Source organism: Sphingomonas sp. UYAg733 (assembly GCF_054057355.1).
Map to the genome: position 1 here is coordinate 55,199 of NZ_JBSRZE010000002.1, position 56,653 is coordinate 111,851.

Annotated in this window: 53 protein-coding genes, 1 tRNA gene and 1 pseudogene (2 of these 55 cut by a window edge); 30 read left to right on the plus strand and 25 right to left on the minus strand. The window is 63.9% G+C overall.

All coding sequences use genetic code 11. From position 1 onward, the window contains the following. The 3 genes in view from ACVWZA_RS05265 to ACVWZA_RS05275 are tightly spaced (at most 2 nt apart) and all read left to right on the plus strand, a layout consistent with a single transcriptional unit that may run on beyond the window. Positions 1–29 carry the 3' portion of an ABC transporter permease gene (locus ACVWZA_RS05265; protein WP_457310124.1) on the plus strand. It extends 1,096 nt beyond the left edge of the window, so only the last 29 of its 1,125 coding nucleotides appear in the window; its start codon lies beyond the left edge, outside the window; the stop codon is at positions 27–29. Next, a complete protein-coding gene (locus ACVWZA_RS05270) occupies positions 26–1,132 on the plus strand; it encodes an ABC transporter permease (RefSeq protein WP_457310125.1) in 1,107 nt (368 codons plus the stop codon). Before ACVWZA_RS05265 ends, ACVWZA_RS05270 begins: the two co-directional genes overlap by 4 nt. Positions 1,133–1,134: 2 nt before the next feature. After that, positions 1,135–2,529, plus strand: a complete 1,395-nt coding sequence (locus ACVWZA_RS05275; RefSeq protein ID WP_457310126.1) for an efflux transporter outer membrane subunit — start codon at positions 1,135–1,137, stop codon at positions 2,527–2,529. Positions 2,530–2,766: 237 nt separating this feature from the next. Here ACVWZA_RS05275 and ACVWZA_RS05280 read toward each other — a convergent pair. Then, positions 2,767–2,856 (minus strand) — tRNA-Ser (locus tag ACVWZA_RS05280). A gap of 153 nt (positions 2,857–3,009) precedes the next feature. Here ACVWZA_RS05280 and ACVWZA_RS05285 point away from each other — a divergent pair. From ACVWZA_RS05285 to ACVWZA_RS05305, 5 genes are all read left to right on the plus strand, one after another. Next, positions 3,010–4,035, plus strand: a complete 1,026-nt coding sequence (locus tag ACVWZA_RS05285; protein ID WP_457310127.1) for a lytic murein transglycosylase — start codon at positions 3,010–3,012, stop codon at positions 4,033–4,035. Continuing rightward, positions 4,019–5,071, plus strand: a complete 1,053-nt coding sequence (locus ACVWZA_RS05290; protein ID WP_457310128.1) for a septal ring lytic transglycosylase RlpA family protein — start codon at positions 4,019–4,021, stop codon at positions 5,069–5,071. The genes ACVWZA_RS05285 and ACVWZA_RS05290 overlap by 17 nt, the downstream gene beginning before the upstream one ends. A 107-nt stretch (positions 5,072–5,178) precedes the next feature. After that, positions 5,179–6,294 carry a D-alanyl-D-alanine carboxypeptidase family protein gene (locus ACVWZA_RS05295; protein WP_457310524.1) on the plus strand — a complete coding sequence of 372 codons (1,116 nt, stop codon included), beginning with the start codon at positions 5,179–5,181 and terminating at the stop codon, positions 6,292–6,294. Continuing rightward, the gene (gene tmk / locus ACVWZA_RS05300) at positions 6,291–6,917 is read left to right on the plus strand and encodes a dTMP kinase (RefSeq protein WP_457310129.1); all 627 of its coding nucleotides are present in this window, start codon (positions 6,291–6,293) and stop codon (positions 6,915–6,917) included. The genes ACVWZA_RS05295 and tmk overlap by 4 nt, the downstream gene beginning before the upstream one ends. Positions 6,918–6,927: 10 nt before the next feature. Beyond that, positions 6,928–7,914 carry a DNA polymerase III subunit delta' gene (locus ACVWZA_RS05305; protein ID WP_457310130.1) on the plus strand — a complete coding sequence of 329 codons (987 nt, stop codon included), beginning with the start codon at positions 6,928–6,930 and terminating at the stop codon, positions 7,912–7,914. Here the strand turns inward: ACVWZA_RS05305 and ACVWZA_RS05310 are convergent. After that, a complete protein-coding gene (locus ACVWZA_RS05310; RefSeq protein WP_457310131.1) occupies positions 7,911–8,228 on the minus strand; it encodes a hypothetical protein in 318 nt (105 codons plus the stop codon). The genes ACVWZA_RS05305 and ACVWZA_RS05310 overlap by 4 nt on opposite strands. A 247-nt stretch (positions 8,229–8,475) precedes the next feature. Here ACVWZA_RS05310 and metG point away from each other — a divergent pair, with 247 nt between their 5' ends. The 5 genes from metG to mazG are packed head-to-tail and all read left to right on the plus strand — an operon-like array spanning position 8,476 to position 13,010. After that, positions 8,476–10,014, plus strand: coding sequence for a methionine--tRNA ligase (metG, locus tag ACVWZA_RS05315; RefSeq protein ID WP_457310132.1), 1,539 nt, complete (start codon positions 8,476–8,478; stop codon positions 10,012–10,014). Further along, positions 10,014–10,790 carry a TatD family hydrolase gene (locus ACVWZA_RS05320; RefSeq protein WP_457310133.1) on the plus strand — a complete coding sequence of 259 codons (777 nt, stop codon included), beginning with the start codon at positions 10,014–10,016 and terminating at the stop codon, positions 10,788–10,790. Before metG ends, ACVWZA_RS05320 begins: the two co-directional genes overlap by 1 nt. 6 nt (positions 10,791–10,796) lie before the next feature. Next, positions 10,797–11,573 carry an MBL fold metallo-hydrolase gene (locus tag ACVWZA_RS05325; protein WP_457310134.1) on the plus strand — a complete coding sequence of 259 codons (777 nt, stop codon included), beginning with the start codon at positions 10,797–10,799 and terminating at the stop codon, positions 11,571–11,573. Then, on the plus strand, positions 11,570–12,208 hold the full coding sequence (locus tag ACVWZA_RS05330; RefSeq protein ID WP_457310135.1) for a retropepsin-like aspartic protease family protein: 639 nt from the start codon (positions 11,570–11,572) through the stop codon (positions 12,206–12,208). The genes ACVWZA_RS05325 and ACVWZA_RS05330 overlap by 4 nt, the downstream gene beginning before the upstream one ends. Before the next feature lie 22 nt (positions 12,209–12,230). Then, positions 12,231–13,010, plus strand: coding sequence for a nucleoside triphosphate pyrophosphohydrolase (mazG, locus tag ACVWZA_RS05335; protein WP_457310136.1), 780 nt, complete (start codon positions 12,231–12,233; stop codon positions 13,008–13,010). Here mazG and hflX read toward each other — a convergent pair. The 7 genes and pseudogenes from hflX to dusB form a co-directional block, all read right to left on the minus strand. Beyond that, the gene (hflX, locus tag ACVWZA_RS05340) at positions 12,991–14,283 is read right to left on the minus strand and encodes a GTPase HflX (protein WP_457310137.1); all 1,293 of its coding nucleotides are present in this window, start codon (positions 14,281–14,283) and stop codon (positions 12,991–12,993) included. The genes mazG and hflX overlap by 20 nt on opposite strands. Next, a pseudogene (hfq, locus tag ACVWZA_RS05345) lies at positions 14,280–14,798 on the minus strand (RNA chaperone Hfq); the annotation flags it as partial. The pseudogene hfq and the gene hflX, both read right to left, overlap by 4 nt. 107 nt (positions 14,799–14,905) lie before the next feature. Continuing rightward, positions 14,906–16,279, minus strand: a complete 1,374-nt coding sequence (gene ntrX, locus ACVWZA_RS05350; protein ID WP_457310138.1) for a nitrogen assimilation response regulator NtrX — start codon at positions 16,277–16,279, stop codon at positions 14,906–14,908. 3 nt (positions 16,280–16,282) lie between these two features. Continuing rightward, positions 16,283–18,502: a sensor histidine kinase gene (locus ACVWZA_RS05355; protein WP_457310139.1), complete on the minus strand. Its 2,220-nt coding sequence runs from the start codon at positions 18,500–18,502 to the stop codon at positions 16,283–16,285. Positions 18,503–18,554: 52 nt separating this feature from the next. Beyond that, positions 18,555–20,003 (minus strand): nitrogen regulation protein NR(I), encoded by a 1,449-nt coding sequence (gene ntrC, locus ACVWZA_RS05360; protein WP_457310140.1) that lies wholly within the window; start codon positions 20,001–20,003, stop codon positions 18,555–18,557. Continuing rightward, positions 20,000–21,073 carry a two-component system sensor histidine kinase NtrB gene (locus ACVWZA_RS05365; protein WP_457310141.1) on the minus strand — a complete coding sequence of 358 codons (1,074 nt, stop codon included), beginning with the start codon at positions 21,071–21,073 and terminating at the stop codon, positions 20,000–20,002. The genes ntrC and ACVWZA_RS05365 overlap by 4 nt, the downstream gene beginning before the upstream one ends. 4 nt (positions 21,074–21,077) lie before the next feature. After that, entirely contained in the window at positions 21,078–22,079 is a 1,002-nt protein-coding gene (dusB, locus tag ACVWZA_RS05370) for a tRNA dihydrouridine synthase DusB (protein WP_457310142.1), read from the minus strand. A gap of 699 nt (positions 22,080–22,778) precedes the next feature. On the opposite strand from dusB, the gene ACVWZA_RS05375 reads away from it, so the two are divergent. The 5 genes from ACVWZA_RS05375 (at position 22,779) to ACVWZA_RS05395 (ending at position 28,185) form a co-directional block, all read left to right on the plus strand. Continuing rightward, positions 22,779–23,963: a phosphoribosyltransferase-like protein gene (locus tag ACVWZA_RS05375; protein ID WP_457310143.1), complete on the plus strand. Its 1,185-nt coding sequence runs from the start codon at positions 22,779–22,781 to the stop codon at positions 23,961–23,963. A gap of 181 nt (positions 23,964–24,144) precedes the next feature. Further along, positions 24,145–25,296, plus strand: coding sequence for a reverse transcriptase family protein (locus tag ACVWZA_RS05380; protein ID WP_457310144.1), 1,152 nt, complete (start codon positions 24,145–24,147; stop codon positions 25,294–25,296). Positions 25,297–25,955: 659 nt separating this feature from the next. Next, positions 25,956–27,137 carry a bifunctional 2-C-methyl-D-erythritol 4-phosphate cytidylyltransferase/2-C-methyl-D-erythritol 2,4-cyclodiphosphate synthase gene (locus tag ACVWZA_RS05385; protein ID WP_457310145.1) on the plus strand — a complete coding sequence of 394 codons (1,182 nt, stop codon included), beginning with the start codon at positions 25,956–25,958 and terminating at the stop codon, positions 27,135–27,137. Then, the gene (locus tag ACVWZA_RS05390) at positions 27,134–27,661 is read left to right on the plus strand and encodes a hypothetical protein (RefSeq protein ID WP_457310146.1); all 528 of its coding nucleotides are present in this window, start codon (positions 27,134–27,136) and stop codon (positions 27,659–27,661) included. The genes ACVWZA_RS05385 and ACVWZA_RS05390 overlap by 4 nt, the downstream gene beginning before the upstream one ends. Positions 27,662–27,663: 2 nt before the next feature. After that, positions 27,664–28,185, plus strand: coding sequence for a CinA family protein (locus ACVWZA_RS05395; RefSeq protein ID WP_457310147.1), 522 nt, complete (start codon positions 27,664–27,666; stop codon positions 28,183–28,185). On the opposite strand, the gene ACVWZA_RS05400 is transcribed toward ACVWZA_RS05395, so the two are convergent. Together ACVWZA_RS05400 and lipA are read right to left on the minus strand one after the other, a co-directional pair. Beyond that, on the minus strand, positions 28,125–28,604 hold the full coding sequence (locus ACVWZA_RS05400; RefSeq protein ID WP_457310148.1) for a type II toxin-antitoxin system RatA family toxin: 480 nt from the start codon (positions 28,602–28,604) through the stop codon (positions 28,125–28,127). The genes ACVWZA_RS05395 and ACVWZA_RS05400 overlap by 61 nt on opposite strands. Then, positions 28,604–29,539: a lipoyl synthase gene (lipA, locus tag ACVWZA_RS05405; RefSeq protein WP_457310149.1), complete on the minus strand. Its 936-nt coding sequence runs from the start codon at positions 29,537–29,539 to the stop codon at positions 28,604–28,606. The genes ACVWZA_RS05400 and lipA overlap by 1 nt, the downstream gene beginning before the upstream one ends. Positions 29,540–29,604: 65 nt before the next feature. On the opposite strand from lipA, the gene ACVWZA_RS05410 reads away from it, so the two are divergent. Both ACVWZA_RS05410 and ACVWZA_RS05415 read left to right on the plus strand, forming a co-directional pair. Further along, entirely contained in the window at positions 29,605–30,234 is a 630-nt protein-coding gene (locus ACVWZA_RS05410; protein ID WP_457310151.1) for a carbonic anhydrase, read from the plus strand. Positions 30,235–30,288: 54 nt separating this feature from the next. Further along, positions 30,289–31,563 carry a mechanosensitive ion channel domain-containing protein gene (locus ACVWZA_RS05415; RefSeq protein ID WP_457310152.1) on the plus strand — a complete coding sequence of 425 codons (1,275 nt, stop codon included), beginning with the start codon at positions 30,289–30,291 and terminating at the stop codon, positions 31,561–31,563. Positions 31,564–31,566: 3 nt separating this feature from the next. Here the strand turns inward: ACVWZA_RS05415 and ACVWZA_RS05420 are convergent, their stop codons facing one another. From ACVWZA_RS05420 to aspS, 3 genes are all read right to left on the minus strand, one after another. Beyond that, entirely contained in the window at positions 31,567–32,337 is a 771-nt protein-coding gene (locus ACVWZA_RS05420) for a polyphosphate kinase 2 family protein (RefSeq protein ID WP_457310153.1), read from the minus strand. 14 nt (positions 32,338–32,351) lie between these two features. Further along, entirely contained in the window at positions 32,352–33,740 is a 1,389-nt protein-coding gene (locus ACVWZA_RS05425) for an APC family permease (protein WP_457310154.1), read from the minus strand. Between the two features lie 229 nt (positions 33,741–33,969). Beyond that, positions 33,970–35,769, minus strand: a complete 1,800-nt coding sequence (aspS, locus tag ACVWZA_RS05430) for an aspartate--tRNA ligase (RefSeq protein WP_457310155.1) — start codon at positions 35,767–35,769, stop codon at positions 33,970–33,972. Positions 35,770–35,940: 171 nt separating this feature from the next. Here aspS and rnd point away from each other — a divergent pair, with 171 nt between their 5' ends. Both rnd and ACVWZA_RS05440 read left to right on the plus strand, forming a co-directional pair. Next, entirely contained in the window at positions 35,941–37,116 is a 1,176-nt protein-coding gene (gene rnd, locus ACVWZA_RS05435; protein ID WP_457310156.1) for a ribonuclease D, read from the plus strand. Next, on the plus strand, positions 37,113–37,415 hold the full coding sequence (locus tag ACVWZA_RS05440; RefSeq protein ID WP_457310157.1) for an I78 family peptidase inhibitor: 303 nt from the start codon (positions 37,113–37,115) through the stop codon (positions 37,413–37,415). The genes rnd and ACVWZA_RS05440 overlap by 4 nt, the downstream gene beginning before the upstream one ends. Positions 37,416–37,418: 3 nt before the next feature. Here ACVWZA_RS05440 and ACVWZA_RS05445 read toward each other — a convergent pair whose 3' ends face one another. Genes ACVWZA_RS05445 through ACVWZA_RS05460 form a run of 4 tightly spaced genes read right to left on the minus strand, consistent with a single transcriptional unit; the run spans position 37,419 to position 43,074 of the window. Further along, entirely contained in the window at positions 37,419–38,921 is a 1,503-nt protein-coding gene (locus tag ACVWZA_RS05445) for a Ppx/GppA phosphatase family protein (protein ID WP_457310158.1), read from the minus strand. Between the two features lie 8 nt (positions 38,922–38,929). Continuing rightward, on the minus strand, positions 38,930–41,152 hold the full coding sequence (locus ACVWZA_RS05450) for an RNA degradosome polyphosphate kinase (RefSeq protein ID WP_457310159.1): 2,223 nt from the start codon (positions 41,150–41,152) through the stop codon (positions 38,930–38,932). A gap of 24 nt (positions 41,153–41,176) precedes the next feature. Beyond that, on the minus strand, positions 41,177–41,812 hold the full coding sequence (locus ACVWZA_RS05455) for an HdaA/DnaA family protein (RefSeq protein WP_457310160.1): 636 nt from the start codon (positions 41,810–41,812) through the stop codon (positions 41,177–41,179). Then, a complete protein-coding gene (locus tag ACVWZA_RS05460; protein WP_457310161.1) occupies positions 41,809–43,074 on the minus strand; it encodes a heavy-metal-associated domain-containing protein in 1,266 nt (421 codons plus the stop codon). Before ACVWZA_RS05460 ends, ACVWZA_RS05455 begins: the two co-directional genes overlap by 4 nt. A gap of 60 nt (positions 43,075–43,134) precedes the next feature. On the opposite strand from ACVWZA_RS05460, the gene purM reads away from it, so the two are divergent. From purM to ACVWZA_RS05480, 4 genes are all read left to right on the plus strand, one after another. After that, on the plus strand, positions 43,135–44,229 hold the full coding sequence (purM, locus tag ACVWZA_RS05465) for a phosphoribosylformylglycinamidine cyclo-ligase (protein WP_457310162.1): 1,095 nt from the start codon (positions 43,135–43,137) through the stop codon (positions 44,227–44,229). Between the two features lie 84 nt (positions 44,230–44,313). Next, positions 44,314–44,880, plus strand: a complete 567-nt coding sequence (purN, locus tag ACVWZA_RS05470) for a phosphoribosylglycinamide formyltransferase (protein ID WP_457310163.1) — start codon at positions 44,314–44,316, stop codon at positions 44,878–44,880. Beyond that, positions 44,877–45,254: an MmcQ/YjbR family DNA-binding protein gene (locus tag ACVWZA_RS05475; protein WP_457310164.1), complete on the plus strand. Its 378-nt coding sequence runs from the start codon at positions 44,877–44,879 to the stop codon at positions 45,252–45,254. The genes purN and ACVWZA_RS05475 overlap by 4 nt, the downstream gene beginning before the upstream one ends. Further along, entirely contained in the window at positions 45,251–45,946 is a 696-nt protein-coding gene (locus ACVWZA_RS05480; protein WP_457310165.1) for a hypothetical protein, read from the plus strand. Before ACVWZA_RS05475 ends, ACVWZA_RS05480 begins: the two co-directional genes overlap by 4 nt. A 1-nt stretch (position 45,947) precedes the next feature. Here the strand turns inward: ACVWZA_RS05480 and ACVWZA_RS05485 are convergent, their stop codons facing one another. The 4 genes from ACVWZA_RS05485 to ACVWZA_RS05500 all read right to left on the minus strand — a co-directional run bounded on the left by ACVWZA_RS05485 (position 45,948) and on the right by ACVWZA_RS05500 (position 48,945). Next, complete coding sequence (locus tag ACVWZA_RS05485; RefSeq protein WP_457310166.1) at positions 45,948–46,454, minus strand: GNAT family N-acetyltransferase; 507 nt, start codon at positions 46,452–46,454, stop codon at positions 45,948–45,950. 13 nt (positions 46,455–46,467) lie between these two features. Continuing rightward, positions 46,468–46,890 (minus strand): nucleoside-diphosphate kinase, encoded by a 423-nt coding sequence (gene ndk, locus ACVWZA_RS05490; RefSeq protein ID WP_457310167.1) that lies wholly within the window; start codon positions 46,888–46,890, stop codon positions 46,468–46,470. A 106-nt stretch (positions 46,891–46,996) separates the two neighbouring features. Next, on the minus strand, positions 46,997–47,437 hold the full coding sequence (locus tag ACVWZA_RS05495) for a DNA polymerase III subunit chi (protein ID WP_457310525.1): 441 nt from the start codon (positions 47,435–47,437) through the stop codon (positions 46,997–46,999). Between the two features lie 35 nt (positions 47,438–47,472). Next, complete coding sequence (locus ACVWZA_RS05500) at positions 47,473–48,945, minus strand: leucyl aminopeptidase (protein ID WP_457310168.1); 1,473 nt, start codon at positions 48,943–48,945, stop codon at positions 47,473–47,475. A gap of 173 nt (positions 48,946–49,118) precedes the next feature. Between ACVWZA_RS05500 and ACVWZA_RS05505 the strand changes: the two genes are divergently transcribed. From ACVWZA_RS05505 to rsmA, 4 genes are all read left to right on the plus strand, one after another. Further along, positions 49,119–51,365 (plus strand): LPS-assembly protein LptD, encoded by a 2,247-nt coding sequence (locus tag ACVWZA_RS05505; protein WP_457310169.1) that lies wholly within the window; start codon positions 49,119–49,121, stop codon positions 51,363–51,365. Positions 51,366–51,505: 140 nt separating this feature from the next. After that, positions 51,506–52,798, plus strand: coding sequence for a peptidylprolyl isomerase (locus ACVWZA_RS05510; protein WP_457310170.1), 1,293 nt, complete (start codon positions 51,506–51,508; stop codon positions 52,796–52,798). A 7-nt stretch (positions 52,799–52,805) separates the two neighbouring features. Beyond that, positions 52,806–53,801, plus strand: a complete 996-nt coding sequence (gene pdxA / locus ACVWZA_RS05515) for a 4-hydroxythreonine-4-phosphate dehydrogenase PdxA (protein ID WP_457310171.1) — start codon at positions 52,806–52,808, stop codon at positions 53,799–53,801. Further along, positions 53,798–54,631, plus strand: coding sequence for a 16S rRNA (adenine(1518)-N(6)/adenine(1519)-N(6))-dimethyltransferase RsmA (gene rsmA, locus ACVWZA_RS05520; protein WP_457310172.1), 834 nt, complete (start codon positions 53,798–53,800; stop codon positions 54,629–54,631). The genes pdxA and rsmA overlap by 4 nt, the downstream gene beginning before the upstream one ends. A 4-nt stretch (positions 54,632–54,635) precedes the next feature. Here rsmA and ACVWZA_RS05525 read toward each other — a convergent pair whose 3' ends face one another. The 3 genes from ACVWZA_RS05525 to guaB all read right to left on the minus strand — a co-directional run. After that, positions 54,636–55,151 (minus strand): tetratricopeptide repeat protein, encoded by a 516-nt coding sequence (locus tag ACVWZA_RS05525; RefSeq protein ID WP_457310173.1) that lies wholly within the window; start codon positions 55,149–55,151, stop codon positions 54,636–54,638. Positions 55,152–55,197: 46 nt separating this feature from the next. Continuing rightward, complete coding sequence (locus ACVWZA_RS05530) at positions 55,198–56,373, minus strand: RsmB/NOP family class I SAM-dependent RNA methyltransferase (RefSeq protein WP_457310174.1); 1,176 nt, start codon at positions 56,371–56,373, stop codon at positions 55,198–55,200. Positions 56,374–56,566: 193 nt separating this feature from the next. Continuing rightward, positions 56,567–56,653, minus strand: the 3' portion of a protein-coding gene (gene guaB, locus ACVWZA_RS05535; RefSeq protein ID WP_457310175.1) for an IMP dehydrogenase. 1,371 nt of this gene lie beyond the right edge of the window; 87 of the gene's 1,458 nt are visible here — the last part of the coding sequence; the start codon falls outside the window, past its right edge; its stop codon occupies positions 56,567–56,569.

A 56,653-nucleotide genomic window follows, 5' to 3' on the forward strand; every position in this document is an offset into this window, starting at 1 on the left:
TCGCCGCTACCCGGAGGCGTGTCGCGTGACTGCCGGGCGCCTCCTGGCCATGATCGTCAAGGAGCTATGGGCGACGCTGCGCGATCCGCGCGCGCGGATCACGCTGATCCTCCCGCCGATCCTCCAACTCGTGCTGTTCAGCGCGGCCGCGACGCTCGAGGTCAAGAATGTGACCGTCGGAGTGTGGGACCGCGACGGTGGCGCGGCGTCGGCCGAGTTCGTCGCCCAGCTTGCCGGGTCGCCCAACGTCAAGCGGATCGTTGTCCTTGACTCGTCCGCCGACCTGCGCGCCGCGATCGACGATCAGCGCGTGCTCGCTGCGGTCGTGATCGACGAGACGTTCAGCCGCGACCTGGCGGCCGGCCGGCCGGCCACTGTCCAGGCGATCCTCGATGGTCGCAAATCGAACGCCGCGCAAATCTTTGCGGGCTATTTGAATGCCATCGCCGCCAGCGTGGGCGCGACGCTGCGTCCGGCCACCGCCAGTGCCGGCGGCGAAACGGTCGTCGCCAACGCGTTCAACCCGAGTCTCAACTATCTCTGGTTCATCATGCCCGCGCTGCTCGTCCAGATCAGTTCGGTCTCGGCGTTGTCGGTGACCGCACAATCGGTCGCTCGCGAGCGCGAGCTCGGCACCTTCGACCAGCTGATGGTCTCGCCGCTGCGCCTGCACGAAATTCTGATCGGCAAGATGACGCCGCCGTTTCTGATCGGCATGTTCAACGGCACGCTCTACCTGATCGTAATCCCGCTCCTTTACGGTGTGCCGTTCGCCGGTTCGATCCTGCTGTTCTATTTGGCGCAGGCCGTGTTCCTGCTCGCGATCATTGGTATCGGCATGCTGGTTTCGGCGGTGTCGCAGACGCAGCAACAGGCCTTTCTCGGCATGTTCCTGGTCACCGTGCCTGCGATCCTGCTCTCGGGCTTCACCACCCCGTTCGAAAACATGCCCGGCTGGCTTCAGGTCGTCGGCCAGGCCGACCCGGTCAAGCACTTCATGGTCATCAGCGAGGGGCTGTTCCTCAAAGCCATGCCCGCCAGCGACGTGTTCGCCAATCTGTGGCCGCTCGCCCTCATCGCCGCCGTCACGCTGACCGGGGCCACGTTACTTTTCCGATCGCGAATGGAGTAACCATGCGTCGCCTGCCACTCGTCCTGCCACTGGTGCTCGCCGCCTGCACCGTCGGCCCCGATTACCAGCGCCCTGCCGTGTCCGGCGCGTTGGGCGGATGGATTGGACGGACCGATGCCGCTCCGATCGATCCCGCACCCTGGGCGCGACTCAATGACCGGGTTCTGTCTTCGCTGATCGACGACGCGCTTGCCGCCAATCTGGACGTCCAGGAAGCGGTTGCGCGGTTGGGCGAAGCGCGTGCGCTGCGTGATGCCGCCGCCGGACGTGCGCTGCCCCAGGTGGACGCGACCGGCTCGGCGCAGCAGCAGCAGGTGAGCAGGAACGGCCAGCTCCCGGCCGCCAACATCCCCGGCTTCGACCGCAACTACTCGCTGTTCGATCTCGGCTTCGACGCCTCGTGGGAAATCGATCTGTGGGGCGCGACCCGCCGTTCGATCGAAGCCTCGGGGGGACAAGTCGAGGCCGCCGACGCCAGGGCGCGCGACGTGCGTCTGCAAGTGGTCGCGGAAGTCGCCCGGACCTATGCCCAGTTGCGGGGCGCCCAGGCGTCGCTGGCAAGCGCTCGCGAGGATGCCGAGACACAGGCCGGGATCGCCCGGCTTGTCCGCCAGCGCTACCAGGCCGGAGAAGCCGCACGGTTCGACGATGCCCGCGCTGAATCGCAAGCACGCACCGTCGCCGCAGCGATCCCAGGGTTTGAAGCGGACATCCGCGCAGCGACTTACAGCCTCGCGACCTTGACCGGCCGGCCACCGGAAGCGCTGCTGACATTGCTCGACGCCGCACGGCCCATGCCGTCTCCACCAGAAAATGTTGCGCTTGGCCTGAGGAGCGACGTGCTCCGTCGTCGCCCCGACGTGCGTGCCGCCGAAGCCGACCTCGCGGCGGCCACCGCCAATGTGGGCGTCGCCACCGCCGACCTGTTTCCGCGCTTCTCGCTGACCGGCAGCTTCGGCCAGCAAGCGCGCGAACCCGGCAACCTTGGTTCGTCGGACAGCACCCGCTTCCAGATCGGTCCGTCATTCCGCTGGCCGATCTTCGATGCCGGTCGTGTGCGCGCCAATATCCGCGCCGCCGATGCGCGCGCCGACCAGGCGGCAGCACGCTATACCAAAGCTGTCCTCTCCGCCCTTGCCGATAGCGAAACCGCGATCAATCGTTATACCGCAGCACAGGCAATCGTGAAGGATCGCGAGGCGGCTGCGTCCGGGAGCGCAACGTCGCTCGACCTGGCCCGCCAGCGCTATCGTGCCGGTGAGGACGATCTCCTGACGCTGCTCGACACTCAATCGGCCTATACCGAAGCCGACCGTGCCGCGGTGCAGGCGCGCCAGCAGGCGCTGATCGACTATGTCGCGGTGGTAAAAGCGCTAGGCGGTGGACTGAATGAATAAGCAGCACCGTGCCAAACGGAAGCGCGCACCGGTGTTGATTGCACGATCGAGGTAGGCCGTTGATGGCGCACGCGAGCCGTCTCGTCGGTGGCGCATGGAACGAGCGGAAGGTTGCGCTTGGCAGTCTGCGAGGACGCCACCAATCTGGCTTTTGCGATGATCATCGCCGCGCATCCCGAATTCGGTCCCGGATGTGGCGTGCGTTCGGTGGGATCGGTTCGCACTTCTGTTCCGAAGTGGCGGAGAGGGTGGGATTCGAACCCACGGTGAGCGTGAACCCACGGCGGTTTTCAAGACCGCTGCCTTAAACCACTCGGCCACCTCTCCGCGTGTTGTGGCGCTTAATGCGCCGGGGCGGCGAAGCGCAAGCCCGGAATAGGGTGTGAACCAGCGCCACTTTGTGCTCCAGGCACGACCATCGGAGGTTTGTGTCGCGGCAACGCTGTGGCAAGATCAACCGATGCCGGGGATAATGATCAAATGAAACAATGGTTCGGGGCGGTGCTCGCTGCCTGGGTATGTGTAATGTTCGGCGGATCGGCTCATGCCCAGGATGAGGCCGGCTTCCAGGATTACCTCGTCACCCTCCGGGCTCAGGCACAGGCACAGGGCGTGAGCCGTGCGACGCTCGACGCGGTGATGCCCACTCTGACGCTCAATACCCGGGTAATCGAACTCGACCGCGCCCAGCCGGGTGCCAATCCCAATGCCGGGGTGCCCAATTTCGCGCCGTACAAGGCGCGCCACGTCGATGCATCGCGGATCAATCGCGGCCGTGCCGCCTATCAGGCGCAACGCTCGCGCCTGCAGCGGATCGAGCGCGAGCTCGGCGTACCCGAATCGGTCATGGTTGCGATCTGGGGACACGAAACGAATTACGGCGCCGTGATGGGCAATTTCGATCTGGCGCGTGCACTGGCAACGCTTGCCTATGAAGGCCGCCGCCGTGAGCTGTTCTCGGCGGAGTTTATTGCGACGTTGCAGATGATGGATCGCGGCCTGCCACGCAGCAAACTGCAGGGCAGTTGGGCGGGCGCGACCGGCGGGCCGCAGTTCCTGCCGTCGATCTACATCCGCCTCGCCCGGGATGGCGACGGCGACGGCAAGGCCGATATCTGGGCCAGCGATGCCGATACCCTGGCATCGATCGGCAATTATTTCGCCAATGCCGGCTGGCGGCCAGGCCAGCCCTGGGGCCTGGCGGTGACCGTGCCGACCGGGTTCGATCGGAGCATGATCGCTAACCGGACGCTCTCGCCGCGCTGCCCCCGGGTGTTCGAGCGGCATAGCGGGTGGAAGACGATGGCCGAATGGCGTGCGCTCGGCATCGCGCCGCAAACCGCAAGCTGGCCGGGCGACCGGGTGCTGGCGACCTTGCTCGAACCCGATGGCCCGGGAAAAACCGCGTATCTGCTAACCGGAAATTATCGGGTCATCCTCGATTATAACTGCTCGAACTTTTACGCACTTTCAGTCGGGCTACTCGCGGATGCAGTTGAACAGTAAATTGATCGCCGGATTTACGCTGCTCCTCGCCGGGTGCGGCGGGGGCGGGGGATATCAGGGCGCGCCACGGCTCGCCAATCCGACAATAGCGATGGTCGATCAAGCCCCGCTGACGGCGGTATTGCAGGATACAGCCTATGGCGCGGGCCGAGGGGCGGCGTATGCCCCGCCGCTGCCGGATAGCCCGGTGCCGGTCCAGCAGGCGTCCGTGCCGATTCCCGCCGACATGCCCACAGGCAATGGCCCGCGCGGCACGTCCGGCGAGCAACGCTATGACGCGGTCGGTTATGCCAGCTGGTATGGAGAGGAAATGGGCGGCGGACGCACCGCATCCGGCCAGCCTTTCGATCCCGCCGCGATCACCGCCGCGCACAACAGCCTGCCGCTCGGCTCGTTCGTCGAGATCACCGCGCTCGACACCGGGCGGACGATCGTCGCGATCGTCAACGATCGCGGTCCCGGGTCGAGCGATCGGCTGATCGATCTTTCGCGCGGCGCGGCGCAATTGCTCGGCATCACGGCGCTGGCACCGGTGCGCGTCCGGCTGATCAACCCGTCGCCCCCGGATCAGATGGCGCTTAGTCAGGGAAGGGCTGCGTCGCCGCGAATCGATGCACCGCAATCCTTGCTGGTGGCGCTACGCCACAAATTACCGACTCGGTCGGCACCCGTTACCATTGGCCGGTCGGCGGCACCACATCAGGCAATGCCCAGAGTGGCGTCGCCGCGCGCGACACCGCCACGCCAGGCGCCAGGGGTGGGCTATGCCGCGCCCGATACGGCCCCACGCCAGCCGCAGGCGGCGCCGAGGCCCGGCGTGCGGGGCGGTCCGGGCCTTTATGTCCAGGTTGCCGCGCTCTCGAACGCTGCGCGCGCGCAGTCGCTCGCCGCAAGCCTGGGTGGGCGAGTCGAGCAGGCCGGCTCGATCTTCCGCGTGCAGATTGGACCGTTTGCAAACAACGCTTTGGCGCAACGCGCACGTGACGATGTCGCCCGACGTGGTTATGGGGATGCTAGGATCGTGAAAACGAACTGAGTCACCCCTAGCGTCACGGACTGCTCATGAAGAAAATGCTGCCCCAGAAACTGGCGAAAAAGCTCACCGCCGCTTCCATTCTCGCCCTAGTCCTGGCCAACCCCGGCATGGCCGCCGCCCCGGATTTCCCGACCCCGGCACCGGTCGCCTATCTGACCGATCTGTCGTCGGGCGCGGTGTTGTACGCCAAGGACCCCGACCGGCGCATGCCGCCCGCGTCGATGGCGAAGATGATGACGGTGTATGTTGCGTTCGACATGCTGAAGAAGGGCGAGCTCAAGCTCGACCAGCAGTTCGAAGTGCGGCCCGAAACCTGGAAGCAGTGGCACGGCCCGGCAGCGGGCTCGACCATGTTCCTGTCGACCGGCGAAATGGTCAGCGTGGAGAATCTGCTCAAGGGCATCGTCACATTGTCGGGCAACGATGCCTGCGTCGTGCTGGCGGAGGGCATTTCCGGCACCGAAGCGGCTTTCACCGAGCGGATGAACCGCGCGGCCAAGGATCTCGGCCTGACCAATAGCCATTTCGGCACGTCCAATGGCTGGCCGGACAATGGCGTGACCTATGTCACCGCACGCGACCTTGCCAAGCTGGCCGCGGCGACGATCAAGGACCATCCGGGATTTTACAAGAAATTCTATTCGCTGCCGAATTTCACCTGGGGCAAGACACTGGGCGCGGGCGCGGACATTACCCAGGCCAATCGTGATCCGCTGCTCGGCCGCGTCGCCGGCGCCGATGGGCTGAAGACCGGACACACCGACGAGGCCGGTTATGGTTTCACCGGGTCGGCCGAACAGAATGGGCGCCGCCTGGTCATTGTGATGGCCGGACTGACCAGCTCAAACCAGCGGATCGAGGAATCGGTCAAGTTCATGAACTGGGGCTTCCGCGCCTGGCAGGCCAAGCCGATCGTCGCCAAGGGCCGCAAGGTCGAAAGCGCCGAGGTCCAGCTTGGCGATGCCAGCACGGTCGATCTGATCGCACCGGCGAACCTCACCGCGACCCTGCCTGCGGGCGCCGTGCCCGACATCCAGCTCCGCGTCGTCTATGACGGGCCGATCAAGGCGCCGATCAAAGCCGGTCAGCATATCGCCGACCTGGTCGTGATGACCCCCGATATGCCACCACAGCGCCTGCCGCTGGTCGCCGGCAAGGATGTCGGCGAAGCGGGCTTTTTCGGCCGTGCCTGGGCCGGCCTGATGGGCCTGTTCGGCGGGTGAGGGGCCGCTTCATCTCGCTCGAAGGCGGCGAGGGGGCGGGTAAATCGACTCAAGTCCGGCGCCTCGCCGAGGTGCTGGACGCGCGCGGGATCGAGACGCTGGTGACGCGCGAACCCGGCGGCAGCGAGGGCGCGGAGGCGATTCGCGGGTTGCTGATGCAAGGTCCGGTCGCGCGCTGGAGCCCGCATAGCGAGGCGCTGCTGTTTGCGGCGGCGCGTGCGGACCATGTCGAAAAGCAAATTCAGCCCGCGCTTGGCGCCGGGAGCTGGGTGATCTGCGATCGTTTCATCGATAGCAGCCGTGCCTATCAGGGCGTCGCTGGCGGAATTGACGACGCGGCAGTGCTGGCGCTGCACGGGTTCGGGTCGCGCGGCCTGCTGCCCGATCGCACCTTCGTCCTCGAAGTGCCGCTTGACCAGGGTCGGGCGCGAGCGGATGACCGCGACGGCGCCGCGGCGGACCGCTTCGCGGCGCGCGGCGACGATTTTCACGCTCAGGTCGCCAAGGCGTTCCGAGGCTATGCCGAGCACGAGCCCGACCGGATGCGCCTGATCGACGCATCGGGCTCGCCCGAGGCGGTGACCGAGGCATTGCTCGCCGGCCTGGCCGATTTGCTGCCATGAGCCGTTTACGATGATGGGGCCAATCGGCAATGACGCCGCTCATGCCGCCTTTGCCTCGGCGATGGCGGGCGGGACATTGCATCACGCGTGGCTGTTCGCCGGGCCCGAGGGCGTCGGCAAGGCAAGCTTTGCGCGGATCGCGGCTTTGCGCCTGCTGGCCGAAGGCGCGAACCCCGGCATGCTGCCACCCGGTTACGATGTGCCTGAGATCGATCGTACACGATCGTTGATCGCGGCCGGCTCGCATCCCGACTATCGCGAATTGTCACGCCAGCCCAAGGACCCCGACAAGCCCGGCCAAGATCTCGCGCGGAGCATCCCGATCGCTCAGGTCCGCGCGCTCGGCCCGATGTTCGCGACCACCCCGTCCATGTCCTCGCGTCGCGTGGTGCTGATCGATGCGATCGACGAGGTCGAGCGGCCGGGCGCATCGAATGCGTTGCTCAAGAGCCTGGAGGAACCGCCGGCCGGCACGATCTTTCTGCTGATCAGCCATGCGCCGGGGCGCCTGCTGCCGACGATCCGCTCGCGCTGCCGCCTGCTGCGCTTCGATCCGCTCGATGACGCTGCGATGGAGCGCGTACTGCGCGCACAATTGTCCGATGCCAGCGCTGCCGAGATTGCCGCGCTGGTGAAGGCGGGGCAGGGATCGCCCGGTCGCGCATTGGGTTTTGCCGGCCTCGACATGGCGGCGCTCGACACGGCGCTGACCGGAATTGCGAAAGACGGCGACCCGAGCAATGCCCAGCGCGCCAAGCTGGCCAAGCTCCTCGCGCCCAAGGCCGCGCAGTCGCGTTACGAGGCGTTTCTGGACCGCGCCCCCGCGTTTATTGCCGCCGCCGCCCCCGCGAAGCGCGGTACCGCGCTGCAGACGGCCTTGAACAGCTACGATGCCGCTCGCGCGCTATCGGCCAGCGCACGCGGCCTGTCGCTTGATGCTCAGGCGACGGTGTTCGAAATGGCCGGGCTGGTCGCCACGCTGGCCGAGCGAGGCTAAATCAGCGCGAAGCCGCGATTGTTGTTCGTCATGTCAAAGAGCCGAACGGCGGTCCGAGAGGTGCCGTTGGGGATGGTGCTAACGGTTGGACGGGCGCGGTTGAATCGACGGAATTGTCCGTTCGGAATCGCGTTTCCGGTGCTCCGCGTGGTGATGCGAATTTCCCGGAGCTGCGGGTATTTCTGCGGGAAGAGTTTTTTTTGGCGGTTCTTCGGGAAGCTGCGGGAAAAACTGCGGGAAATTTGATGAAACCGCACGGGAATTTGTTGGAGATCCTGCGGGAATATCGGGAGGGATGGGGCGGAAGTCATCATCGGCTCGATTCCGGGCCTGTCGATTCAAATGGTCGGTCGGATAGGCTTTATCCGTAATGCGCAAGGTGCGTCACGGGGCGCAGAGATGATCACATCAGGCGAGCGATGTGAATCGAGCCAGCATGCGGTGGTGGGCGATATTCGGGGCGACCAGACATTCAGTTCATCGCCATGTCGGCAAACGAAGCGAGAAGATCGATCGGCCTAAGGCTTCAATTGCGCTGCTCCCTGTTCTAGGGACTGCGGCATGGCCGACCCTTATTACATCACCACCGCGATCAGTTATCCCAATGGACGCCCGCATATCGGCCACGCCTATGAGGCGATCGCGACCGACGCGATCGCGCGTTACCAGCGCCAGCTCGGGCGCGATGTGCGTTTCCTGACCGGGACCGACGAGCATGGCCTGAAGATGGTGCAGGAGGCGCGCAAACGCGACCTCGCGCCACGCGCACTTGCAGATGAAATGAGTGGTCATTTCAAGGCGATGGCCGATGTTCTGAGCATCTCCTACGACCGCTTCATCCGCACCAGCGATGCCGATCATTACCATGCGAGCCAAGCGATCTGGCGTGCGATGGAGGTGGCCGGCGACCTGTATCTGAGCCGTTACGAAGGCTGGTATTCGGTGCGCGACGAGGCGTTTTACGACGAATCTGAACTGGTCGAGGGGGAGGGCGGCAAGCTCTCGCCACAGGGTACGCCGGTCGAATGGACCGAGGAGGAGAGCTGGTTCTTCCGCCTGTCAAAATATCAGCAGCCTTTGCTCGACCTTTATGCTGCCGATCCCGATTTCATTCGGCCCGAGGGACGGCGCAATGAAATCCTGCGCTTCGTCGAGGGCGGCCTGTCCGATCTATCGGTATCGCGCACCAGCTTCGACTGGGGCGTACCGGTACCGGGCAGCCCGGGGCATGTGATGTATGTCTGGGTCGACGCGCTGACCAATTATCTGACCGGCGCGGGTTACCCCGACGATCTCGAGCAGATGGAGCAGTTCTGGCCAGCCAATCTGCACGTTATCGGCAAGGATATCGTGCGTTTTCATGCCGTTTACTGGCCAGCCTTCCTGATGAGCGCCAACCTGCCGCTGCCGCGCGCGGTGTTCGGTCATGGCTTCCTGCTCAATCGTGGTGAGAAGATGTCGAAGTCGGTCGGCAACGTCACCGACCCGATAGAGCTGGTCGAGCGTTTCGGTGTCGATGCGCTGCGCTATTTCCTGCTGCGCGAAGTCAGTTTCGGCCAGGACGGCAGCTATTCGGAAGAAGCGATCGTCACGCGCTGCAACGCCGATCTCGCCAATAATCTCGGCAATCTCGCGCAGCGTTGCCTGTCGATCATTGCCAAGAACTGCGATGGCCTCGTGCCGGCCGCTGGCGAGCGCACGGCGGCGGAGGACGGCTTGCTCGCCAGCGTCTCCGCGGCGGAAGACGGTATGCACGTGGCGATGAAGGATCTGGCGCTGCACAACGCGCTCGACGCGATCTGGGCCGCGGCGCGTGACGCCAACCAGTATTTCGCCGATCAGGCGCCATGGAGCGTGCGCAAGACCGATCCGGCGCGCGCCGATACGATCCTGTATCACACGGTAGAGGCGATCCGCCGCATCGCAATCCTTGCGCGCTGGGCGATCCCGGGCGGAGCGGACAAGCTGCTCGACCTGCTCGCGCAAAAGCATGACGAGCGCAATTTCGAGGCGCTTGGCTGGCCGATCGGCGCTGGTGTCGCGCTACCGGCGCCGGTCGGCGTGTTCCCGCGGCTCGAATTACCGATGGAGGTCGATTGATGCTCGCCGACAGCCATTGTCACCTGAATTACAAGGGGCTGGCCGAGGATCAGGCTGCGGTGCTCGATCGCGCCCGCGCGCGCGGCGTGACCGCGATGCTCAATATCGCGACACGAGAGAGCGAATGGGATGATGTGCTGGCCACGGCCGAGCGCGAGCGTGACGTCTGGGCGACGGTCGGCATTCATCCGCACGAGGCGGATCAGCACGCGCATGTCGACACGGCCAAGCTGGTCGATCGCGCACGCCATCCGCGCGTCGTCGGGATTGGCGAGAGCGGGCTGGATTATTATTACGAGCATAGCGACCGCGAGCGGCAGCAGGTCAGTTTCCGCGCGCATATCGCCGCAGCGCGCGAAACCGGGCTTCCGATCATCGTCCATACGCGTGACGCCGAGGACGATACCGCGACGATCCTGCGCGATGAAATGGGGAAGGGGGCCTATCCTGGCGTCATCCACTGCTTCACCGCGAGTGGCGCGTTCGCCGATATCGCGCTCGACCTGGGCTTCATGATCTCGATCTCGGGGATCGTGACATTCAAGAACGCAAAGGATCTGCAGGAGACGGCGGCGCGCCTGCCGCTTGAGCAATTGCTGATCGAGACCGACGCACCGTTCCTCGCGCCCGTTCCGCATCGCGGCAAGACCGGCGAACCCGCGTTCGTCGCCGATACCGCGCGCTTCCTGGCCGATCTGCGCGGCGAGACGGTCGAGCAGCTCAGCGAAGCGACGGCGCGCAATTTTCATCGGCTGTTCGCCAAGACGCGAGCCTGACGAGGCGTGAAGGTTCGCATCCTCGGATCGGGCACTTCGTCCGGCGTACCGCGGATCGGCTCCAATCAGGGTGGGGATTGGGGCGCGTGCGACCCGAACAATCCGCGCAATCGCCGGACCCGCGCATCGATCATCGTCGAAACGGTGACGACTCGAATCCTGGTCGATACCAGTCCCGATATGCGCGAACAGTTGCTGGCGGCCGACGTGTCCGACATGGATGCGGTGATCTGGACGCATGATCACGCCGATCATTGCCACGGCATCGACGATCTGCGGCAAATCTATCATGCCAGGGGTCTCCCGGTACGCGGTCTGGCGAGAACGGCGACACTCGCGGCGCTCACCGACCGCTTCGCTTATGCCTTTAGTGGCCGGGACGGTTATCCGCCGACAGTCGCGGGCGAGATTCTGCCCGACGCGATTCAGATCGGCGATATATCGATCCGCGTCGTCGATCAGCCGCACGGCAACATCGAATCCGCCGGGTTACGCTTCGAACACCAAGGTAGGTCGATCGGATATGCAACCGATTTCAATATCTTAAGACCTGATATGCGATCATTGTATCAGGATCTTGATATCTGGGTGGTCGATGCGCTGCGGCGTTTTCCACATCCGACGCATCCGGAATTAGCGGCGGTCCTGGAATGGATTGAACAATTACGGCCGGGACGGTCTGCGCTGATCCATATGGACCAATCGATGGACTATGCCACATTGGTTGCCGAACTGCCCGACGGAGTCGAGCCGGGCTATGACGGATTGGAACTCACAGCGTGACCAGCGGCCAGTCTGCCAGCTTTATCTTCAGCCTGCTGTGCCTGGTGCTGGCGGTCAGCGCACTGGGTGGCCGGCGCATTCCGCTCGGCTTCGCCGTCAAATCGGCGCTGGCCTGGGCGGCTATTATCGGCATGGTCTATATCCTGGTCGCTCACCGTGTCGCGATCGTCAACGGGTTCGGCGCGGTCGAGCATTGGGCGAGCCTCGGCAAGCAACAGACCGACGGCAAGACCATCCGCATCGCGCAGAGCGATGACGGCCATTATTACGCACGGGTCACGATCAATGGCGTCACACGGTCGATGCTGATCGATAGCGGCGCGACGACCATCGCACTGTCCGAGGCGACCGCCAATGCCGCAGGTGTCGAGTTCGACAAAAGCAGCGATCCGGTTCAGCTCGAAACCGCCAACGGCATGGTCGATGCGTGGCGCGCCAAGATCAAGCAGTTGGATATCGATGGGCTGCACACGAAAGACATAAAGGCAGTGGTTTCGCCGAGCTTCGGCGAGATGGACGTGATCGGGATGAATTTTCTGTCGCGGTTGCGGTCGTGGCGCGTGGAGAATGGCACACTGATGCTCGAGCCGATGAAAACGGAGGGGCCCGCCGATACGGATGCTGATTTAACATAATGTATATTATCGGACTTAGATCATGAGCGACGAGCAGGGCTCCCCTACAGCGATCGATCGCCCGATGGATCGTCTCGTGACGATCATGGCGCGGCTGCGCGATCCGGTTGGTGGCTGCGAATGGGACAGCGTGCAAACCTTCGCGACGATCGCACCGTACACGATCGAGGAAGCCTATGAGGTCGCCGATGCGATCGGCCGTGGCGATATGGCCGATCTCAAGGACGAACTCGGCGATCTGCTGCTCCAGGTCGTGTTCCACAGCCGTATGGCGGAGGAAGCCGGCCTGTTCGCACTACCCGACGTGGCGACTTCGATCAGCGACAAGATGGAACGACGGCACCCGCATATCTTCGGCGACGCGGCTGAGGGCGGTCATTATCTGTGGGAGCAGATCAAGTCCCAGGAGCGGGCGGCAAAGGGGGAATCAAGCACGCTGGATGGTGTCGCAATCGGCCTCCCCGCCCTGCTCCGTGCCGAGAAGCTGCAGAAACGCGCGGCGCGTACCGGATTCGACTGGCCCGATGCGGCGGGACCGCGTGCGAAAGTGATTGAGGAGATCGCCGAGATCGATGCCGCCACCGTCGATCAGCGCGAGGAAGAAGTTGGCGACCTGCTTTTTTCAGTGGTCAACTGGGCGCGGCATCTCGGAGTCGACCCCGAAGCGGCGTTGCGCACGGCCAATGCCAAGTTCGAAACGCGCTTCAAGGCGATGGAGGCGGATGCCGGCGACAGCTTTGCCGGGCTCGATCTCGATTCGAAGGAAGCTTTATGGCAGGCGGTCAAACGCCGCGCTGACTAAACCGGTCATAATCGCGTGGCGACATGCGTACCTGATAGATCGCCTGTTCACCTTCAACCGCTTGCTCGATCACTTCGCCATGCGCATGCAGCCAGGCCGCGCCAGCGCCATCGGCTGAATCCAGCGTAATGTTGTAACGCCGATGATTCTGCGTCAGCATCGCCGCGACGGTCTGGATCAGAGTATCGACCCCTTCCCCGCTCAATGCCGAAATCGCGACCACATCGTCGCGGCGCTCCGCTTCGCCGAGCAATTCTGTGCGTTCGTCATGGTCGAGCAGGTCGAGCTTGTTCCACGCCTCAAGCCGCGGCGTTTCCGGCGCGACGCCGATTTCCTGCAGGACCGCTTCGACGTCGGTGCGTTGTGCGATGGTATCGGGATGAGCGATGTCGCGGACGTGGATCAGCACATCGGCCGAGATGACCTCTTCCAATGTCGCCTTGAACGCGGCGACGAGCTGGGTTGGTAGCTCCGAGACGAAACCCACGGTGTCCGACAGAATTGCCTTGTCGAGTCCGGGCAAGCTGATCTGCCTTAATGTGGGGTCGAGCGTTGCGAACAACAGGTCTTCCGCCATGACGTCAGCACCCGTCAAGCGATTGAAAAGCGTTGATTTCCCCGCGTTGGTATAGCCGACCAGCGCGATCACCGGCCAGGGCGCGCGCTGGCGGCGTTCGCGGTGCAGACCGCGCGTGCGGCTGACCTGTTCGAGCTCGCGCTTCAATCGCGCCATCCGGTCGCGGATCAGCCGGCGATCGGCCTCGATCTGCGTTTCACCCGGCCCGCCGAGAAAGCCGAAACCGCCGCGCTGGCGCTCGAGATGGGTCCAGCTGCGCACCAGCCGCCCCGCCTGATAATCGAGATGCGCCAGTTCGACCTGCAGCCGCCCTTCGGCGGTCGCGGCGCGTTCGCCGAAAATCTCGAGGATCAGCCCGGTCCGGTCGATGACCTTGGCACCGAGTTCCTTTTCGAGATTACGCTGCTGCACCGGGGTCAGCGAGGCGTCGAACACGACGAGCTCGGCTTCCTCCATCCGCACGGTCGCGGCGAGCATCTCGACCTGGCCGCTGCCGAGCAGGGTCGAGGGGCGCGGCGCACGGACGCGGTAGGAGATTTTCTCCGCGACGATCACGCCGATCGCTGCGGCCAGCCCGGCCGTTTCCTCCAGGCGCGCGGCTACGTCCCGCGAGGAGGCACCATGTTCGGGAAACACGATAACAGCACGGGCACCACGCGAGAATTCATCGCGATCACGTTCAAAACCTGTGGTCAATCTTCGTCACTATCCGTTGTTTCGTCAGCCAAATTCAGCGGGTGCGCCGGCTGGATGGTGGACACGGCATGCTTGTAGACGAGCTGCGACATGCCGTCGCGCTGGAGCAGCATGCAGAACAGGTCGAACGCCGCGATCTGGCCCTGAAGCATGACGCCATTGACCAGGAACATGGTCACATTGTCGTCCGACTTGCGCACCGCGTTGAGGAAAATCTCCTGCAGCAGCGGCGTGCGTTTCTGCGCCTCGCCGACCGCATTGACGATCGCGGCGACATCGACCGCGCCCGACGGCATGATCGTCGAGATGGCGTGTTTGTAGATCAGCTGCGACTGGCCGTCACGGCGCAGCAATACCGAGAAATTGTCGAACCAGGTGACGATCCCCTGCAGTTTCACGCCCTTGACGAGAAACATCGTCACCGGTGTCTTCGACCGGCGCAGCGCGTTGAGGAAAAGATCCTGGAGAGAAGTTTGCTTGTCGGCCATCGGTCGATCCTTTGTTCTTGGCGGAAGTTTACCGCATTGCGCCGGTTCCCGGCGTCAGATGGGCGCTATCTGGCACCTTTCGCTAATCTAGGGATGAGACATCCTCGCGTCCACTGGTCGCGAATGAATTCGATTTAATCCTCGCGCGTCTCGGTGATGCCGAGCAGCTTCAGTTTGCGGTGCAACGCCGAGCGCTCCATCCCGATAAAGTGCGCGGTGCGCGAGATATTGCCCGAAAAGCGCCTGATCTGAACACGAAGATATTCGCGCTCGAACGTTTCGCGCGCCTCGCGCAACGGCGACCCCATGATCGCGTTGGTTCCCCCACCCATCTCGCCCGGCTCGCCCAGCACTTCGGCCGGCAACAGGTCGAGATCGATCCGTCCGATCCGGTCACCCGGCGCGAGGATGATCGTGCGTTCCACCACGTTACGCAGCTGGCGGACATTGCCCGGCCATTCATAGGATTGCAGCGCGACCATAGCGTCGGGCGCGATTTCCGGCGTCGGCACACGCCGTTCGGAGGCGTAGTGCGCCATGAAATGATTGACCAATGCCGGGATATCCTCGCGCCGTTCGCATAGGCCAGGGATGAGTACCGGCACGACGTTCAGGCGATAGTAAAGATCCTCACGGAACCGTCCCTCGGCGATTTCCTGTATCAGGTCGCGCGAAGTCGCCGAGACGACACGGACATCGACCCTGACGATGCGCTGGCCACCGACGCGGCTGAAGCTCTGATCGGTCAGCACGCGCAGGATTCGTGCCTGGGTCGCGATCGGCATATCGGCGATCTCGTCAAGGAACAGCGTGCCGCCATGTGCCTGTTCGAGCAGGCCGGGGCGGACGATACCCCCGCTCTCCTCCACGCCGAACAATTCCTCCTCGACCCGCTCGGGCGTCATGCGCGCGGCACTGACGATGACAAACGGCGCATCGGCGCGCTGGCTCCAGCCGTGGAGCAGGCGCGCGGCGACTTCCTTGCCGACGCCGGCGGCGCCCATCACCAGCACGCGGCTGCCGGTCGAGGCGACCCGCTTCAGGGTCGCGCGCACGCCATTGATCGCGGTCGAGCTGCCGGTCAGGTCACTGTCGCGGCCAACCGTCGCGCGGAGCGAGGCGACTTCGCGGCGCAGGCGCTCGGTTTCGGTCGCGCGCGCGACCATCAGCAACAGCCGTTCGGCCTCGAACGGCTTTTCGATGAAGTCGGCGGCGCCGCGGCGGATCGCGGCGACAGCGGTATCAAGATTGCCATGGCCGGATATGACCAGCACCGGGATCGACGGATCACGGCGCTTCAGTTCGTCGAGCAATTCGAGCCCGTCGAGCCGCGATCCCTGCAGCCACACGTCGAGCAGCACCAGCGACGGTCGGCGCGCCGCGATCGCCTCGAGCGCGGCGTCACTGTCCGCCGCGCTGCGCGTTTCATAACCTTCGTCTTCGAGCACGCCCGAGACGAGTTCGCGGATATCGCGTTCGTCGTCGACGATAAGGATATCGAGTGCCATTGGTCAGGTCCGATTTCGTGTGAGTTCGGTGGGGCGACGATCGTCGCTGTCGACGGCGCGGGCGTCCGCGCCATCGCCGGCATCCAGCGCAGACAATGCCGCCGCGTCGAATGTCATGGTTACGAGTGTGCCCCCGCCGTCCCGGTCGCCAAACGAGATCGTGCCGCAATGCTCCTCGACGATCTTGTTGACGATCGCCAGGCCAAGGCCGGTGCCGCGCGCGCGCGTCGTCATATAGGGCTCGACGATCCGGTCTCGGGCCGCCGGCAGGCCCACGCCATTGTCGGCAATCCGGATCACGATCGAACGGCCATTTTCGCCGTTCAGCGTCATGGTGATTTCGCCCGTGGCTTCGCTGTTCGCCGCCTCGATCGCCTCGACCGCGTTCTTCACGATGTTGGTCAGCGCCTGACCGATCTGACGGCGATCGCACACCAGTTCCATGCCGGGCTGGTCGTTGATCAGTGCGAAGCGGATCGCCGGATGCGCCACCTCGTGCAGGAACAGCGTCTGCTTGGCGATGTCGCCGATCGATTCGGGCCGGAACAGCGGCTTGGGCATGCGCGCGAAGGAGGAGAATTCGTCGACCATGCGGCGCAGATCGCCGACCTGACGGATGATCGTCTCGGTCAGTCGTGAGAACGTCCCGTCGTCGCTCGCGATCTGCTTGGCGTAACGGCGCTGCAGCCGTTCGGCGGCGAGCTGAATCGGGGTTAGCGGGTTCTTGATCTCATGCGCGATGCGCCGCGCGACATCCGACCAGGCGGCGCGGCGCTGATCGAGCAATTGCTGAGTGATGTCGTCGAAGGTCAGGATCGGCCCGTCCTCGGATCGCGCGATCTTGACCGCAAGCGTCTTCGCCTCGCCGCCGGCATCGATCTCGACGATCGCGTCGCGCGCGTCGCTGCCGATCAACGCGGCCAGTTCGGGTGAAACGACGCTGAGTTGGCGGCCCACCGGATTGCTGTCGCCGGTGTTGAGGAATTCGGTCGCCGAGCGGTTGATCAACCGGATCGTGCCGTCGATGGTGATCGAGACGACGCCGGCCGACACACCCGACATCACCGCTTCGATCAGCGCGCGGCGGCTTTCGAGCGCGCCAGTCTGTTCTTCGAGCCGCCCGGTCATCTGGTTGAAGGCATTGGCCAGCGTGCCGACCTCATCCTCCGTCTTGGGCGCGGGCACGCGCGCGGTCAGGTCGCCGTCGCTGACCCGGCGCGCGGCGGCGACCAGCTCGCCGACCGGGCGCACCAGCCGGTCGGCCACGGCGAGCGCGATCCACACCGCAATGCCGACGATCAGCAGCGAAATGCCGAGCAAAGCGGCATTGAAGCGCAATTGCAGCGCGCGCGAACGCGACTGCAGCACGCGATAATCGGCCAGAATGGCGTCGCCACGCTTGAGCTGCGCCGCCAGTTGCTCGTCGAACACCTTGGCGGTGTAGAGATAGGTGTGGTTGCCATAGTCGAGCGGGACGACGGCGCCGGTCCGGTCCTTATCCTGAATAGAAACATAGGGTGCGCCGCGATCAATATCGTCCATCATCTGGACCGTGACCACATTCCGGAGCGGACGGTCATACGGGTTCAGTACGACCAGTGGATCTTCTTCGTCTCTGCGTAGAATCATCGCTTCCGACAGTTCTCGCCGGTAAGTCTGGATGAAGAGCGCTTCGCTGAATTTTCGACTGTCGATCGGCAGCTGGCGCAGGTCAGCGGCCAGGTCACCGCTCATCGTCCTGGTCTGGTCAGCGACGCGGCTAAGCTCTCGCTGGTAATTCTCGCGCACCAGCGTGCTCGCATTTTCCAGCATCCCGCGCGCCCGATCCGACGACCAGAATTCGACACCATATTGGAACAGCAGCGACGCGAAGATCACCACCAGCAGGGTCGGCACCGCAGCGACCGCCGAGAACATTGCAACCAGCTGGACATGAAGCCTTCCACGCCCGCGCAGCGGCGATTGCGCCGCGCGCTTCATCGCCACGCGACGCCCGAGCAGCACCATGAGCGCGATTCCCGGAAGCAGGTTCGCGACCAGCAACAGCGCGATGATCGTCGGGGTCAGCGAGCGTTGTGGCGCCTCGCCACCGGTCACGACAAAATAGGTGCCGACCGCGATCGCGATCGCACCGCCCAATACGAGCAGCTCGACAAACGGCGTGACACTGAACCGTCGGTTCGGCGTTTTCAGCTCAGTCGAAGGTGCCAATCCGGCGTGCATCGTGTCTTTGATACAACGATATAGTTGTAATTAGAACACAGATTCTAACCTCTCAGCCGATATCGGCCTCGGCCGACCGCCCAGCGGTGGGGTCGATACCCAGCATATCGAGGCGTTTTCTCAATGTGTTGCGATTGATTCCCAGCGCGCGCGCGGCACGCAGCTGATTTTGGCCGTGACGAGCCAGCATCGCTTCGATCAACGGCCGCTCCACCTCGCCGATGATGCGGTCGTAAAGCGACCCGTCATCGAGCGCCGCCGGTTCCTCGCGCGCCATGCGTTCGAGTCGCGCGCGCACCGCCGCCTCGATTCCGGGATCGCCTTCGAGGACCGCCAGCGTCGCGGCATTGCCGCCGAGCATCGCGCGCACCTCGTCCGCGTCGATCCGCTCGTCGCGGCTGAGCACCGCCATGCGCCGCATGATATTTTCGAGTTCACGAACATTGCCCGGCCAGTCGTAATTCTCCAGCGCGACGATCGCGGCTGGATCGAGCTGTTTGCGCGGCAAGCCGCTCTCCGCCGCTTTATCGAGGAAATGCCGGGCGAGCAGCGCGATATCCTGCCGCCTCGCTCTGAGCGCGGGCAGCATGACGGGCACGACGTTGAGACGGTAGAACAGATCCTCGCGAAATTGCCCGCCGCTGACCAGTTGCGCCAGTTCGCGATTGGTCGCAGCGACGATGCGGACATCGGCGCGGATCGTGCGCGCGCCGCCAACGGTGGTGAATTCGCCCGATTGCAGCACGCGGAGCAGCCGTGTCTGCGCCTCCATCGGCATGTCGCCGATCTCATCCAGGAACAGCGTGCCGCCCGCTGCCTGCTCGAAGCGGCCGGCGGATCGCGCCTGTGCACCGGTGAATGCGCCGCGCTCATGACCGAACAGCTCGGCCTCGATCAGTTCGCGCGGGATCGCCGCCATGTTCAGCGCGACGAACGGCGAGCGACGACGCGTGCCGAGATCATGGATTGCGCGCGCGACCAGTTCCTTGCCGGTGCCGGATTCGCCCGAGATCAGCACCGTCAGATCGTTAGACACGACCCGGGCAATCACGCGGTAGACGTCCTGCATGGCAGGCGACCGGCCGATCAGCGGCAGCGCGCTATCCTCCGCATCGACCGATACGAACGGTGCGCCCTGCCGTCGCGCCAGCGCGCCCTGTACAGCACGCGACAGAGCGTCGAGGTCGAACGGTTTGGGCAGATAGTCATAAGCGCCGACCTCGTTGGCGCGCACCGCGGTACTCAGCGTATTCTGTGCCGACAGCACGATCACAGGCAGCTCAGGATGCTCGGCGGTCAGCCGTGCGACCCGGTCCAGGCCATTGCCGTCGGGCAGCACCACGTCCGAGATCAGCACATCGGGCAGCTTGATCGCCAACTGGACATCGAGCTCGGCCAATGTCGCCACCGTCATGACGTCATAGCCCGCTCGCCGCAGCGATTGCGCGACGACGGTACGGATCGCGGTATCGTCGTCGAGAACCAGGATGGAGCCGATCATGAACTTCCTCTCGGCAACAGGATGCGGAAGACGGTCGCTTCGGGCATCCCCTCGCGGGCATATTGGATGATCCCGCCCATGTCGCGGACCAGCTTGTCGACCAGAGCGAGGCCAAGCCCTTGCCCCTCCGGCTTGCCCGAGATGAACGGGTCGAACAGATGGTCGGCGATGTCGGCCGGCGCGCCGGGACCGTTGTCGATCACGCAGATCTCAATCGGCAAGGGCTGACGCGGGCGGCCCGGCGCGGCGCTCACCGCCATGCCGTGGCGAAAGGCGGTGGACAGCGTGATGCGCGCATCGGCCTGCTGCACCATCGCCTCCGACGCGTTCTTGAGCAGGTTGAGGATCACCTGGAGCATGGCGTCACGATCGACCAGGGCCGGCGGCAGCGACGGATCGAAGCGTTCCTCGATGGTGACGTCGCGCGCGAAGCCGGCCAGCGCCACGCGACGGGCATGATCGAGCAGCGGATAGATGTTCTCAGGCAGCGGGTTGAGCGGGCGTGTGTCGGTGAAATCCTGCATGCGGTCGATCAGCGCCGCGATGCGATCGACTTCGGTGGTGATCAGGGTGGTGAGCTCCTCCGCCCCCTCCCCGCCGCCGGCGAGCAGCTGTGCCGCGCCGCGGATGCCCGAGAGCGGGTTTTTGATCTCATGCGCGAGCATCGCCGCCGCGCCGACCGCGGCGCGCGCGGCGGAGGCGCGGTCCGCGCTATGCCCCATGCGACGCGACGCGGCAGCGTGATGCAAGGTGATTGTCCGCCAGCCTGGATAATCGGCGACCAGGGTTTCGATGAAATCCACTCGCACCCGCCCTGCCCGCGCGGTTTCGACCTCGATATCGAACGCGGCAAAACCATGGCTGTCACGGCCGTTATCGGCGCGCGGCGAGTGCAACACCGATTCGAGCGGCTGGCCGATCATCGCTCGCTCAGACAGGTTGAGCAGCGTCTCGCAATCGGCATTGGCATGGGCGATCCTGCCTTCGGGATCGACGATCAGCACCGCCACCGGCAGCGCGGCGAACAGATGCGAGAATTCCGGACCGGCAACATTGTCCGGCGCGGTCATGACGTCACGCTGCCGCCTGGGTACGCCAGGGCGCGTAGAATTCCGCGAGCATCGCCTGCACGACCTTGGGGTCGGCGATCTGGTTGACGCGGTTACGGAACTCGGCCGAGCCGTGCAGCCCGCGCGTGTACCAGCCGATATGTTTGCGCGCCATGTTGACGCCGGTTTCGATGCCATAGTGTGCGAGCATTTCATCATAATGCTCTGCGATGACGTCATATTGTTCCGAGACAGTCGGATCGGGCAAGCGCCGACCGCTGGCGAACCATTCCATCACCTGCGCGAGCAGCCATGGCCGGCCATAGGCGCCACGACCGATCATCACGCCATCCGCACCGGACTGTTCGAGCGCCGCCTCGGCATCCTCGATCGAACAGATATCGCCATTGGCGATCACCGGCACGCTCACCGCGTCCTTCACCCGGCGGATGAACGCCCAGTCGGCGCTCCCTTTGTACATCTGGTTACGGGTGCGGCCATGCACAGTGATCAGCTTTACCCCAAGATCCTCGGCGATGCGCGATAATTCCGGCGCGTTGAGGCTGTCGTGACACCAGCCCATGCGCATCTTCAGCGTCACCGGCACGCTGACCGCATCGACCACGCCCCGAATGATCGCGCCGGCATTGTCGAGATCGCGCATCAGTGCCGATCCGGCATCGCCATTGGTCACCTTGCGCACCGGGCAGCCCATATTGATATCGATGATCGCGGCGCCGCGATCCTCGCTCAGCTTCGCCGCCTCACCCATTTCAAAAGGCGTGCATCCGACCAGTTGCATCGACACCGGATCCTCAATCGGATCCCACGCGGCCTTTTGCAGTGACTGACGCGTTTCGCGGATCGCCGCCTGGCTTGCGACCATTTCAGTCACGTTGAGGCCCGAGCCATAGCGGCGCACGAGTTTGCGGAACGGCATATCGGTCACGCCCGTCATCGGCGCGAGCACGACGGGGCGTTCGATCCGGACGGGTCCGATCTGGATGGGGGATAGAGTTGCTGTCATGATGTGCCTGAAAAACGGGCAGTAGGGGAAATGGGTGGGGATGGCAAGGTTGGTGGGTGCGGGGGCGTGCGTGGTCATATCGCTGCTATTGATCGATAGCGGTGAAACTTGATGACCGGGATTGGGCCGATTGCAGACGGGCGGGTTCAGGCGCGCCAATGTGGATAGCCGCCGTTCGGGCTCGCCCGATTGGCGGGCAGTTAGCGACCAGCTTACGCCGTTTCAGCGCGGATTCGTGATGGCAGCTCGCGCCCGAACCAGCCATTCATAAGGTTGATAGCTTCCCAGCAGCAAGGCGCCAAAGCTGCCACTCCGATCGACTTTGCGCCCCATCGCTAGTCGGGCCTCGCCGGTCACGCGGCTGCGCGCGTGCAGCCGCCGTGCCGCAGTCCACGCGGAAAACGCTGGGCGGGCTGGAGGCGATCGTCGCAGGCAACCGCGTAGGCCAAACTCTCGGTCGAGTTCTGATCGACTTCAGCGACCAAGAGGCCGACAAACTGATGTCTTCGATGAGGACCGGCAATTGCATCCGGCCAACGCGCTGCGCATGGTCGTTCTGACGAGGGGTGTCCGCATGGTCTAGGCTGGGAGCTGATTAGGAGATGCACGCCCCCGTCCGGTCTGGTGAGGCGAGGTGCAAACGGATTTAGACGACCAGCTTCTCTGGATTTCCATCTTCAATGAATCCAAGGTGGCGGCTTGAAACGCATCGACCATCCGCGCGTAGCCAAATGGCTGGAAAACTTCACGCCTGCAAGGCGCGAGACGGCGATGTTGCTCGTCGACGGCCTGCGACTTGTGAGCAGCACGGATCTGCGTCGCGAGCTTGGCGACCTGGTCGCAGACCTTGCCGCACGCCTCCCAGGCCCTGTCGCGGCTTTCCCGGCACGCGAGGTGCCAAAGGGCGAATCCGCCCATGCCGAAGGGCGTGACGGAGGTTACGCCATCATCGAGCCCGCCCTCCCGGGTAGCGAGGCGGTCATCGCCAACGTGATCCGTGGCGTTCAACGGCAGCCGGCTTCGGCGACAGCTATCTTGCCAGCGCTCGATCTGCCCCTCATGCGAGGAACGAGGGCGCCCACCATTCTCCTTGTCGATGATTTTTCGGGGTCAGGATCCCAAATTCTGAAGTTCGATCGCGCGCTACGTCGCCACGCTACCATTCGCAGCTGGACGTCCGGCGGTTTCCTCACCGTCCATGTTGCCGCATACGCAGCAACCCAGAAAGCGATCGCGCGGCTAAGGCGCCGTTTTGGCGACCAGAACGTGCACATCCTGCATGCCTGTCCGACTTTTGCCGGAGCCGGTTGGACTCCCGAGCAACTGGCGGAAGTCGAGGCACTATGCCGAGGGGGTCCCCCGCGACCCGGTGGCTCAAAGCGGGGGCGTTTTCCGAAGCGCAAGAAATCGCGGAAAATCGATTGGACGTTCGGCTTCGAGAATAGTCGGGCCTTAATCGCTTTCGAGCATACTGCCCCGAATAATATGCCGCAGGTCTTATGGAAGGTCTTTGATGGCTGGAATAGCCTGTTCGAGTACAAGGCGGTGCCGCGCGACCTGCTCGGTCTGTTCCAGATGCGGCCTGGTCCTCCGCAGGAACCGCACGCGGGCGCCGAGGGAGCGAAGCGCCTCGGTGCCATCATCGAACTGATCGCCCACCGAGTGAAGCGGCCGGAGCAGATCGCCGAAACGGCTGACGTCTCGATCGCCGAGGCGAAGCGCCTTCTGGCGCTTGCCCGCTCCCTGAATCTGGTAGGCGCTTCGGGGCGCCTGACAGACGCGGGAATGGTCGAACTGGCACGTCGCCGCGCCGTTCAGCCGACACCGGTCTTGCCGAACCACAACGATCCCTACTATCCAACGCAGTTGAGGGCGGAACGGTGATCATCCAGCCTCCCGCCGGCCGTGAGGCCAGACATTGCTCCGGGGTTCTCGGAGCGGGCTGGTGCGTCGCACTTCGCCTGGGAGAAGGCATCGCCGTGATCGGCCAGGGTGAAGCGGACTCAGGGACCTACGTGGCCTGGCCACGTCCGCTCCACCTCGGCCTCAATCTGAGTCAAAGTGGTTGATCGCCGTTTCGCCCCACACGTACCGGACCGAAGGCTTGAGGCGGGGACGCTCGCTCGAAACGCTCGACAACGCGCTGATCCAGTCGCAGCCGCCAGAAACCGCCGGGGCGCCGGCGATCCTGACGCTCGCTCATCTCGCCTTCCGCACAGACATCTCACGGCATTGGCTGCGACACGCGGTGGCAAGTCGGACTGGCGAGCATTATCGTGATTTCACGATCAGCAAGCGCTCTGGCGGTGGTCGCCGGATCGCGGTCCCGGATCCGAACCTCATGGCGGTTCAGCGCTGGATCGTCCGCGAAATCCTTCGCGGTCGCCACGTCCATGAGATCAGCCACGCCTATGCAAAAGGAAGCTCGATCGTGAAATGCGCCAGCCAGCATGCCGGCGCCGGCTGGCTGCTCAAGCTGGACATCCACGATTTCTTCGAGAACATCCCGGAGCGGAAGGTCTACCGGGTCTTCCGCGAAATCGGCTACCAGCCGCTGGTATCGTTTGAGCTCGCTCGACTGTGCACCAGACCATGGGTCAATCCGCCTGATGAGTCGGTGAAGCGTCGGTCGGTCGCAAATCCTCAGAGGCGCGGACCTGCATTCTATGCCCGGGACTACACGGGCTATCTTCCACAAGGTGCTCCCACCAGCCCGATGCTGTCGAACCTCGTCTGCCGCCGGCTCGACATAGAGCTCGCCGCGCTGGCCAAGCGCACGGGGCTTGTCGTTACCCGCTATTCCGACGACATAACGTTTTCGGGCTCGGCTTCGGGGTTCGATCGGGCACTCGCGATGTCGCTGGTCGAAGACGTTCGTACCGCGCTCTCAAAGCACGGCTTCCGCCTTCACGAGCGCAAGATCTCGGTCGTGCCACCGGGCGCGCGCAAAGTGGTACTGGGCTTGCTGGTCGACCGCGATCGACCGCGGCTTACTCGCGATTTCCGACAAAAAGTCACGGATCATGTGCGCGGCATCGAGAAATTTGGCCTCGCACGGCATGCGGCCACCCGGAAGTTCGATGCGATGACCGGAATGGTCGAACATATCGCGGGCCTGATCCGGTTCGCTGGCCATGTCGACTCGGGGTTTTCGGACCCTCTGCGACTGCGCTTCGAGGCTGCTCTGGCGCAACAACACTGGACGCCCTCATACTGAGGGCGGTCCTATCGGGTGCGAACCGCATTCTGACGCCCCATGCATTTTGGAGGTACAAGAAAACACCGCACTCGAACGTCTGATTCTGGCAACGCCGGACGTTCGATTGGCGATACCGGAATGACGGCTTCGTCCCAAAGTCGGTCATCCGAGTGCCGCTCAGAGCTGGATGAACGGATGTCAGGTTTCGGGATGACGATGCACCAGGCTGAACGGCTTAGATTGGGCGCATAGCAGCCATCGATCGCCCTCGCGTCCAAACCGGAATTAGCCACGCCATCGGCCAGATCGGCCGGACGACACCAAATCCGCGACCGGAGATTCGTTACACGGTCCAACATTAGGACGAGAAATGCCAATCCGAAACCAGCTCAGAAAAAGGTATATCATATTGATATTTATCTATATTTCTAATATTTCTGCGCCGGGGCTGGCCAGAGAAACGTGACACGACCGGTGTAACATATCTCCGCAACCATCGAAGGTCCTGGCCGCCGCCGTCGCCTTCCCCGGATTCAACCACCGCGCCGCAACCGCTATCGCACCGGGATGGAAATACGCGCACCGTTCCCGCACGCGACCCGGCGTCCACGCGATCGGCCATTGCGTGCGCCGAATAGCGGCTGGCGAGCCGGTCGGGCATGGGCTAGGCGAACGTCATGACGGCGTTTTGCCCCAAACCTCCCCGCACCGCCGCGCTGATCGTTGCCGCAGGACAGGGATTACGCAGCGGTGGCGGCGTGCCGAAGCAATTTGCCCTGTTGGCGGGAAAGCCGATGATCGCACACAGCTATGCCGTACTGGCCGGGCATCCGGCGATCGACCGCGTTGTCGTCGTGATCGGCGAAGGACAGGATGCGGCGCTCGATGCCGCGTTTGATGGCGCGCTCGGCCCGGTCGAGCGGGTGACCGGCGGAGCGACACGACGGATGTCGGTGCTGGCCGGCCTTGAGTGCCTGGCCGAACACGAGCCGACTCAAGTGCTGATCCATGATGCCGCCCGCCCGTTCCTGCCCGTGTCGGTGATCGATCGCCTGTTGATCGCGCTCGACGAGGATGCGGGCGCTGTGCCCGCTTTGCCGGTCACCGATACGCTCGCGCGGGGCGTGGAGGTGCTCGGTGCGGGCGTGTCGCGCGACGGGTTATTCCGCATCCAGACGCCACAAGCGTTCCGCTTCGATGCGATCCTTGCCGCACATCGCGGCTGGAATGGCGACGAACCCACCGACGATGCGCAGATGCTACGCAAATCAGGAGAGGCCGTGGCTTTGGTCGAAGGCGATGCGATGCTCGAAAAAGTGACCTACCCCGCCGATTTCGCGGCTGCCGAAATGCGTCATGCCGCCACCATGCTCGTGCGCAGCGCGACCGGTTATGATGTCCATCGCCTGGCCGAGGGCGAGGAATTATGGCTCGGCGGTGTGCTCATTCCACATGACAAGGGGCTGTCGGGGCATAGCGATGCCGATGTCGCGCTCCACGCGATCACCGATGCCCTGCTCGGTACGATCGCCGAGGGAGATATCGGCACGCATTTTCCGCCCAGCGATCCGCAGTGGCGCGGCGCGGATTCGGCGCAGTTCCTGGAACACGCCGCCGCGTTGATCCGGGAACGCGGTGGCATCATCGATTTCATCGACCTGACCATCATTTGCGAAGCGCCGAAGATCGGCCCGCACCGCGCTGCGATGCGCGACCGGGTCGCGGCGCTGTTGCGGCTCACGACCGGCCAGATTAGCATCAAGGCAACGACGACCGAGCGTCTGGGCTTCACCGGACGCGGCGAAGGCATCGCCGCCCAGGCGATCGCGACGATCAGAATCACTGGAGATACAATATGACGAAGCGGATCGGGCCGACGGCGATAGCGCTGTGGGCAGGGCTTGCCGCCATCAGCGCACAGTCGGCGGAAGCGGCCAAGCCGTGCGTGACGGCGCCCGAAGCCACCGCACTGATGCTTTACGTCGCCCCCGACGCGCTCCTTGCGGTCGGCATCGTCTGTTCCTCGGCATTGCCGGCCAACGCGCTGGTGCGCCAGACGTCGGGCCCGTTCGTCGATCGATACCGTGCCCAAGCCGATGCCTCCTGGCCATTGGCCAAAGCGGCGATCTCCAAGATGTCCGGCCAGGATCTGAGCCTGATCCTCGACACCGATGCCGCGCGCACCCTGATGTCGGCGATCGTCGCGCCGCTCATCACCAAGGATATCAAGGTAAACGATTGTGCAGCGATCAATCGCATTGCGACGCTGATCGCCCCGTTGCCGCCGCGCAACGCCGCCGAACTGGTCGTGACGATCCTGCAATTGAGCAAGGACAGGGGCGCAAAGCAGAACCTGCCGATTTGCCCGGCTGTCGGATGGTGACCATGGACACCATCCTGCCCACCGAACTGGTCGAGGCCGCCCAGCGCGTCGTCGACAGCAATCGTGCCGCCGGACGCAGGATAACCGTCGCCGAAAGCTGCACCGGCGGGCTGGTCGCTGCGGCCATCACCGAGATTCCGGGCTCTTCGGATATATTGGAGGCCGGCTTCGTCACCTATTCGAACGACGCCAAGCTCGAATTGCTCAAAGTCAGCCCGGACGTGCTGGAAACATTCGGTGCGGTGTCGATCGCAGTGGCGTGGAGCATGGCGCAAGCGGCGCTTGAAATGAGCGGTGCCGATGTCTCGGTCGCCATCACCGGCGTGGCTGGACCGGGCGGCGGCACAGAGAAGAAGCCGGTTGGCACTGTGGTATTCGCGCGTGCCGAAAAAGGCGCCGATCCGGCGCACATCGTCGCCGACCGCAAGGATTTCGGCGACCTCGGCCGCGGCGGCGTCAGGCTTCAGGCGGCGTTGTGCGCACTCGAGCTACTGGTCGCGCCGGCCCCTGCCGCTCCCGAATAAAGCACCGCCGCCCGTTCCTCGAACGCGCCGATCATCTTGCGCAGGGCGGAGCCGAATACCTGCCCGGCGAGCATTTCGAACATACGGTTCTTGAACGCGAAATCGACCGTGAAATCGACGAAACAGCCCTCACCGTCCGGTCGGAAAATCCATTCGTTGCGCAGATATTTGAGCGGCCCGTCGAGATAATCGACATGAATATGGTCCGCGCGCTGTTTCCTGACCTTCGACGTGAAAGTCTCCCGTAGTCCCTTGAAGCCGACGATCATGTCCGCGACCATCTCGGTCGAACTGTTCGATCGCACCCGGGTCGCCGTAACCCAAGGCAGAAATTCGGCATAACGTCCGACATCGGCGACCAGGTCGAACATTTGTTCGCGGCTATAGGGCAGTCGGCGGGTTTCGGCGTGGCGGGGCATCAGGCGCGAGCGAGCTTCGCCTCTCTCGCGGCGCGCAACGCCGCGAAATCGTCGCCGGCATGATAGCTCGACCGGGTCAGCGGCGACGCCGCGACAAGCAGGAAACCCTTCGCACGCGCGATCGCGGCATAGGCGTCGAACGCCTGTGGCGTGACGAAGTCCAGCACCTTGGCGTGGCGTGGCGTCGGCTGCAGGTACTGGCCCATGGTCAGGAAATCGATGTCGGCGGAGCGCATGTCGTCCATCACCTGATGCACTTCGAGACGTTGTTCGCCCAGCCCGACCATCACACCGGACTTGGTGAAAATCGACGGATCGTGCCGCTTGACGCTCTCGAGCAGACGCAGCGAAGCATAATAACGCGCGCCCGGCCGGATCGTCGGATAGAGTCTCGGCACAGTTTCGAGATTGTGGTTATAGACGTCTGGCCGCGCCTCTACGATCGATTCTACAGCGGCTTGCGCCTTGTTCCTGAAATCCGGCGTGAGGATTTCGATCGTCGTTTTCGGCGTCGTGCGGCGCAGCGCCTGGATCACCTTGACGAATTGCGACGCGCCGCCGTCGGGCAGGTCATCACGATCGACCGAGGTGATGACGATATGTTCGAGACCCAGTTCGGCCGCGGCGTCGGCTGTGTGCTGCGGTTCGAGCGCATCGACCGCGCGCGGCATACCAGTCTTCACATTGCAAAAGGCGCAAGCACGGGTGCAGGTGTCGCCCAGGATCATCACCGTCGCGTGCTTCTTGGTCCAGCACTCGCCGATGTTTGGACACGCGGCCTCTTCACACACCGTATTGAGGTTGAGACGGCGCATCATCGCCTTGGTTTCGGCAAAACCGACGCTGGTCGGCGCCTTGACGCGGATCCAGTCGGGCTTGCGCTGACGGCCTTCGGAAGGTGCGGCAGGAAGGGGAAGCGGAGTCATCTCGTTCATGAGGTCGCAGATAGCGATGCTTTGGCACGCTTGCCACCCCCTGTCCCCGATGCAAGAGAGGCCGCATGACCGGATTTACCAACCTTATCGACGGCTATCGTCGTTTTCACGATTCGAACTGGTCGCGCGAGCGCGCCCGATGGGCCCAGTTGATCGATAAGCAGAAGCCGCGAGTGATGGTAATCGCCTGCTCGGACAGCAGGGTCGATCCGGCGCAGATCTTCGATACCTTGCCGGGCGAAATTTTCGTCGTCCGCAACATCGCCAATCTGGTCCCGCCGTTCGAACTCGACGGTGGCCGTCACGGGGTCTCCGCCGCGCTCGAATTCGCGGTCACCCAGCTCGAAGTGTCGGAAATCGTCGTGATGGGTCATGGCTCGTGTGGCGGCGTCCATGCGTCGATAAGTCAGGAATTTGCCGGCAAGGCGCCGGGCGAAGGCGGTTTCATCGCGCATTGGATCGATCTGCTCGACGAAGCGCGCGACGAGATCGTGTCGCGCATGGGCACCGGCGCGAATGCGGTGCGCGCTCTGGAGATGGAGACGGTGCGGATCAGCCTCGCCAATCTGCGCACCTTTCCGTGCATTCCCGAGCGGGAAGCGGCCGGGACGCTCAGGTTGCACGGTGCCTATTTCGCGATCGCCGACGGCATGCTGTATGTGATGGACGAGGACGGCCGTTTCGATATTGCCTGAATAGCCGTCTCACGGCACCATGACGGCGGCCGTTAGCGCCGCTGGGGAAAGCATATGCAGTGGCGCGAATGGCTTGCCGGGCTCGGCCTGCCGATCCCCCAAACTCTCGGTGTCGAACCGATCGTCGTCGCGGTATTGCTGGTGGTTGGTGCTTATTGGCTCGGCTGGATCATCGCGGCGCGGGCGACCCCGTCAATTATCCGTGCCCTGCTGCGCTGGACCGAGCGCGCCGATGACGCGAGCGGCAAGCTCGTCGGGGGGCTGATCCATTATTCGACCATGGCACTGGTCCTGATCGTCGCCAGCAATGTCACGCCATGGATGGCGGTCGCGCTGATGATCGTCGCGTTGGGGCTAGGCTATGCCCTTGGCATGCTGGTTTATCGTATCGGCCGGACCTTAGGGCTCGGCATGGTCCTGGCCAGCGTGCTGGCGCTTGCCGTCTTTGTCGCCACGGCGGCGGGTACGCTGGGCGGATTGCGGCCGATGATCGATACGCTCGACGGCATCGGATTCAATGTCGGCTCCAGGCGTATCTCGATGCTCGGGCTGGTCAACTTCATCCTTGTCGCGACGATATTGTTTGTGCTGGCGCGGCTGATCAACCGCATATTGATCCATTCGATCGCGCGGCTGACGCATCTCGATATTTCGCAGCGCGTGCTGGTGCAGAAACTCGGCGGAATTGCCGTGATCATGGTCGCGGTGTTGCTCGGGATCGACTTGCTCGGGATCGACCTGACCGCGCTGGCCGTTTTCTCCGGGGCGATCGGCCTGGCGGTCGGGTTCGGCCTGCAGAAAACCTTCGGCAACCTGATGGCTGGCCTGATCCTGCTGATGGACCGGTCGGTGAAGCCGGGCGATGTGATCGTCGTCGGCGATACGTTCGGCGCGGTGACCAAGATCGGCATCCGCGCGGTCTCGGTTGTCACGCGCGATGGCAAGGAACATCTGATTCCGAACGAAACGCTGATGACCGAGCCGGTCGAGAACTGGTCCTATTCCAGCCGCAACGTGCGCATCCATATCCCGATCGGCGTGTCCTATTCATCCGACATATTGCTCGCGCAGAAGCTGATGCTGGAGGCGACGACCTCCTCGGATCGCGTGCTCGCCGATCCCGCGCCCAGGGTCTGGCTGACGGCATTCGGCGAGAGTTCGGTCAACCACGAAATCCTCGCCTGGATCTCCGACCCGGAGGGTGGCGTCGGCAACGTTCGATCTGACATCCTCAACCGGCTGTGGATCCTGTTTCGCGACAACCATATCGTGCTGCCCTTCCCGCAGCGCGACGTGCATATCCGGTCCAATCAGGGTTCCGACGCGTAAGCTTTATTTGAGCGCCTTGCGCGCCAGTTTTTCGACTGCCGGATCGAGCGGCGGCGGGGTCATGTCGATATTCGCCTCGAGACGATCCGCGATCGCAGTCAGCGCAGCGATTCGTGCGGCCTTTTTGTGGTTGCCGTCGATCGCGCACCATGGGCCCCAGCGCGTGTCGGTGCGCCGGAACATCTCCGCCATCGCATCGAGATAATCGTCGCGTTTCTCGCGATTGCGATAATCCTCAGCCCCGGTTTTCCAGCGTTTCCACGGATGGTCGAGCCGATCCCTGAGCCGTTTATCCTGCTCCTCCTGCGTGACATGGATGAACAGCTTGACGATCGTCGTGCCCGCGTCCGCCTGTTGCGCTTCGAACTCGTTGATCTCGTCATAACCGCGCCGCCACTGCGATTCGGTCGCGAAGCCCTCGACCCGTTCGACCAGCACGCGGCCGTACCAACTGCGATCGAACACGGCGATGTTGCGGTTGCCGGGCAGTTTCTTCCAGAAGCGCCACAGGAAATGGTGCCCAAGCTCTTCCTCGGTCGGCGCGCTGATCGGCCAGACGTCGAAGTTACGCGGATCCCACTGCGCGGTGAGGCGCTGGATGATACCGCCCTTCCCCGCCGCGTCCCAACCCTCGAGCAGGATGATGGCGCGTTTCTTGTGAACGATATGCGCGACCTGGATATGGGCGAGCCGTTCCTGGACCGCGGCGAGCGCGTCCGAATAGTCGCCGTCGAACTTCTTGCCCGATTCATAGTCTGATAGGTTGATGCTCATGGCCCATCATAAGCTCAATCGGCGGGGATTTGCACGTCCCAAGCGCCGCGCCGACGCAGCACGAACCAGTAATAGGCTGCGGAGCCAAGGATCTGAACGCCGGTCATGATCAGGCCTGGCCGCCCCTCCTCCCGATCAAGCCAGCTGGTCCATATGACATAAGTCAGCGCGATCAGCGTGACGATTGGCGCGATCGGATACCAGGGCATGCGGTAATGCGCGTGCGCGGTCTTGCCCGAACGGCGGCCCGAGATCGCAGCAAGGCAGATGCCGGCGTAGATCGCTACCAATCCAGTACCGCTCAACACCAGCAGCAATTGCAGCGGCAGGAAGCAGCACGCCATGCCGATCCCGCCGACCAACAGGGTCCCGACCCAGGGCGATCCGAATCTGGGGTGGATCACGGTCATCCAGCGATCGATTGGCCGACCCCAGCTCCCGTCGCGCGCCGTCCCGTAAAAGAAGCGCGCGCAGGCCAGGATGCAGGCGATCACCGCATTGACGATGGCGATCACCACGCCGATCGACACCCAGGCCGACAGCGCCGCGCCGCCGCGCAGGGTCACCAGGATACCGAACGGGTCGTCGGCGGTGACGAAGGCGTGCAGGTCCGGCGCGCCCATCAATCCGGCAGCGAGCGGCAGTGCTTCGAACAACAGGGTAAAACCAAGCGCCCACATGATCGCCCGAGCGATCAGCTTCGACGGCTCGTGCATCTCCTCACCGAAATAGACTGCCGCGCCATAGCCGTTAAGGGCGAAGATCGCGATCGAGGTGGCGAGGCCGATCGAAGCGGGCGATGCCGGCACCAGCGCGCCAAGGTCGGGCATCACCGGATGCAAGAGGAAGTCGCCGAACGGCCGCGCCGCATCGGCGAAACCGAGCCAGACAATCGCGGCGAGCGCCAGCACCTCGACCAGCAGGAAGATGCCGGTGACCCACGCGTTGACCCTGATCTGCAGCAGCGCGATCAGCATCGAGGCGCCGACGATCGCAATCGCGACGGGGATTTGCGGCAAGCCCGGGATCAAGGTGCCCAATACCGCGCTGACACCGAGTCCCGCGACGGGCGGAAAGAGCAAATTGTTGAACACGTTGACGCCAAGCATCACAAAGCCGGAAAGCGGCCCGAGCGTGTGCGCGACCATGACGTACTCGCCGCCCGCAACGGGATAGGCGGATGAAAGTTCGGCATAGACGAATGCGGTGGCGACACAGACCATACCGGCGAGCAGCATCGCCCAGATCGCGCCAGTGCCGGCAACCTGCAACATGCCGGGAATGATCACGAATACGGAGGACGCCGGCGTCGCGACCGAAAGGGTCAGGAACAGCACGCCCATCACGCCAAGGCTGCGAACCAGCCGCGATGGCGGTTCCGGACTTAGCTGGTCGTTGAGCATGGTTGGTCCGCCCCCGCATCGACACACGCCCCCGCGCGATCGCCCTGGCTGCGCACATGCGGCACGAGGGGCATCTGGACAAGTCCCCCGGTGGGCGAACGTCGCCGCCTGTCTTCCCGCGAAAGCGGGAATCCCGCTTATTATTTCTCACCGCCGTCCTGGCGTGTGCGCCACCGCCGAAAAAAGAACAGGATCCCCGGTCTCGCGGGGATGACAGCAGGTTCCAATGTTACGCCGGCTTGACGGCCGGCACGTCGATCGTGCGGATATTGAGTTCCTTCAACTGCTTTGCGCTAGCGAAGTTGGGGGCGCCCATCATCAGGTCTTCGGCCTTTTGCGTCATCGGAAAGGTGATCACTTCGCGAATGTTCGGCTCGTCGGCGAGTAGCATGACGATCCGATCCACGCCCGGCGCGGAGCCGCCATGCGGCGGGGCGCCGCACTTGAACGCGTTGATCATGCCGGCGAAGTTCGTATCGACATCGGCCTGAGTATAGCCGGCAATCTCGAAAGCCTTGTACATGATCTCCGGCTTGTGGTTCCGCACCGCACCCGACGACAATTCGATACCGTTGCACACGATGTCATACTGATAGGCGAGAATATCGAGCGGGTTCATCGTCTCCAGCGCTTCCATCTCTCCTTGCGGCATGGAGAAGGGGTTGTGGCTGAAATCGACCTTCTTGGCATCCTCGTCATATTCGAACATCGGAAAATCGACGATCCAGCAGAATTCGAAGCGATTCTGGTCGATCAGGCCGAGCTGATCGGCGACGCGGGTGCGCGCCAGACCCGCCAGCTTCGCTGCCTGCGCTTCTTTGCCCGCGGCGAAGAAAATGCCGTCGTTCGGGCCGAGGCCAAGTGTGTCGGCGATCGCCTTCATGCCATCCTGGCCGTGATTATTGGCGATCGGCCCGCCGAATACGCCGTCCTTCTGCGTCGCATAGCCGAGACCGGGAAAGCCCTCGCTCTGCGCCCAGCTGTTCATCTCGTCGAAGAATTTGCGGCTCTTCTCATGCGTGTTGGGCGCCGGCAGCGCACGGACCACGTCGCCGCTCTCGACCATCGAGGCAAAGCGGCCAAAACCCGAGCCCCTGAACAGGTCGGACACGTCGGTGATCAGGACCGGGTTGCGCAGGTCGGGCTTGTCGCTGCCGTATTTCAGCATCGATTCGCGGTACGGGATGCGCTTGAATGGCAATGGCGAGACGGTACGGCCCTTGCCCTGCCAATCGGCGAATTCCTCGAACACGCCGTGCAGCACGGGCTCGATCGCCGCGAATACGTCGTCCTGCGTGACATAGCTCATCTCGAAATCGAGCTGATAGAATTCACCGGGCGATCGATCGGCTCGGGCATCCTCGTCGCGGAAACAGGGCGCGATCTGGAAATATTTGTCGAAGCCAGCGACCATCAGCAGCTGCTTGAACATCTGCGGCGCTTGCGGCAGCGCGTAGAATTTGCCCGGATGGACACGGCTCGGCACCAGATAATCTCGCGCGCCCTCGGGCGACGACGCGGTCAGGATCGGGGTCTGGAATTCGGTGAAGCCCTGACCGATCATGCGGCTGCGTAGCGACGAAATGACGTTGGAGCGCAACAGGATATTGGCATGAAGCCGCTCGCGCCGCAGATCGAGAAAGCGATAGCGCAGCCGGATTTCTTCAGGATATTCATTCTCGCCGAACACCGGCATCGGCAATTCCTGCGCCGCCGACTGCACCACCACGTCACGCGCACGAATCTCGATCTCGCCCGACGGCAAGTTGGCATTCACCGTCTCGGGCGAACGAGCGACCACATCGCCGGTGATCGTCACGACGGATTCGGCGCGCAGTTTGTCGAACACCGTATGAGTCGGGCTGTCGCTATCGGTGACGATCTGCGTGATGCCGTAATGGTCGCGCAGATCGACGAACAGCAGATTACCGTGGTCGCGCTTGCGATGGATCCAGCCGCTGAGCTTGACGGATGTCCCGACATCGGCAGCGCGGAGCTGTGCGCAAGTGTGCGTGCGATAGACGTGCATGATTCTTCTTCTCTGTACGTCACCCCAGCCAAGGCCGGGGTCTCATGGGGAAACGAACCGTCCGCCCCACAAAGGTCCCGGCCTGCGCCGGGATGACGGTGAAATGGTGGGCCGCGCTTTCCCTTCACACGCCTCTTTGTCAACCCGCTCGCCTGTCGCTATGGGGTCAAGATGCATATCCATGACCTGATCACCGACAGCGCAACCCTCGCCAATCTCTGCAGCCGATTGTCGCAAGCCGACTTTGTCTGTGTCGATACCGAATTCATGCGCGAGAACACTTTTTACCCGGAGCTCTGCCTGATTCAGATCGCCGATGTGAACGAGGCGGCGGCGATCGATCCAATGGCGGCGGGGCTCGACATGAAGCCGTTGCTCGACCTGTTGGTCCACAATGAGGATGTGCTGAAAGTGTTCCATGCCGGCGGCCAGGATTTGGAAATCGTTTACAATCTCACCGGCAAGACGCCCCATCCGCTGTTCGACACCCAGGTCGCGGCGATGGCGCTCGGCCAGGGCGAGCAGATCGGTTATTCCAACCTGGTCGATTCCTATCTCGGCATCGTCGTCGACAAGGGCGCACGCTTCACCGACTGGTCGCGACGCCCGCTCGACGCGCGCCAGATCGAATACGCGATCGGCGACGTCACTCATCTGGCGAAGATATTTCCCAAGATGCTCGATCGGCTGCGCAAGACCGGGCGCGGCGAATGGCTCGATCAGGAGATGGAGCGGATCGGCGACCCGAAGAATTACGCCAATGATCCCGAAGAAGCGTGGAAGCGCATCCGCATCGCCGGCCGCAAACCCGATGTGCTCGGCCGGTTGAAGGCGCTCGCCCGCTGGCGCGAGTTGGAGGCGCAGAGCAAGGACCTGCCGCGCGGCCGCATCGTCAAGGATGAGACGATCGCCGACATCGCCGGCCATCCGCCGCGCAAGCAGAGCGATCTGGCCAAGGTGCGTGGGTTGTCCGCGACCTGGGCGGGTAATGATATCGGCGGCCGGATGATGGCGGCGCTGGAGGCGGCGGTGCCGATGACATCGGAGGAAATGCCCGCGCGCGACGACCGCAAGCCCGGGCTCGGCAAGGACGGTGCTCTGGTCGCCGATCTGCTCAAGCTGTTGCTCAAGATTCGCTCCAAGGAAATCGACGTCGCCTCGCGCCTGCTCGCGCGGAACGAGGATCTCGAGGCACTGGCGGCGGGTCAGCGCGACGAGCTATCGATCCTGCAGGGATGGCGTTTCGATCAGTTCGGCCGGGATGCACTCGACCTGCTCGAGGGGCGGCTGGCTTTTGCCGTGGTCAACGGTAAGCTCAAAATGACTCGAACGGAGGATGTCGCATGAAGACCGCCACAGCTTTGATCGCCCCGGCATTGATCGTCGTCTTCGCGCTTGCCGGATGCATGGACGGGCGCCCTACACCGCTGCCCGTCCCGCCACGCGCGTGCAATGCTGATCGCGCGCAGAGCCTGATCGGCCAGCGCGCTACGCCGGCGCTCGTTTCGAAGGCGAAGCGTCGCTCGGGTGCGTCGCTGGCGCGCCGCATCACGCCGGAAATGCGCGTGACGATGGAATTCCGCGCTGATCGCGTGAACGTCTGGGTCAGCACCGATGGTCGGGCCGAGCGCATCAGCTGCGGTTGATCCTCAGGAGGTGATCAGGACGGGCTCGCGATCATGCGATACGGCGAGCGCCTTGTGCCGCCGCTCGACCGCTTCGCCATAAAGCGCGGCATCGCGCGGTTCGAGGTGCAACGACAAGGTCGTCGGCCCGATATGAAGGTGTGAGCGCAGCAGCGGACCGGCCAGGCCGCCGCTCAGCCGCTGGCCGAGCCGCATCGCAAGTCCCCATGCCGTTGCGCGCCGGAGATCTGACAGCGGCGCGAGGTCGCCGATCGGCGCGGGCGTATCGGTGCCGCCACCAAGGCTGGTGAACAGGGCCTGCGCCATCAGCGCGCGGCCGCGTGCGTCGATCGCGACCCAATTGCCGTGCAGGGCGATCTCCACACCGCGCTCCGCGCGGAATTCGGGGTTGGCACGCCAGCCGACGTCCGCCAGCTGGCACGCCGCATGACGCAAGCGCGACATCTCTGGCGGATCACCGGCGAACAGCGGCGCGATCCAGTCGTCGAGCAGGTCGCCATGCTCGACGAAACGGCCATGACGCCGCCCTTCATCGCGAGCGGCGACGATCAGCGGGTCTTCGCTACGCGTCGCGGGATCGAGGTCGCCATAGAGCAACCCTTCGCGCAGACCAAAGGCCGAGACGATCGTCGTCTCGCTGCCGAGATGTTTGATCAAGGCCGACAACAGCGCTGCCCCATCGCCCAGCGTCGCCGCCCGTGCCGAAGAAAGCCCGGGTATGGTGCGCAGCCGCCCCTTGGCAACATGGCTGATTGTGCGGTTCATGCGCGCGATGGCATGCGGCGGCATGGCGTATTGATGGATCACCGGCAGCGGATAACCATTGATATGCATGTCGAGCCGCGCCAGCGCACGCCACGACCCACCGACAAGATAGAGCGGCAACCCCTGTCCCTTGCCCGCCCAGCCGGCCTGTTTGAGCGCCTTGGCGACCTGCCGCTCCAGCGCGCCCTGCCCGCCCTTGGTGCGGATCGGGCCGACGCGCAGCACGCCGAACGGGAAGGACACACGATCACGCACCTGTCCCTGCGACACGCGCACCAGTTCCAGACTGCCGCCACCAAGATCACCGACTATGCCTTCGGCATCGGGAATCGCCGACAATACGCCATGCCCCGCGGCCATCGCCTCCTGCTCGCCCGACAGAAGTTCGACCTCGAGACCAAGCTTGCGCGCGGTGTCGAGCAGCGTACTGCCATTGGATGCATCGCGCACCGCAGCGGTGGCGACGGTGCGCAGCCGGGAAACTTCCATTTCGCGCGCGACTGCGGCGAATCGCGCGAGTGCGAGCCCGGCCTTGGCCAGGCCGTCCTTGCCGATCGCGCCGGTCTCCGAAAGACCACGCCCGAGCCCGGCCATGACCTTCTCGTTGAACAGGATCGCCGGCAACCGCTCGGGTCCCTGATAAATCACCAGGCGGATCGAATTGGACCCGATGTCGATGATCCCGGTGCGCGGCTCCACCTGCGGCTCGAGCTTCGGTTTGCGGAACAACAAGGTCGGCATCGCGGGCTTCAACGTCGACGACGGAGCGAAAGTTTCGGAACCGCTTCACCGAGTTCAAGCGCGGCACCGCGGCCCGAGAGCGACGGGTTGGTCATGAAGTAACGGTGCAGGTTGAATGGCCGGTCGCCCGGGTCGACCCGGACATATTCGCCATCCGCCTGAAGATCCCAGCTCTGTTCGGTGTCGATCAAATTGGCGACCATCACCTGGTCGAGGATCTGGTCGTGCACCGTCTCATTCTCGATCGGGAGCATATATTCGACGCGACGATCGAAATTACGCGGCATCCAGTCGGCCGAGGAGATGAACAGCTTCGCGCCATCATTGGGCAGTGCCTTGCCATTGCCGAACGCCCAGATGCGGCTGTGTTCGAGAAATCGCCCGATCACCGATTTGACGCGGATATTCTCCGACATGTCCGGAACGCCGGGGCGCAGGCAGCAGATACCGCGAATGATGAGCTCGATCTCGACCCCGGCATTGCTCGCCTCATAAAGCTTTTCGATGATCGCCGGGTCGACCAGCGAATTCATCTTCGCCCAGATTGCCGCAGGCCTGCTTGCCCTGGCGCTGGCGATCTCGGCGTCGATCAGCTGGACCAGCTTGGGCCGCAGGTCGCGCGGCGACAGGCTGATAAGCGCCATATCGTGCGGTTCGACATAACCGGTGACGTAATTGAACATCTGCGCCGCATCGCGGCCGAGGCGCGGATCGGCGGTGAAAAAGCTCAGATCCGTGTATATCTTCGCGGTCTGCGGATGATAATTACCGGTGCCGAAATGGCAGTAAGTGCGGAATTGCCCCGCCTCGCGCCGCACCACCATCGACACCTTGGCGTGAGTCTTCCACTCCATGAAACCATAGACGACCTGAACCCCCGCGCGTTCCAGCGCGGAGGCCCAGACGAGGTTCTGCTCCTCATCGAAGCGGGCCTTCAATTCGACCACGGCGGTCACCGACTTGCCCGATTCTGCGGCCGCGATCAGCGCGTTGATGACGGCCGGCTGCTTGCCCGCGCGATACAGCGTCTGCTTGATCGCCACGACATCGGGGTCGGCCGCCGCCTGTTTCAGAAAAGCGAGCACCACGTCGAAGGTTTCGTACGGGTGGTGGACGACGATGTCCTTGGACCGGATCGCCGCAAAGCAATCGCCGCCGAATTCCCGGATCCGTTCCGGAAAGCGCGGGCTGTATGACGTGAATTTCAGGTCGGGCCGGTCCTCATCGACGATCGATTCGAGGTCGCCGATGCCCAGGAACGTGCCGCCTTCGGTGACGAACGCGTCGGCGCCGCCGAGTTCGGCGCGCAGCGCGGTGGACAGGCTGTCCGGCATGCCCGATTCGAGTTCGAGCCGGATGACACGCCCGCGCCGGCGGCGCTTGATCGCATTGGCGAAATAGCGGACGAGATCCTCCGCTTCCTCCTCGATCTCGATATCGCTGTCGCGCAGCACGCGGAATTCGGCCGCGCCCTGCACCTCATATCCGGGAAAGATCAACGAGGAGAAACGCTTCACCAGCGATTCTATCGCGACGTAACGCGCGTTTTCGCCCGACCCATTCTTGCCGCGGCCCTCTTTGCCAGGTCCTTCTTTGTTAGGCAGACGAACGAAACGCGCCATCGTCGCCGGAAGCATGACCAACTCGCGTATCGGCTCCTTGTCGGACAGGCGGACAAGGTCGAACATCACTGCCAGGCCCTTGTTGGGCATGAACGGGAACGGATGCGCGGGATCGAGCGCCTGCGGTGTCAGGATCGGGAAAATCTGTTCGCGGAAATGCGTTTCGAGCCACGCCACGTCGCCGGCATCAACGGATGCGTCGATCGTCTTTGATCCCAGCACCTCGATCCCGGTTTCGCCGAGCTGGTGGCGCAGGTCGCGCCATACGGCGCGCTGGCTTTGCACCAGGTCATCGGCCTCGCCCACCACCGCCGACAATTGCTGTCCCGCCGTCATCCCATCGACGGATCGGCGATCGACATCCTGCGCAAGCTGCCCTTTCAACCCGGCGACGCGGACCATGAAGAACTCGTCAAGGTTGGAGCCCGAGATCGACAGGAAGCGCAGCCGTTCGAGCAACGGGTGCGCGGCATTGCATGCTTCCTGGAGAACGCGCCGGTTGAACGCCAGCCAGGAGAGTTCGCGGTTGAAGTAGCGATCGCTGCCCAATCCTTCCGCAAAGGGATCGTCATCATCGTCGATACGCGCGATATGGGCGGGGCGGGTCATCGGGGTTCTCGTCTGGAAATGGCGTCAGGGATCGGTGGAGGGCGATTCGGCCGCGCCTTCGCTGATAAGCCCGATTTCCGACAAAGTCGCGCGTGCCAGCGGGATGGAAAGACGTTTCCGGCGTTCCATCACCGCCTGATCAAGCGCATCGACAGCGCGCAGCAGCGCGATATGGCTACGCTCGACCCGCATCAGCAGCCACTGGATCAGGTCTGGCCGTGCATCGAGCCCGCGGCGCAGGAACGTGCGCTCGAACAATGCCTGCATCAGCACATCATCGGGCGGTCCTATCTTGGCAATCGGACTGGCGGCGAGGCGCGAACGCAGATCGGGCAACTTGACGCTCCATTCGGGCGGCGCCGCATCCGCGACGATCACCAACGGGCTACGCGCCTCCTGCGCGCTGTTCCAGGCATGGAACAACGCGGTCTCGCTTTGACGTTCGGCATCATCGATGATCATGCCGCCGCTCTTTGCCGCAAAAATCCGCGCAAGCAGGCTACGGCCCGATTTACGCGGCCCGGTGAGCACCACCGACATGACAGGCCAGGACGCCCAGCGCTCAAGCTGTTGTACGGCACGGGAATTCGAATCGCTGACCAAGAACTCGTCATCGCGCGGGTCGGCTGGCCATTCGAACGGCAGCGCGATCTGGCTCATCCGCTGGTCGCGTTGTCCGCGGGCGCAGGGGCAGGTGTGCCCCCTTGCGACGGTTGAACAGCGCGGCGAATGCGTAGCGTGGTGCCATTACCCTGAACTTGCCAGCCGCGCGCCGCCAGCGCGGCGGAAAGCGCCGCCGGATCGCCGTCGAAACCAACACGCATCACCGATACGCCACCCAAAGCGAGGCTGCTAGTCAGGGCCGAGCGCACGCCCGGCACCCCCCGCATCGCCGCTTCGGTCGCGGACACCGCGGTCGCGCCTGGCGTATCGAACTGGATCGATATGACCGTCGCCTCCGTACCGCTCGCCGCGGTAGTGGCCACTGCGGCGGGATCTTCGGGAATATCTTCAATCACCACCGGCGCGACCGGAGGCGGCACATAGACAAGACCGGAATCTGTGTTGAGCATGCCGGAACTGAGCGCCGACTGATACGCCTCGTCGAGGCGCTTGACCCCGGTATCGAGCAGCGCGTCCACCCCATCGCTGCTGCCGACGCGCAGCGAGAATTTGGCGATCATGTGGTTGTCCGGGCCATGCCGCGCCTCGAACACGCCGACCACCGGACCGCCCGGCCACTGACGATAGAGCCTCACCACCGGTACGAGAATGTCGGACGCGCCATATTGATCGAGAATGGTGCGCCACCAGCCGCGCCCAGGGCGGCCGATTTGCCCCGCATTGAGCAACATGGCATCCGGCCCGGTTCCCGCCGGACGAACATAATCGACCGAGCTGTTGCCAGTGCGATAACGGCCCCAGGCCTCCTGCCATTTGGTCTTTTGTTCGAACACCTGGCCGGTGCCGCCCGACCACTGCAGTGGAATGACCAGCATTGGCGGCGAGCGCGATGCCTGGCCAGCGACACCGAGCAATCCGCCGGCGCGGGCGCGGCTGAACAAAACGCCAAGGCGCGCAACGTAGCGATTCGGGCCGATCTGTTCATTCTCGATGACGATTCCCGACACCATCGCGTCGAGCGTTCCATCGGACACCATAGCGCCGCCGCCGCCCAGTCGGCGCGACAGCATCACCCAGCCCTTGCGCTGCGCGACCTTCCAGCCGGCATAGCGCGCCGCGTCGGCGGTCTTGCCGGTGACATCGACATCCACCCCGCTGACCTCATAGCTGCCCGAACCATCGGCCGCGGTCATCGGCTGGTCCGGTGCATTGGCCTGCGCGATCACGACACCACCGGTCGCGACAAGCGCCAGAGCAAGTGCCAGGTAGGACGGGCGAGATAAGCGACGGACAAACATTGCCGCCCTTTTGGCGAAGCAAGCGTGGAAATCCAAGCGAGATATGGCTAGTCGGCGGTTATGAGCGAAACCGAACCCTATACATATGCCCAGGCGGGCGTCTCGATTGCAGCCGGCAACGCGTTGGTCCGCGCGATCGGCCCATTGGCCAAGGCCACCCGCCGCGCCGGCGCCGATGCCGATCTTGGCGGCTTTGGCGGCTTTTTCGACCTGAAGGCGGCGGGTTTCGTCGATCCACTGCTCGTTGCCGCGAATGATGGGGTCGGCACCAAGCTGAAACTGGCGATCGAACATGATCGCCATGACGGAGTCGGCATCGATCTCGTCGCGATGTGCGCCAATGATCTGATCGTGCAGGGCGCCGAGCCTTTGTTCTTTCTCGACTATTACGCGACCGCCAAGCTCGATCCGCCAATCGCGGAGCGCGTCATCGCGTCGATCGCGCAGGGCTGTCTGCAAGCCGGCTGCGCGCTGATTGGCGGCGAGACCGCTGAGATGCCAGGCATGTACGCGCCGGGCGATTATGACCTTGCCGGTTTCTGCGTCGGCGCGGTCGAGCGCGGTCGTGTGCTGACCGGGCGTGAGATCGCTGCCGGTGATGTGGTTTTCGGACTCGCCTCGTCGGGCGTACATTCCAACGGCTTTTCGCTGGTGCGCAGATTGGCGACCGACAAGAGCTGGAAGCTTGATCGCCCTGCCCTGTTCGACCAGGAAACATTGCTGATCGATGCGTTGATGGCGCCGACACGGATTTACGTGAAGAGTCTGTTGCCGGTTCTTGCCGAGGGACGGATCAACGGGCTGGCGCATATCACCGGCGGCGGCCTGCTGGAAAACGTCCCGCGCGTCCTGCCCCAGGGCGTTCACGCGCGGATCGACGCCGATGCGTGGCCGCAGCCAAGGCTGATGGCGTTCCTCCAGGCGCAAGGAGCGATCGAGCCCGAGGAAATGGCGCGGACATTCAATTGCGGGATCGGCATGGCGGTGGTCGTTGCCGCCGGCGAAGCCGATACGGTGAAGGCGGCGCTGGAAGCCGGAGGCGAGACTGTATTCAGCATTGGAGTGATCGAGAGCGGCGAGCGTGGTTGCACGGTATCTGGTTCGACCGAGACGTGGGGCGCCAGGGCCGACTGGACGGCGACCCACCTTGGCTGACCCTCCCATGTCATCCCCGCAAAGGCGGGGATCCCGCTTCTTCCCGGCCACACAAGAAGGAGCGGGATTCCCGCTTGCGCGGGCATGACGGTTAAGGTCGGTATCCTGATTTCGGGCCGTGGCTCGAATATGATGGCATTGGTCGACGCCGCGAGTTCGACTGGCAGCGTTTACGAAATCACACTCGTCGCTTCGGACAAACCCGACGCGCCCGGCCTAGTCTGGGCCAAGGCTCAGGGAATCGCCACCTTCGCCCAATCGCCAAAGGGGATGCCCAAGGCCGAATACGAGGCCGCGATCGATGCCACCCTGCGCGACGCTGGCGTCGAAATCATCGCGCTTGCCGGTTATATGCGGCTGCTCTCCGACGATTTCGTAGCGCGTTGGCGCGGGCGGATCGTCAATATCCACCCCTCCCTCCTCCCCAAATATAAAGGACTCGACACCCATGCGCGCGCCATTGACGCGAGCGATGCCGTGGCCGGATGCTCTGTCCATGTCGTGACCGAAGAACTCGACGGTGGCGAGGTCCTTGGCCAGGCCGAAGTGCCGATCCTGCCCGACGACACGCCCGGTACGCTTGCCGAACGCGTCCTGGCTGCGGAGCATCGCCTTTACCCGCGCATTCTGGCAGACTTCGCCGCACGATGAGTCCCGATCCCGAATCCGCACTCGCCAAGCTCCGTGACGCGGCACTGTCGCTGCTCTCGACATATGAAAAATTGTCGCATGGTTCACCCGGCTTTTTCATCGAGAAGGGCAAGGCATTCGCCTATTTCTGGCACGATCATCACAGCGACGGAGAGACGGTCGCGATCGTCAAGACCAGCGGGATCGAGGAACAGCAGATGCTGATCGAGGCCGATCCGGATTTCTATTATTCGCCCCCCTATATGGGACCTTCGGGCTGGATCGCGATGCGACTCGACGTGGCCGATCTCGACTGGGACCGCGTCGCCGACCGTATCGCGATGAGCTGGGAAATGGTCGCACCACGCCGTTTGCTGGAGGCTGGAGGACGATGAGCGACGAAACGCCCGAGACGCCGCTATCGCAGCCGGATCCCGTAACCCAATCCCCTGCACCACCCCACCACGCGGTCGAAACGGCCGCGCAGCAGGCGGTCGATCGCGCCGAGGCCGCAGCGACGCGCCGCCGTTGGGTTACGCTCGCCGAACTGGTCGGCGTCGCTGGCCTGGTCATCGCCGCTCTAGGCTTGTGGATGACTTGGTCGGACCGCCGCGCCGATGATCAAGCGAAGCAGGTCGAAAAGGCAAGTGAAGCCAAAGTCCGCACGCTGGTGATGCTGAAAGCCAGTGGCGAGAGCGGTGGCGATCGCCTGAAACTGACCGATGCAGCGCACGATATTCAGAATATCGACGTGATTTTCCCGTCCGCCCTTGGCGTCGCGGCGCAGACCAGCGTACTCGAGCCGCGGATCGATGCCGGCTGGTTCTCGTCACCCGTGCTGACGCTGACCGATAATGGCCCCGATTCGCAGCAGGGCCGCATCCCCGTCCTGATCACCGCCAGCTATTGGGACGCCGACAAGGAGCGCCGCGACACCGCAATCTACGATGTGGTGTGGAAGACCGAGGGGCGTGTGTTGCGCGGTCGCGCGCTGCGTCTAGAAGGATTGTTGCTGCGCGAACGGACGAGTTCAAAAGCACGGCTCGACGCGATCTGGGCGCGAGAGAAACCCAAATCAGCCAAATAAGCTAAAGCGAGCGCGCGTAGATCGGGTCGTCGTGGATCTCGGCGCCCACCTGGAATTGTCGCGTGCCGATCACGGTGAAGCCGTTGCGTTCGTAGAATGCCCGGGCGCGGTCATTATGCTCCCACACCCCAAGTAGCATGCGGTCATGCCCCAGCCGACCCGCATCCTCGATCGCGCGCGCCATCAGCGCCGGGCCAATGCCCAAGCCATGCGCCTGTTTCAGCGTATAGATGCGGCGCAATTCCACATCGCCCGACCGCCGTTCGATCGGAAAATCGGGTGTGGTCAGCACCGCATAGCCGAGCGGAACATGGCCCGGCTCGATTTCGGCGATGGTGATGATCGTCGCCGGATCGCTCGCCCAGGCGGCGAAGGTCTCGACCCCATTATTCTTGATACAATGCGCGATCAGGTCGTCGCGAGTCAGCACCAGAGCATAGGTATCGAGAAACGCCGCATTGGCGACGAGCGACAGGGCAGTGGCGTCTTCCACCCCGGCCTGTCGCACGCGCCATTCCATATCAGCCGGTGATTTCTTCGGGCTTGAAGAAATAGGCGATCTCGATCGCTGCATTCTCGTCGCTGTCCGAACCATGGACCGTGTTCGCCTCGATCGATTCGGCCAGTTCCTTGCGGATCGTGCCGGCGTCCGCATTGGCGGGGTTGGTCGCGCCCATGATGTCACGATTGCGCTGCATTGCGTTCTCGCCCTCGAGAACCTGCACGATGACAGGGCCGGAGATCATGAAGCTGACCAGTTCACCGAAGAACGGACGCTCCTTGTGCACCGCGTAGAAGCCTTCGGCCTGATCGCGAGTCATCTGGATACGCTTGGACGCGACGACGCGCAGGCCGGCTTCCTCCAGCATCTTGGTGACGGCGCCGGTGATGTTGCGGCGGGTGGCATCGGGCTTGATGATCGAAAACGTACGGTTCGCGGCCATAACCGTGAAGCTCCTGTATCTTGAATGATGTCGTAAATGGCGGAAAGTCGCGGCTCTCTAGGCGGCGCCTTGCCGCAATGCAAGATCGCCGGCCATCGGAGGAGAGTTAGACCGCCTGTTCCCAGCGGCCATTTTCGTTCTGTTTCCAATAGCGCCGCTCGATCCCGTCGCGATCGGCCAGCGCCTTCCAGGCGGTGCGGGCCTCGACAATCCGGTCGCTGTCGAAGAAGTGGAAGGCGCGATCGAACCCCAGTGCTTCGTCACGCCAGACGCCATCGGCGAGCGCTATGTTGCGCGCGTCATTGGCCGCAAGCGTGTCCGCTCCGATCAAGATCGGCTGGCGCGCATCGCCGTCCCCGCCCGCTTCGCCATGCGGCAGGAAGCTTTCGGCCGAATAGGCCCAGAGCAGCCGGTCGAGCGACGCGCGCTGCGCGCCGCTCTCCGCGACGATCAACAGCCGCCCGCCGCTCGCCACGACCTTCTCCGCAATTTGCGGCAAGGCACGGTCGAGCGGCGTTACGGTCAGATGGTAGAAATCGACTTGCACGGACTCAGGAACCGACTGGGAAATCGACTTGGACATCAGCTCTCGAAATTTTCCGCCACGAAACGATCGAGCAGGCGTACGCCATATCCCGTCGCGCCCTTGTCGAAGGTTGGGCCGGCCTTGTCGGCCCACACCATGCCGGCGATATCGAGATGCGCCCAGCGCACGCCGGTCTCGACATAACGCTGAAGGAATTGCGCTGCGGTGATCGAACCGGCGCCGCGTGGCCCGACATTCTTCATATCGGCGATTGGGCTGTCGATCAGCTTGTTATAAGCGTCCGAGAGCGGGAAGCGCCACAACAGGTCGCCCGACGCCAAGCCCGCCGCGAGCAGCTGATCGGCAAGCGAATCGTCATTGGCGAAGCAACCGCCATGTTCATGGCCGAGGCTGACGATAATTGCGCCGGTCAGTGTGGCAAGATCGACGATCGTCTTGGGTTTGTGTGTCCGTTGTACCCAGGTCAGCGCGTCGCACAACACCAGCCGTCCTTCGGCATCGGTGTTGAGCACTTCGATCGTCTGGCCCGACATCGACGTGATCACGTCGCCCGGCCGCATCGCCGCACCATCTGGCATATTCTCGACCAGCCCGCACACGCCGATCACGTTGGCCCTGGCCTTGCGCGCCGCAAGCGATTTCATCGCGCCGACCACTGCCCCCGCGCCGCCCATGTCCCATTTCATGTCTTCCATGCCGGGCCCGGCCTTGAGCGAGATACCGCCGGTATCGAAGGTTACGCCCTTGCCGACCAGCGCGAGCGCGGGATCGCCCTCACCTGCACCGCTCCATTTCAGCGCGAGCAGCCGCGCTTCGCGTGCCGAACCCAGGCTGACACCAAGCAGCGCGCCCATACCGAGGTCGCGCATCGCCGCCTCGTCGAGCACGGTGACTTCAAGGCCGAGGCCCTGGACCTCGGCAAGCACCTTGGCGACGAAGCTTTCCGGATAGATCACGTTGGGCGGCTCGGCGACCAATGTGCGGGTCAGTTCAAGGCCTTCGGTCAGCGCCTTTTGATGCGACCAGGCCGCATCGGTCCCCTCCGGCGCGTTGAGCAAGGTGATCGAGGTCAGCGTGGGCTTCGACTTTTCAGGCAATTTGGTGCGGTAGATATCGTGCCGCCAGCTACGCTGCGCCGCCGCTGCCGCGAATCGCGCGGCGGCCTTGGCGGTCGGCGTCGCAGCGGCCAGATCGACCGTGATCGCCTCCACGCCGGAGGTGAGCAGACGTGCGGTCAACGCGCCACCCGCCTTCTCATATTCGGCCTCGCCACCATTGCCGACGCCGAGCAGCAGGATGCGGCGAACGCCTTCGCCCGCACCGACGAAAATTTCGGCGATCGCTGCGGTCTCGCCGTCGAACCGGCTGCTCCGTGCCGCGCCGAGCACGACCTTGCACGCGGCGTCATCGAGCCCGGGGAAATTGGCCCGTTCCAGTCCATCCTTCTCGATCGGCATCGCGAGCGGCGCGCCGGCATCGGCAGCCGCGGTGGAGAAAAGAATCTGCATGGAAACCTCGGAGGAAATGAACGGGGGATTGAGTCGCCACCCTCTAGGCCAGAGGACGCTGGCTGGCAAAGTCCGGTGCCGACAGTCAGCGCGATTGCGGCGGACGCCTCGTGATGCGATAGGGCGGGCGTTCGCGCGTCATTCCGGCGCGTCCTGGGGGTGTGTTTCCCAACGTGAAGCGTTCCGATCTGCTCCTGACCTGTGCGGCACCGCTCGCCCTGTTTCTCGCTTACGGGGCGCAGGCACAGGATCTTCAGTCACGCCCGGTGGCGCCGCCGCCACCGTCCGAAACACCGCTGCCCACGACTGATGAGCAGGTGCAGTTCACCGCCGGGTCGCTCGAATATGACCTCAACGAAGAGGTCATTACGGCGATCGGCGATGTGCGCATGTATCGCGGCGGCGATCGGTTGCGCGCCGACAAGGTCATATGGAACCGCAATACCGGCAAGGTCATGGCGAATGGCAATGTCGCGGTGACCAACCCCGGCGGCGACACGGCTTATGGTGATTCGATCGAGTTGACCGATGCGCTCAAGGACGGCGTGGTCGACAATATGCTGATCGTGCTCGAACGCGGCGGACGACTTGCGGCGCGCAAGGGCACCAGATCGCTGGACGAGACTGTAACGCTCGACGACGCGGCCTTCACACCGTGCGCGGTCACCACCGAAAAGGGTTGCCCGAAGGAACCGTCGTGGAAGATTACCGCGGTCAAGGTGATCTATCGCCCCGATCGCGACCGGATCTACTACAAGGGCGCACAGATCAACCTGTTCGGCCTGCCGACCATTCCGCTGCCGAGTTTCTCGCACACGGTCGGTGACGGCAGTGCAAGCGGCCTGCTCAGCCCCGACATCCGCTTCGGCGGCAGCAACGGCTTCGAATATGCGCAGCCCTATTATTTTCGTCTCGCGCCCAATCGCGGACTGATCCTGACGCCGCGGGTGTTCAGCAAGGTTCTGCCGATGATCCAGGCGGATTATAGCGTGCTGACCAGCAAGGGCGCCTATCGAATCAACGGGTATGCGACGGTCAGCTCACGCAGCAACGACCTGTTGTCGAACGCGGCGGCGACGACTCAGGAAACCGCCTTTCGCGGTTATCTCGAAGGCGTGGGCCGCTACCAGTTCGATGAGAACTGGAGCGCGCGGGCATCGATCCGCCTGGCCAGCGACCGCACCTTCCTGCGCCGCTACGACATGTCGCGCGACGACCGACTGCGGTCGACCGTCAGTCTCGAACGGATCGATGCCGACAGTTATTTCGCACTCACCGGCTGGTCGATCCAGACGCTGCGCGTCAACGATCGTCAGGGGCAGCAACCGATCGCGCTGCCAGAGCTCGATTATCGCCGCCGCTTCGGCGATGGGCTGCTCGGCGGCAAGTTCGAGGTGCAGGTCAACACGCTGGCGATCACCCGGACCGGCGGACAGGACACTCAACGCGCCTTTGCCAGTGCGCGCTGGGACCTGCGCAAACTGACTTCACTCGGCCAGGAAGTGACTTTCACTGCCTATGCGCGCGGCGACGTCTACAACGCCAACGATACGCTCGCGACGACGATCCCGAGCTATAGCGGTGTCGAGGGCGTGCACGCTCGTGCGATCGGCGCCCTGGCGGTCGATGTGAAATGGCCGCTGATCGGCGAATTCCTCGGCGGAACGCAGCGCCTGACGCCCCGGTTTCAGGTTGTCGCCGCGCCCAAGACCGAGAATCTCGACATTCCCAATGAGGATGCGCGTTCGGTCGATCTGGAGGATTCAAACCTTTTCGCGCTCAACCGTTTCGCCGGCTATGACCGGTTCGAGGATGCGACACGCTTCACTTATGGCCTGGACTGGGCGCTGGACCTGCCGGGCCTGTCGATCAAGACCAATGTCGGACAAAGTTATCGCCTGGGCCAGCGCCCGGTGATCTTTCCCGACGGCACCGGCCTGACCGACCGTTTCTCCGACATTGTCGGCCGCAACGAGATCCGCTTTCGCGATTTCGTATCGTTCACGCAGCGTTATCGGATCGACAAGGATGATCTGGCGGTGCGCCGCAACGAACTCGACCTGACCGTCGGATCGCGTAGCACTTATGCGCTGGTCGGTTATCTGCGGCTCAATCGCAACATTGACCGGACGCTGGAGGATTTGCAGGATCGTGAAGAGGTGCGCCTCGCCGGCCGTGTGCAGATTGCGCGCTTCTGGTCGGTCTTCGGATCGACGGTGATCGATCTCACCGACCGCAACGAGGATATACTTTCGGTTTCCGATGGTTTCGATCCCGTACGGCACCGTGTCGGCGTCGCGTATGAAGATGATTGCCTCAGGCTCGGGCTCACCTGGAAACGCGATTATCAGAAAACTGGCGATGCGGTTGCGGGCAACAGTTTCCTGTTGACGCTGGCATTCAAAAATCTTGGCCGCTAAGCTTGGGTTCACCTGCCCTGTTTCATGAAAATTATCGCCGGGGCGCTACGGCGCGATAAGGGATTTAGAACGACGTGATGATTTCGAAGACGAAGGCGGCCCGAACCGGCCGCGCTGTTGCATTTCTGGCAGGCGTCGCAATGGCGGGTGTCGTTGTCGCGCAGACCGTTAGTGACAACAGCGTGCCCGCCACCGGGCTCGACATTCCCGCTAATATGCAGATCTTTGGCAAGGTCGATCCGAACGTGCGCAAGCCGACGGCGATCGTCAACGAAAGCGTCATCACCGGAACCGATGTCGATCAGCGCGTCGCGTTGATCGTATCGGCAAATGAGTTGAAGCTGAGCTCGGAGGACAAGGATCGCCTGAAGCTGCAGATCCTGCGCCAGCTGATCGACGAGACGCTGCAGATCCAGGAGGCCAAGGCCAACGAGATCACCGTCTCGGCGCCGGAAATCACGCAGAGCTTCGAGCGCGTCGCGCGCAATTTCAAGCGCTCGCCGGTCGAGATGCGCACCTATCTGCGCTCGGTCGGATCGTCGGAACGCTCGCTGAAGCGCCAGATCGAGGGGGAGCTGGCCTGGCAGCGCTACCTGCGCCGCAAGGTGGAGCCGGGCATCAATGTCAGCGAAGAGGAAGTGAAGGCCATCCTGGATCGCCTCAAAAACTCTAAGGGCATGGAGGAATTCCATGTCAGCGAAATCTATCTGTCGGCGACGCCCGAGCGGCAGCAACAGGTCATGGCCACCATGCGCCAGATGATCGAAAAGATTCAAAAAGGCGAAGCGCCGTTCGCCTATTTCGCCCGCTCCGCCTCCGAAGCCTCGACGCGCAGCGTCGATGGCGATCTCGGCTGGGTGCGCGCCGCGCAGCTGCCTGATGCGCTGGCCAGCGCCGCTACCACGATGCAGGTCGGCCAGCTTGCCGGGCCGGTCGAAGTGCCGGGCGGCTTCTCGATCCTCTATCTCGTCGACAAACGGCAGGTGCTGACCGCCGATCCGCGTGATGCGCGGCTGGCCCTGAAACAGCTCACCATCCGCTTCCCCACCGGCACGACTCAGGCGGGGGCAACCGCGCGAGCTGCCGATTTTGCCAAGGCGATCGAGACGATCCAGGGCTGTGGCGGGGTTGCCAAGATCGCCGGTGATATCGGCGCCGAAGTTGTGGACAGCGACGCGGTCGCGGTTCGCGACCTGCCGCCCGCGCTGCAGGAGATACTACTCAAGCTGCAGGTCGGCCAGGCGACACCACCATTCGGCTCCGCGCAGGACGGCGTTCGTGCGCTAGTCGTGTGTGGCCGTGACGACCCGCGCAACGGCGATCTTCCACGTGCCGACCAGATCCAGGCGCAGATGGAGCAGTCGCGCGTCAATTTGCGTGCTCAGACATTGCTGCGCGATCTTCGCCGTGACGCGATCATCGATTATCGCTGAGCGCCCGATGACCTTGCCGCTTGCTGTCTCGATGGGCGACCCCGCCGGGATCGGCCCGGAAGTGATCGCCAAGGCCTGGGTCAGGCGCGACGCGCATGCGCTGATGCCGTTCTTTGCGGTCGGTGATGCGCGCGCGATCGCGGCCGTTTGGCAGGGGCCGATCGCGCGGATCAGCGACCCGGCCGAGGCGAATGGCAGTTTTGCCGATGCGCTGCCCGTACTCAATGTCGAGGATGGCGGCGAAATTGTGCCTGGCCGGCCCGACGTCGATGGCGCGCGTTGCGCGCTGCATTCGCTGGAGATGGCCGCCGGCCTCGCCCGATCGGACACCGCGCGCGCGCTGATCACCGGGCCGGTGTCGAAGGCGCAGCTCTACCAGATCGGCTTCGCTTATCCCGGACAGACCGAATTCATCGCCGAACGCTGCGGCATTTCGGGCGATAACGCGGTGATGATGCTCGCCGGGCCCACGTTGCGCGTCGTGCCGGTGACCACTCATGTCGCATTGAACCTCGTGTCGGAAATGCTCTCGGTCGAACTGATCGTCGCCAAGGGCCGCGCGACCGCACGCGGGCTGCAGCGCAATTTCGGCATCGCCTCACCGCGCCTGGCCTTTGCCGGGTTCAACCCGCATGCCGGCGAAGGCGGGGCGATCGGCCGCGAGGAGATCGACTTCATCATCCCCGCAATCGCACAGCTGCGCGACGAGGGCATCGACGCGACCGGCCCGTTCGCCGCCGACACCATGTTCCACGATCGCGCACGTGCAACTTACGACGCGGCGATCTGCTGCTATCACGATCAGGCGTTGGTGCCGCTCAAGACGCTGCACTTCGACGAAGGCGTCAATATCACCCTCGGTCTTCCGATCGTACGCACCTCGCCCGATCACGGCACCGCGTTCGGTATCGCCGGCCAGAACAAGGCCGAGCCGGGCGCGATGATCGCCGCGATCAGGATGGCCGGGGAAGCGACCGCGCGTCGCGCTGCTGCGGACGCGTGACCGATACCCCACTGCCGCCATTGCCGCCGCTGCGCGAGGTCATCGCGCGTCACGGCCTTACCGCGAGCAAGGCACTGGGGCAGAATTTCCTGCTCGACGGGCAATTGCTTTCGCGTATCGCGCGCGTGCCGGGCGACCTTCAGAATGCCGAAATATTCGAGGTTGGTCCGGGCCCTGGCGGCTTGACCCGTGCCCTGCTCCAGGCCGGCGCGCGCGTCACGGCGGTGGAGCGCGACCGGCGCTGCATCCCGGCACTGGCGGAACTGGGCGAGGCTTTTCCCGGCAAGCTGCGCGTGATTGAGGAGGACGCGCTGGAGATCGACGCGGTGACCTTGTTTGAGGGCAAACCGCACATCGTCTCCAACCTGCCCTATAATATCGGCACCGCGCTGCTCGTGCGCTGGCTTTCGGCCGGCTGGCTGCCCTGGTGGTCGAGCCTGACCCTGATGTTCCAAAAGGAAGTCGCCGATCGCATCGTCGCCGGTACCGATGACGACGCTTATGGTCGGCTCGCGGTGCTCGCGCAATGGCGCAGCAGCGTGAAGCTCGCAATGCCGGTCCACCGCTCGGCCTTCACCCCGCCGCCCAAAGTGATGTCGGCGGTGGTGCATATCGTGCCGTTGGAGGCGCCTCAGGGTGTCGATTTTGCGGTGCTGGAACGCCTGACCGGTGCGGCGTTCGGTCAGCGGCGCAAGATGTTGCGGCAGAGCGTCAAGGGCGTACCCGGCGCTCTGGCGGCCTTGGAGCAAGTCGGGATTGAGGTTACACGCCGGGCGGAGACAGTGAGCGTGGCGGAGTTTGTCGAAGTGGCGCGGGTGATGAGCGCCTAAAGCGTCATTCTTTCGCAGTCGCCGGCTTTTCCGGCACCTTGGTCTGCGCCGCCGCCGTCACGATCGGCGGTCCTTTGGCGATCACCGCCGCCAGCGTCACGGCCTCGGGGCAAGCGGCCTTGCCGCACAGCGTCCTGATCTTGCCGAGATTGGCCTTGGCCTGGATTACCGCTCCCTTGGCGACCAGCGCCGCGCCCTGGCCCTGCAGCGCCACACGGTCGTTCGGCTCGATCAGCAACGCTTCGCGGTAAAGGCGGATCGCCTTGCCGGGCAGGCCGCGCGCCTGGGCAACGTCGCCGAGCGTGACGAACGCGGCGCGGTTGCGCGGATCGACCGCCAATGCGGTTTCCAGCGCGTCGGTCGCACCGTCGAAATTGCCGGCCGTCTGTGCCGCCTTGCCTTGTGCAAGCAGTGCCATCGATCGCGGGTCGATCTGATCGTCGGGGCGCTGGCCATGGAGGGCGGTCGATACCGTGAGCAACGTCAGGGCTGCTGCGGCGGCGACGGACGAATAACGCATGATGCTCTCCAACAGCGGCAGTACGGGTTTTGTCACGATTGTTCGGCTAGCATGGCCGTTTCAGTCTTGCGACAAAAAACCCGTCGGTATCGTCATGAGCCGGGGTGAGCCGGATGCCCGGCCCATGTGACCGGCCGGCAGGCAGCTCAAGCTGATCGACGCTCCATTCCGGATGCTCGCCAAGGAAATGCGCGATTTGCCCCGCGCCTTCGTCGTCGAGCAGCGAGCAGACGATATAGACCAGCGCCCCGCCCGGCTTGACCAGACTCGCGCCGATCCCGAGTACATGCGCTTGAGTTGCGACCAGTCGTTCGATCCGGTCGGAGGTCAGTCGCCAGCGCGCCTCCGGATTGCGGCGCCATGTACCGGTGCCCGAACAGGGCGCATCGATCAGCACGCAATCACTGTTGCCCTGCCAATCCTCCAGCGCCTCGATCTCGCGCGTCGGGTTGAGCAGCCGCGTTTCGATGATCGTCGCCCCGGCCCGTGCGGCACGCGGCGCGATGCGCGACAGGCGGTTGCGATCGGTGTCCGTCGCAAGCAGCGCTCCGCGATTATCCATCTCCGCCGCCAGCGCGAGCGTCTTGCCGCCGGCACCGGCGCACAGATCGACGATGCGCATATCGGGCGCGGCCTTGGCCGCCATGGTCACGATCTGGCTGCCCGCATCCTGTACTTCGACCGCGCCGTCCTTCGCCGCCTCAAGCGCCTCGACATTGGTGCCCGAAGGAAGCCTCAACGCATCCGGCAGTGCCGCGATCGGCTCGGCACCCTCGATACGCTCGGGCGCCGGCTTGAGGCGATTGATCCGTACGTCCAGCGGCGCGCGGTCGATCAGCGCGGGGAGTTCTTCCTCACCGATGCCCGACTCCAGCAATTTGGCGACAATCCAGTCGGGTGCGGTGCCGATTTTTGCGGCGGTTTCGCTGGCGCCTATCGCAGCTGGAGCATGCGCCGAACCGTCGAACAATGCCGCAATGTCCGGATCGGCCTGCGCCAGCGCGAGCATTGCCGCCCTGCCGCTTTTGGGACGATCGCCGAGTTGCCGGATCGCCGCATAAACCAGTTCGCGTACCGCGCGCCGGTCCTTGCTGCCAGCATAACGGCGCTCGGCGAAATAGCGCGCGATCAGCGTATCTGCGGCCGCGCCCTGGTCACGTGCGGCGACGACGATTCCGTCGAGCAGCTCGATCGCTGCCTGAATTCGTGCCGATGGTGTCATTCTATGTTCCAGACTTCGTCGTGCCGGGCTCGCCCCGGTATTTGTGCAAAGTGCGCACCCGATATGCGTTTCCCCGGCGAAGGCCGGGGCCCAGTCGCACGGGTCGAGGTAACGAAGGGCACCGCGCAGTTACTGCTGCTCCGCAACTGGCCCCGGCCTTCGCCAGGGAAACGGAAAGAAAAAACCTACGCGCTCAACGCGTCGGGTAGTTGGGCGCCTCGCGCGTGATCGTCACGTCGTGCACATGGCTTTCCATCAGGCCGGCGCCGGTGATCTGCAC

Bases quoted from the DNA above. Each gene is read 5' to 3' on its own strand.
- ACVWZA_RS05310 (WP_457310131.1), bottom strand. From the start codon at position 8,228: ATGATGACTTCCGCCCCATCCCTCCCGATATTCCCGCAGGATCTCCAA.
- purN (WP_457310163.1), top strand. From the start codon at position 44,314: ATGACGGTTAAGGTCGGTATCCTGATTTCGGGCCGTGGCTCGAATATG.
- ACVWZA_RS05500 (WP_457310168.1), bottom strand. From the start codon at position 48,945: ATGCAGATTCTTTTCTCCACCGCGGCTGCCGATGCCGGCGCGCCGCTC.
- ACVWZA_RS05420 (WP_457310153.1), bottom strand. From the start codon at position 32,337: ATGAGCATCAACCTATCAGACTATGAATCGGGCAAGAAGTTCGACGGC.
- ACVWZA_RS05395 (WP_457310147.1), top strand. From the start codon at position 27,664: ATGGACACCATCCTGCCCACCGAACTGGTCGAGGCCGCCCAGCGCGTC.
- ACVWZA_RS05510 (WP_457310170.1), top strand. From the start codon at position 51,506: ATGGCGGGTGTCGTTGTCGCGCAGACCGTTAGTGACAACAGCGTGCCC.
- metG (WP_457310132.1), top strand. From the start codon at position 8,476: ATGGCCGACCCTTATTACATCACCACCGCGATCAGTTATCCCAATGGA.
- ACVWZA_RS05285 (WP_457310127.1), top strand. From the start codon at position 3,010: ATGAAACAATGGTTCGGGGCGGTGCTCGCTGCCTGGGTATGTGTAATG.
- ACVWZA_RS05440 (WP_457310157.1), top strand. From the start codon at position 37,113: ATGAAGACCGCCACAGCTTTGATCGCCCCGGCATTGATCGTCGTCTTC.
- ACVWZA_RS05415 (WP_457310152.1), top strand. From the start codon at position 30,289: ATGCAGTGGCGCGAATGGCTTGCCGGGCTCGGCCTGCCGATCCCCCAA.
- ACVWZA_RS05290 (WP_457310128.1), top strand. From the start codon at position 4,019: ATGCAGTTGAACAGTAAATTGATCGCCGGATTTACGCTGCTCCTCGCC.
- ACVWZA_RS05425 (WP_457310154.1), bottom strand. From the start codon at position 33,740: ATGCTCAACGACCAGCTAAGTCCGGAACCGCCATCGCGGCTGGTTCGC.
- ACVWZA_RS05390 (WP_457310146.1), top strand. From the start codon at position 27,134: ATGACGAAGCGGATCGGGCCGACGGCGATAGCGCTGTGGGCAGGGCTT.
- ACVWZA_RS05460 (WP_457310161.1), bottom strand. From the start codon at position 43,074: ATGTTTGTCCGTCGCTTATCTCGCCCGTCCTACCTGGCACTTGCTCTG.
- ACVWZA_RS05275 (WP_457310126.1), top strand. From the start codon at position 1,135: ATGCGTCGCCTGCCACTCGTCCTGCCACTGGTGCTCGCCGCCTGCACC.
- ACVWZA_RS05530 (WP_457310174.1), bottom strand. From the start codon at position 56,373: ATGACACCATCGGCACGAATTCAGGCAGCGATCGAGCTGCTCGACGGA.
- ACVWZA_RS05450 (WP_457310159.1), bottom strand. From the start codon at position 41,152: ATGACCCGCCCCGCCCATATCGCGCGTATCGACGATGATGACGATCCC.
- ACVWZA_RS05410 (WP_457310151.1), top strand. From the start codon at position 29,605: ATGACCGGATTTACCAACCTTATCGACGGCTATCGTCGTTTTCACGAT.
- mazG (WP_457310136.1), top strand. From the start codon at position 12,231: ATGAGCGACGAGCAGGGCTCCCCTACAGCGATCGATCGCCCGATGGAT.
- ACVWZA_RS05305 (WP_457310130.1), top strand. From the start codon at position 6,928: ATGATGGGGCCAATCGGCAATGACGCCGCTCATGCCGCCTTTGCCTCG.
- ACVWZA_RS05455 (WP_457310160.1), bottom strand. From the start codon at position 41,812: ATGAGCCAGATCGCGCTGCCGTTCGAATGGCCAGCCGACCCGCGCGAT.
- ACVWZA_RS05320 (WP_457310133.1), top strand. From the start codon at position 10,014: ATGCTCGCCGACAGCCATTGTCACCTGAATTACAAGGGGCTGGCCGAG.
- ACVWZA_RS05365 (WP_457310141.1), bottom strand. From the start codon at position 21,073: ATGACCGCGCCGGACAATGTTGCCGGTCCGGAATTCTCGCATCTGTTC.
- ACVWZA_RS05525 (WP_457310173.1), bottom strand. From the start codon at position 55,151: ATGCGTTATTCGTCCGTCGCCGCCGCAGCAGCCCTGACGTTGCTCACG.
- ACVWZA_RS05445 (WP_457310158.1), bottom strand. From the start codon at position 38,921: ATGCCGACCTTGTTGTTCCGCAAACCGAAGCTCGAGCCGCAGGTGGAG.
- ACVWZA_RS05480 (WP_457310165.1), top strand. From the start codon at position 45,251: ATGAGCGACGAAACGCCCGAGACGCCGCTATCGCAGCCGGATCCCGTA.
- ntrC (WP_457310140.1), bottom strand. From the start codon at position 20,003: ATGATCGGCTCCATCCTGGTTCTCGACGACGATACCGCGATCCGTACC.
- ndk (WP_457310167.1), bottom strand. From the start codon at position 46,890: ATGGCCGCGAACCGTACGTTTTCGATCATCAAGCCCGATGCCACCCGC.
- pdxA (WP_457310171.1), top strand. From the start codon at position 52,806: ATGACCTTGCCGCTTGCTGTCTCGATGGGCGACCCCGCCGGGATCGGC.
- ACVWZA_RS05475 (WP_457310164.1), top strand. From the start codon at position 44,877: ATGAGTCCCGATCCCGAATCCGCACTCGCCAAGCTCCGTGACGCGGCA.
- ntrX (WP_457310138.1), bottom strand. From the start codon at position 16,279: ATGGCACTCGATATCCTTATCGTCGACGACGAACGCGATATCCGCGAA.
- ACVWZA_RS05385 (WP_457310145.1), top strand. From the start codon at position 25,956: ATGACGGCGTTTTGCCCCAAACCTCCCCGCACCGCCGCGCTGATCGTT.
- rnd (WP_457310156.1), top strand. From the start codon at position 35,941: ATGCATATCCATGACCTGATCACCGACAGCGCAACCCTCGCCAATCTC.
- ACVWZA_RS05400 (WP_457310148.1), bottom strand. From the start codon at position 28,604: ATGCCCCGCCACGCCGAAACCCGCCGACTGCCCTATAGCCGCGAACAA.
- aspS (WP_457310155.1), bottom strand. From the start codon at position 35,769: ATGCACGTCTATCGCACGCACACTTGCGCACAGCTCCGCGCTGCCGAT.
- ACVWZA_RS05355 (WP_457310139.1), bottom strand. From the start codon at position 18,502: ATGCACGCCGGATTGGCACCTTCGACTGAGCTGAAAACGCCGAACCGA.
- purM (WP_457310162.1), top strand. From the start codon at position 43,135: ATGAGCGAAACCGAACCCTATACATATGCCCAGGCGGGCGTCTCGATT.
- lipA (WP_457310149.1), bottom strand. From the start codon at position 29,539: ATGAACGAGATGACTCCGCTTCCCCTTCCTGCCGCACCTTCCGAAGGC.
- ACVWZA_RS05295 (WP_457310524.1), top strand. From the start codon at position 5,179: ATGGCCGCCGCCCCGGATTTCCCGACCCCGGCACCGGTCGCCTATCTG.
- dusB (WP_457310142.1), bottom strand. From the start codon at position 22,079: ATGACAGCAACTCTATCCCCCATCCAGATCGGACCCGTCCGGATCGAA.